Source organism: Rhodococcus sp. NPDC003322 (assembly GCF_053589555.1).
Window position 1 is genome coordinate 623,019 of record NZ_JBSFSC010000004.1, and the last position, 57,671, is coordinate 680,689.

The 57,671-nt window shown below is 69.3% G+C and carries 52 protein-coding genes (2 of these 52 cut by a window edge); 33 read left to right on the forward strand and 19 right to left on the reverse strand.

Annotation, left to right across the window (positions count from 1 at the left end):
* Window positions 1-1,541, forward strand: partial view of a DNA polymerase I gene (gene polA / locus ACWDUM_RS19230; RefSeq protein ID WP_450135154.1) — the 3' portion only. It extends 1,195 nt beyond the left edge of the window; the window shows 1,541 of its 2,736 coding nt (coding positions 1,196-2,736); the start codon falls outside the window, past its left edge; it ends in the stop codon at window positions 1,539-1,541.
* A 19-nt stretch (window positions 1,542-1,560) separates the two neighbouring features.
* Window positions 1,561-2,334: a PIG-L family deacetylase gene (locus ACWDUM_RS19235; RefSeq protein WP_450115490.1), complete on the forward strand. Its 774-nt coding sequence runs from the start codon at window positions 1,561-1,563 to the stop codon at window positions 2,332-2,334.
* Between the two features lie 80 nt (window positions 2,335-2,414).
* Here the strand turns inward: ACWDUM_RS19235 and trxA are convergent, their stop codons facing one another.
* A complete protein-coding gene (gene trxA / locus ACWDUM_RS19240) occupies window positions 2,415-2,780 on the reverse strand; it encodes a thioredoxin (protein WP_450135155.1) in 366 nt (121 codons plus the stop codon).
* A 146-nt stretch (window positions 2,781-2,926) separates the two neighbouring features.
* A complete protein-coding gene (locus tag ACWDUM_RS19245) occupies window positions 2,927-3,439 on the reverse strand; it encodes a 2'-5' RNA ligase family protein (RefSeq protein WP_450115488.1) in 513 nt (170 codons plus the stop codon).
* Between ACWDUM_RS19245 and ACWDUM_RS19250 the strand changes: the two genes are divergently transcribed.
* The 6 genes from ACWDUM_RS19250 (at window position 3,438) to ACWDUM_RS19275 (ending at window position 8,532) form a co-directional block, all read left to right on the forward strand.
* The gene (locus ACWDUM_RS19250; RefSeq protein ID WP_450135156.1) at window positions 3,438-4,610 is read left to right on the forward strand and encodes an isocitrate/isopropylmalate dehydrogenase family protein; all 1,173 of its coding nucleotides are present in this window, start codon (window positions 3,438-3,440) and stop codon (window positions 4,608-4,610) included. The two genes, ACWDUM_RS19245 and ACWDUM_RS19250, sit on opposite strands and share 2 nt — an antisense overlap.
* A 58-nt stretch (window positions 4,611-4,668) precedes the next feature.
* On the forward strand, window positions 4,669-5,559 hold the full coding sequence (locus ACWDUM_RS19255) for an ABC transporter substrate-binding protein (protein ID WP_450115549.1): 891 nt from the start codon (window positions 4,669-4,671) through the stop codon (window positions 5,557-5,559).
* Between the two features lie 29 nt (window positions 5,560-5,588).
* Window positions 5,589-6,542 carry an amino acid ABC transporter permease gene (locus tag ACWDUM_RS19260; RefSeq protein WP_450135157.1) on the forward strand — a complete coding sequence of 318 codons (954 nt, stop codon included), beginning with the start codon at window positions 5,589-5,591 and terminating at the stop codon, window positions 6,540-6,542.
* Window positions 6,543-6,568: 26 nt separating this feature from the next.
* Window positions 6,569-7,321, forward strand: a complete 753-nt coding sequence (locus ACWDUM_RS19265) for an amino acid ABC transporter ATP-binding protein (RefSeq protein WP_450115547.1) — start codon at window positions 6,569-6,571, stop codon at window positions 7,319-7,321.
* 114 nt (window positions 7,322-7,435) lie between these two features.
* Window positions 7,436-8,332 carry an SPFH domain-containing protein gene (locus tag ACWDUM_RS19270; protein ID WP_450135158.1) on the forward strand — a complete coding sequence of 299 codons (897 nt, stop codon included), beginning with the start codon at window positions 7,436-7,438 and terminating at the stop codon, window positions 8,330-8,332.
* 2 nt (window positions 8,333-8,334) lie between these two features.
* Window positions 8,335-8,532, forward strand: a complete 198-nt coding sequence (locus ACWDUM_RS19275; RefSeq protein ID WP_450135159.1) for a hypothetical protein — start codon at window positions 8,335-8,337, stop codon at window positions 8,530-8,532.
* A 25-nt stretch (window positions 8,533-8,557) separates the two neighbouring features.
* Here ACWDUM_RS19275 and ACWDUM_RS19280 read toward each other — a convergent pair whose 3' ends face one another.
* Window positions 8,558-9,436 carry a class I SAM-dependent methyltransferase gene (locus tag ACWDUM_RS19280; protein ID WP_450135160.1) on the reverse strand — a complete coding sequence of 293 codons (879 nt, stop codon included), beginning with the start codon at window positions 9,434-9,436 and terminating at the stop codon, window positions 8,558-8,560.
* 189 nt (window positions 9,437-9,625) lie between these two features.
* Here ACWDUM_RS19280 and rpsA point away from each other — a divergent pair, with 189 nt between their 5' ends.
* Complete coding sequence (gene rpsA / locus ACWDUM_RS19285; protein WP_450115483.1) at window positions 9,626-11,098, forward strand: 30S ribosomal protein S1; 1,473 nt, start codon at window positions 9,626-9,628, stop codon at window positions 11,096-11,098.
* A gap of 118 nt (window positions 11,099-11,216) precedes the next feature.
* On the opposite strand, the gene ACWDUM_RS19290 is transcribed toward rpsA, so the two are convergent.
* Entirely contained in the window at window positions 11,217-11,462 is a 246-nt protein-coding gene (locus tag ACWDUM_RS19290) for a hypothetical protein (RefSeq protein ID WP_450115482.1), read from the reverse strand.
* A 114-nt stretch (window positions 11,463-11,576) separates the two neighbouring features.
* Window positions 11,577-11,753, reverse strand: a complete 177-nt coding sequence (locus ACWDUM_RS19295; protein WP_450116425.1) for a hypothetical protein — start codon at window positions 11,751-11,753, stop codon at window positions 11,577-11,579.
* A 166-nt stretch (window positions 11,754-11,919) separates the two neighbouring features.
* Between ACWDUM_RS19295 and coaE the strand changes: the two genes are divergently transcribed.
* A complete protein-coding gene (gene coaE / locus ACWDUM_RS19300) occupies window positions 11,920-13,149 on the forward strand; it encodes a dephospho-CoA kinase (RefSeq protein ID WP_450116424.1) in 1,230 nt (409 codons plus the stop codon).
* An 18-nt stretch (window positions 13,150-13,167) separates the two neighbouring features.
* Here the strand turns inward: coaE and ACWDUM_RS19305 are convergent, their stop codons facing one another.
* A complete protein-coding gene (locus tag ACWDUM_RS19305; protein WP_450135161.1) occupies window positions 13,168-13,671 on the reverse strand; it encodes a DUF402 domain-containing protein in 504 nt (167 codons plus the stop codon).
* An 82-nt stretch (window positions 13,672-13,753) separates the two neighbouring features.
* Here ACWDUM_RS19305 and uvrB point away from each other — a divergent pair, with 82 nt between their 5' ends.
* On the forward strand, window positions 13,754-15,910 hold the full coding sequence (gene uvrB, locus ACWDUM_RS19310; RefSeq protein ID WP_450135162.1) for an excinuclease ABC subunit UvrB: 2,157 nt from the start codon (window positions 13,754-13,756) through the stop codon (window positions 15,908-15,910).
* Between the two features lie 148 nt (window positions 15,911-16,058).
* On the opposite strand, the gene ACWDUM_RS19315 is transcribed toward uvrB, so the two are convergent.
* The 3 genes from ACWDUM_RS19315 to ACWDUM_RS19325 form a co-directional block, all read right to left on the reverse strand.
* A complete protein-coding gene (locus ACWDUM_RS19315; protein ID WP_450135163.1) occupies window positions 16,059-17,237 on the reverse strand; it encodes a zinc-binding dehydrogenase in 1,179 nt (392 codons plus the stop codon).
* 227 nt (window positions 17,238-17,464) lie between these two features.
* Window positions 17,465-18,349, reverse strand: coding sequence for an ABC transporter permease (locus tag ACWDUM_RS19320; RefSeq protein ID WP_450135164.1), 885 nt, complete (start codon window positions 18,347-18,349; stop codon window positions 17,465-17,467).
* Complete coding sequence (locus tag ACWDUM_RS19325; RefSeq protein ID WP_450135165.1) at window positions 18,346-21,114, reverse strand: alpha/beta fold hydrolase; 2,769 nt, start codon at window positions 21,112-21,114, stop codon at window positions 18,346-18,348. The genes ACWDUM_RS19320 and ACWDUM_RS19325 overlap by 4 nt, the downstream gene beginning before the upstream one ends.
* Before the next feature lie 179 nt (window positions 21,115-21,293).
* Between ACWDUM_RS19325 and ACWDUM_RS19330 the strand changes: the two genes are divergently transcribed.
* Window positions 21,294-21,746, forward strand: a complete 453-nt coding sequence (locus ACWDUM_RS19330; RefSeq protein WP_450116418.1) for a universal stress protein — start codon at window positions 21,294-21,296, stop codon at window positions 21,744-21,746.
* Between the two features lie 93 nt (window positions 21,747-21,839).
* On the opposite strand, the gene ACWDUM_RS19335 is transcribed toward ACWDUM_RS19330, so the two are convergent.
* The 3 genes from ACWDUM_RS19335 to ACWDUM_RS19345 all read right to left on the reverse strand — a co-directional run bounded on the left by ACWDUM_RS19335 (window position 21,840) and on the right by ACWDUM_RS19345 (window position 25,455).
* On the reverse strand, window positions 21,840-24,068 hold the full coding sequence (locus ACWDUM_RS19335) for a HelD family protein (RefSeq protein WP_450116429.1): 2,229 nt from the start codon (window positions 24,066-24,068) through the stop codon (window positions 21,840-21,842).
* A gap of 96 nt (window positions 24,069-24,164) precedes the next feature.
* Window positions 24,165-24,710 carry a pyridoxamine 5'-phosphate oxidase family protein gene (locus tag ACWDUM_RS19340; protein ID WP_450135166.1) on the reverse strand — a complete coding sequence of 182 codons (546 nt, stop codon included), beginning with the start codon at window positions 24,708-24,710 and terminating at the stop codon, window positions 24,165-24,167.
* A 55-nt stretch (window positions 24,711-24,765) separates the two neighbouring features.
* Window positions 24,766-25,455, reverse strand: coding sequence for an MBL fold metallo-hydrolase (locus ACWDUM_RS19345; protein WP_450116416.1), 690 nt, complete (start codon window positions 25,453-25,455; stop codon window positions 24,766-24,768).
* Between the two features lie 205 nt (window positions 25,456-25,660).
* Between ACWDUM_RS19345 and uvrA the strand changes: the two genes are divergently transcribed.
* Window positions 25,661-28,585, forward strand: a complete 2,925-nt coding sequence (uvrA, locus tag ACWDUM_RS19350) for an excinuclease ABC subunit UvrA (protein ID WP_450135167.1) — start codon at window positions 25,661-25,663, stop codon at window positions 28,583-28,585.
* A gap of 505 nt (window positions 28,586-29,090) precedes the next feature.
* Here the strand turns inward: uvrA and ACWDUM_RS19355 are convergent.
* Complete coding sequence (locus tag ACWDUM_RS19355) at window positions 29,091-29,447, reverse strand: DUF1844 domain-containing protein (RefSeq protein ID WP_450116414.1); 357 nt, start codon at window positions 29,445-29,447, stop codon at window positions 29,091-29,093.
* 289 nt (window positions 29,448-29,736) lie between these two features.
* On the opposite strand from ACWDUM_RS19355, the gene infC reads away from it, so the two are divergent.
* From infC to ACWDUM_RS19395, 8 genes are all read left to right on the forward strand, one after another.
* A complete protein-coding gene (gene infC / locus ACWDUM_RS19360; protein WP_450116428.1) occupies window positions 29,737-30,441 on the forward strand; it encodes a translation initiation factor IF-3 in 705 nt (234 codons plus the stop codon).
* Between the two features lie 51 nt (window positions 30,442-30,492).
* Window positions 30,493-30,687: a 50S ribosomal protein L35 gene (gene rpmI, locus ACWDUM_RS19365; protein WP_007531459.1), complete on the forward strand. Its 195-nt coding sequence runs from the start codon at window positions 30,493-30,495 to the stop codon at window positions 30,685-30,687.
* Window positions 30,688-30,752: 65 nt separating this feature from the next.
* Window positions 30,753-31,142, forward strand: coding sequence for a 50S ribosomal protein L20 (gene rplT, locus ACWDUM_RS19370; RefSeq protein ID WP_450135168.1), 390 nt, complete (start codon window positions 30,753-30,755; stop codon window positions 31,140-31,142).
* Window positions 31,143-31,165: 23 nt separating this feature from the next.
* Window positions 31,166-31,978 (forward strand): TrmH family RNA methyltransferase, encoded by an 813-nt coding sequence (locus ACWDUM_RS19375; RefSeq protein WP_450135169.1) that lies wholly within the window; start codon window positions 31,166-31,168, stop codon window positions 31,976-31,978.
* 44 nt (window positions 31,979-32,022) lie between these two features.
* Window positions 32,023-33,093 carry a phenylalanine--tRNA ligase subunit alpha gene (gene pheS, locus ACWDUM_RS19380; RefSeq protein WP_450116411.1) on the forward strand — a complete coding sequence of 357 codons (1,071 nt, stop codon included), beginning with the start codon at window positions 32,023-32,025 and terminating at the stop codon, window positions 33,091-33,093.
* Between the two features lie 43 nt (window positions 33,094-33,136).
* Entirely contained in the window at window positions 33,137-35,623 is a 2,487-nt protein-coding gene (gene pheT, locus ACWDUM_RS19385; RefSeq protein WP_450135170.1) for a phenylalanine--tRNA ligase subunit beta, read from the forward strand.
* Between the two features lie 127 nt (window positions 35,624-35,750).
* The gene (locus tag ACWDUM_RS19390; protein ID WP_450135171.1) at window positions 35,751-36,239 is read left to right on the forward strand and encodes a hypothetical protein; all 489 of its coding nucleotides are present in this window, start codon (window positions 35,751-35,753) and stop codon (window positions 36,237-36,239) included.
* Between the two features lie 70 nt (window positions 36,240-36,309).
* On the forward strand, window positions 36,310-36,477 hold the full coding sequence (locus ACWDUM_RS19395) for a hypothetical protein (RefSeq protein ID WP_450116408.1): 168 nt from the start codon (window positions 36,310-36,312) through the stop codon (window positions 36,475-36,477).
* An 80-nt stretch (window positions 36,478-36,557) separates the two neighbouring features.
* Here ACWDUM_RS19395 and ACWDUM_RS19400 read toward each other — a convergent pair whose 3' ends face one another.
* Window positions 36,558-38,225: an acyl-CoA dehydrogenase family protein gene (locus ACWDUM_RS19400; RefSeq protein WP_450135172.1), complete on the reverse strand. Its 1,668-nt coding sequence runs from the start codon at window positions 38,223-38,225 to the stop codon at window positions 36,558-36,560.
* On the reverse strand, window positions 38,222-38,899 hold the full coding sequence (locus tag ACWDUM_RS19405; protein ID WP_450135173.1) for a TetR/AcrR family transcriptional regulator: 678 nt from the start codon (window positions 38,897-38,899) through the stop codon (window positions 38,222-38,224). Before ACWDUM_RS19405 ends, ACWDUM_RS19400 begins: the two co-directional genes overlap by 4 nt.
* Before the next feature lie 105 nt (window positions 38,900-39,004).
* Between ACWDUM_RS19405 and ACWDUM_RS19410 the strand changes: the two genes are divergently transcribed.
* A complete protein-coding gene (locus tag ACWDUM_RS19410) occupies window positions 39,005-40,540 on the forward strand; it encodes a class I adenylate-forming enzyme family protein (protein ID WP_450135174.1) in 1,536 nt (511 codons plus the stop codon).
* Between the two features lie 31 nt (window positions 40,541-40,571).
* Here ACWDUM_RS19410 and ACWDUM_RS19415 read toward each other — a convergent pair whose 3' ends face one another.
* The 3 genes from ACWDUM_RS19415 to ACWDUM_RS19425 all read right to left on the reverse strand — a co-directional run bounded on the left by ACWDUM_RS19415 (window position 40,572) and on the right by ACWDUM_RS19425 (window position 44,402).
* A complete protein-coding gene (locus ACWDUM_RS19415) occupies window positions 40,572-42,014 on the reverse strand; it encodes an MFS transporter (RefSeq protein ID WP_450135175.1) in 1,443 nt (480 codons plus the stop codon).
* A gap of 277 nt (window positions 42,015-42,291) precedes the next feature.
* Window positions 42,292-43,452 carry a hypothetical protein gene (locus ACWDUM_RS19420; protein ID WP_450135176.1) on the reverse strand — a complete coding sequence of 387 codons (1,161 nt, stop codon included), beginning with the start codon at window positions 43,450-43,452 and terminating at the stop codon, window positions 42,292-42,294.
* Window positions 43,452-44,402 carry a metal-dependent hydrolase gene (locus tag ACWDUM_RS19425; RefSeq protein ID WP_450135177.1) on the reverse strand — a complete coding sequence of 317 codons (951 nt, stop codon included), beginning with the start codon at window positions 44,400-44,402 and terminating at the stop codon, window positions 43,452-43,454. Before ACWDUM_RS19425 ends, ACWDUM_RS19420 begins: the two co-directional genes overlap by 1 nt.
* Before the next feature lie 171 nt (window positions 44,403-44,573).
* Between ACWDUM_RS19425 and ACWDUM_RS19430 the strand changes: the two genes are divergently transcribed.
* The 11 genes from ACWDUM_RS19430 to ACWDUM_RS19480 all read left to right on the forward strand — a co-directional run bounded on the left by ACWDUM_RS19430 (window position 44,574) and on the right by ACWDUM_RS19480 (window position 57,180).
* The gene (locus ACWDUM_RS19430) at window positions 44,574-45,194 is read left to right on the forward strand and encodes a TetR/AcrR family transcriptional regulator (protein WP_450135178.1); all 621 of its coding nucleotides are present in this window, start codon (window positions 44,574-44,576) and stop codon (window positions 45,192-45,194) included.
* Window positions 45,195-45,232: 38 nt separating this feature from the next.
* Entirely contained in the window at window positions 45,233-46,294 is a 1,062-nt protein-coding gene (gene argC / locus ACWDUM_RS19435) for an N-acetyl-gamma-glutamyl-phosphate reductase (protein ID WP_450116400.1), read from the forward strand.
* Window positions 46,291-47,535: a bifunctional glutamate N-acetyltransferase/amino-acid acetyltransferase ArgJ gene (gene argJ, locus ACWDUM_RS19440; protein WP_450116399.1), complete on the forward strand. Its 1,245-nt coding sequence runs from the start codon at window positions 46,291-46,293 to the stop codon at window positions 47,533-47,535. The genes argC and argJ overlap by 4 nt, the downstream gene beginning before the upstream one ends.
* Window positions 47,532-48,461, forward strand: coding sequence for an acetylglutamate kinase (gene argB / locus ACWDUM_RS19445; RefSeq protein ID WP_450135179.1), 930 nt, complete (start codon window positions 47,532-47,534; stop codon window positions 48,459-48,461). Before argJ ends, argB begins: the two co-directional genes overlap by 4 nt.
* A complete protein-coding gene (locus tag ACWDUM_RS19450; RefSeq protein WP_450135180.1) occupies window positions 48,458-49,663 on the forward strand; it encodes an acetylornithine transaminase in 1,206 nt (401 codons plus the stop codon). The genes argB and ACWDUM_RS19450 overlap by 4 nt, the downstream gene beginning before the upstream one ends.
* 4 nt (window positions 49,664-49,667) lie before the next feature.
* Entirely contained in the window at window positions 49,668-50,609 is a 942-nt protein-coding gene (argF, locus tag ACWDUM_RS19455) for an ornithine carbamoyltransferase (RefSeq protein WP_450135181.1), read from the forward strand.
* Window positions 50,606-51,133: an arginine repressor gene (locus ACWDUM_RS19460; RefSeq protein ID WP_450135182.1), complete on the forward strand. Its 528-nt coding sequence runs from the start codon at window positions 50,606-50,608 to the stop codon at window positions 51,131-51,133. Before argF ends, ACWDUM_RS19460 begins: the two co-directional genes overlap by 4 nt.
* A gap of 89 nt (window positions 51,134-51,222) precedes the next feature.
* Window positions 51,223-52,422, forward strand: a complete 1,200-nt coding sequence (locus ACWDUM_RS19465; RefSeq protein ID WP_450116394.1) for an argininosuccinate synthase — start codon at window positions 51,223-51,225, stop codon at window positions 52,420-52,422.
* Window positions 52,423-52,424: 2 nt separating this feature from the next.
* Complete coding sequence (gene argH / locus ACWDUM_RS19470) at window positions 52,425-53,870, forward strand: argininosuccinate lyase (protein ID WP_450116393.1); 1,446 nt, start codon at window positions 52,425-52,427, stop codon at window positions 53,868-53,870.
* 66 nt (window positions 53,871-53,936) lie between these two features.
* Entirely contained in the window at window positions 53,937-56,915 is a 2,979-nt protein-coding gene (locus tag ACWDUM_RS19475; protein ID WP_450135183.1) for an AMP-binding protein, read from the forward strand.
* A gap of 49 nt (window positions 56,916-56,964) precedes the next feature.
* Window positions 56,965-57,180 carry a Trm112 family protein gene (locus tag ACWDUM_RS19480; RefSeq protein ID WP_450116391.1) on the forward strand — a complete coding sequence of 72 codons (216 nt, stop codon included), beginning with the start codon at window positions 56,965-56,967 and terminating at the stop codon, window positions 57,178-57,180.
* Here ACWDUM_RS19480 and ACWDUM_RS19485 read toward each other — a convergent pair.
* A protein-coding gene (locus tag ACWDUM_RS19485) for a TetR/AcrR family transcriptional regulator (protein WP_450135223.1) crosses the window boundary here: on the reverse strand, window positions 57,147-57,671 show its 3' portion. 102 nt of this gene lie beyond the right edge of the window; the window shows 525 of its 627 coding nt (coding positions 103-627); the start codon falls outside the window, past its right edge; its stop codon occupies window positions 57,147-57,149. The two genes, ACWDUM_RS19480 and ACWDUM_RS19485, sit on opposite strands and share 34 nt — an antisense overlap.

A 57,671-nucleotide genomic window follows, 5' to 3' on the forward strand; every position in this document is an offset into this window, starting at 1 on the left:
CGAAGGCACTGCACGAGGCCAAGGCCGCGATCCACGCCCTGCGTGGTCGCGGCTGGACGCTCGGCGGGCTGACGAGCGACACTGCGCTCGCCGCGTACCTCGTGCGGCCCGGTCAGCGCAGCTTCAACCTGGACGACCTGTCGTTGCGCTACCTCAAGCGGGAGCTGCGGGTCGAGGACGGCGGCGAGGCGCAGCTGTCGTTGCTCGACGACGAGGACGACGCCGAGGCGAAGGCCGCGGAAACCGAGATCCTCCGGGCCCGTGCGGTTCTCGACCTGGCCGCCGCCTTCGACACCGAACTCGCCGCGATCGAGTCGGCGCGACTGCTCACCGACCTCGAACTGCCGCTGCTCGGTGTCCTCGCCGACGTCGAGGGCACCGGCATCGCCGTCGACACCGACCACCTGCACGATCTGCAGTCCACGTTCGCGGACCGGGTCGCGGCGGCCGCGAACGCCGCCTACGAGGTGATCGGCGAACAGATCAACCTCGGCTCGCCGAAGCAGCTCCAGGTGGTGCTGTTCGAGAAGCTCGAGATGCCGAAGACGAAGAAGACCAAGACCGGGTACACCACGGACGCGGCGGCGCTCGAGTCGCTGTTCGAGAAGACCGAGCACCCGTTCCTCGAGCACCTGCTCGCACACCGGGACGCGACCCGGCTCAAGGTCACCGTCGACGGCCTGCTCAAGTCCGTTGCGGACGACGGCCGCATCCACACCACGTTCAACCAGACCGTCGCCGCGACCGGACGCCTGTCCTCGACCGAGCCGAACCTGCAGAACATCCCCGTCCGCACCGACGCCGGACGCCAGATCCGCGACGGATTCGTCGTCGGCGCAGGCTACGAGTCACTGATGACCGCCGACTACAGCCAGATCGAGATGCGCATCATGGCGCACCTGTCGAAGGACGAGGGTCTGATCGAGGCGTTCAACACCGGTGAGGACCTGCACAGCTTCGTCGGTTCACGTGCGTTCGGGGTGCCGATCGAGGAGGTCACCGCCGAACTGCGACGCCGCGTCAAGGCGATGTCGTACGGCCTGGCCTACGGCCTGAGTGCCTACGGGCTGGCGCAGCAGCTCAAGATCTCCACCGAGGAGGCGAAGTCGCAGATGGACGCCTACTTCGCCCGGTTCGGTGGGGTGCGCGACTACCTGCACGAGGTGGTCGAGCAGGCCCGCAAGGACGGCTACACCTCGACGCTGTTCGGTCGCCGCCGCTACCTGCCGGACCTGAACTCCGACAACCGGCAGCGCCGCGAGGTCGCCGAACGTGCCGCCCTCAACGCCCCCATCCAGGGCACTGCCGCCGACATCATCAAGGTCGCGATGATCGACGTGCAGGCCGCGCTGCGCGAGTCGGGCCTGCGGTCCCGGATGCTGCTGCAGGTGCACGACGAGCTGGTGCTCGAGGTCGCCGCCGGCGAGCGGGAGGCGGTCGAGGCGCTGGTTCGGGAGAAGATGGCCGGCGCGATCGAACTGTCCGTGCCGCTGGACGTCTCGGTCGGGGACGGCCGCAGCTGGGACGCGGCGGCGCACTGATGACGGGAGAACTCTGACGATGGCGGTGCTCGTCTGCTTCCATGCCCACCCCGACGACGAGGTGTTCATCACCGGCGGGGTCATCCGGCAGGCCTCCGACGCCGGTCACCGCGTCGTGCTGGTCACCGCCACCGACGGGGCGCTCGGTGAGGTGCCCGACGGGATCCTGACCCCGGGGGAGACCCTCGCGCAGCGCCGCCGCGCCGAGCTGGACCGGTCCGCTGCCGCGCTCGGAGTGCACCGCGTCGTCCCGCTGCACTACCGCGACTCCGGGATGGCGGGCACCGACGACAACACGCACCCCGACGCGTTCTGCAACGTCGACGTCGAGGTCGCGGCGGGACGACTGGCCGAGGTGCTGGCCGAGGAGTCCGCGGACGTGGTCACGATCTACGACCCGAACGGCGGCTACGGGCACCCCGATCACATCCAGGTCCACCGGGTCGGCGTCCGCGCCACCGAACTGGCCGGTGTGGACCGCGTCTACGAGGCGGCGGTCAACCGCGACCACATGAAGCGGATGATCGCCGCGAACCCGGCCTGGTCGGAGGAGGCGCAGCCGCCGGACGTCGACACCTTCGGCCTGCCCGAGGACCAGATCACCACGGTCGTGGACGTCTCCGGCCAGATCGACTCCAAGCGGGCGGCGATGCTCGCGCACGCCACCCAGGTCGGCGATTTCGGACCGTTCCTCGCGATGCCCGTGGAGCAGTTGCGCTCCGCCTTCGGTCTCGAGTGGTTCCGCCGTCGTGGCATGCCCGGCGGCTACACGGAGACTGCGCTCGCCCTGTGACGCGTGCCCCGTGACCGGGGCTCGGCAGACGACATCGGCCCCGTGACGGCGAACGTCACGGGGCCGATGTCGCTGGTGGACTACGCCTCCTGCTGCGCGGCGATCTGCTTGCGCACCTCGTCCATGTCGAGGGCCTTGACCTGGGTGACCAGGTCCTCCAGCGCTGCCTGCGGCAACGCGCCGGGCTGCGAGAACACCAGGATGCCCTCACGGAACGCCATGATCGTCGGGATCGAGCGGATGTTCGCGGCCGCGGCCAGGCCCTGTTCGGCCTCGGTGTCCACCTTGCCGTGCACCACGTCCGGGTGTGCCTCCGAAGATGCCTCGAAGGTGGGGGCGAACTGGCGGCACGGGCCGCACCACGACGCCCAGAAGTCGACCAGCACCACGTCGCTGCCGGTGACGATCTCGTCGAAGTTCTGCTGGGTCAGGGTCTGGGTAGCCAAGGGAAATCCTCTCTCCGCCGGCGCCGGGGCCGGGTGGGTGCAGCCTGCGCTGCCGTCGAGCGGTTCAACGCACGACCGTCGCCCATTCTTCCCGACCGCTTCCGGAACTCCCGGTTGCCGCGACCCGAGGCCGCCGTCGACACCGGTCAGGCGATGCGCCATTCCCGTTTCGCGTCGCCGTCCCATCGGCGGATCCCGTCCGCCTTGCCGGAGCTGTGCGCAGGCGTCAACAGGTTCACCGCCGGCCCTATCTCGTCCGGGAACACCCGTCGGGCGAGGGTGATGTGCGGGGTCCAGTCGCCGGGGTGGATGTGCGCGGGGATGCCCGGACTCGCGTGCAGTACCCGAAAAATGCTCCGCTGCAACGCCAGCAGTCCGGCCGTGGGAATCACCAGATACGACAGGGTCTTTCGGTGCCCTCCGAAGATCACCACGCCGCCGAGTGACAGCCGCAGGTCCGGGGCGGCCAGCTGCTGTTGCAGCAGCAGATCGGTTTCCGGCTCGATGTGCTGGGCCACCGCGAGGGTGATGTGTGGCCGGTTCGTCGACTTGCGGACGACGTCCTGGCTCGGTAGCGCGGCATCGGACAGTCGCCTCCACTCCCGGCGAATCGCCGTGTCGAGGTCGGCGTCGAGCAGCAGTTCCACGGACTGCACCATGCTGAGCAATGATGGTCGGGTGAACCCCTCGAGCGCAATCACACGCGAGCCGACGCGCCTGGGTCTGCTCGTCGGCGACGGCATCGGCCACGAGATCGTGCCCGCCACCCGGCGGATCGTCGACACCGCCGTCGCCGCCGCCGGCGAGCCCCCGATCGAGTGGGTCGAGCTGCCGATCGGCGAGGGCGCGATCTCGTCCCACCGCACACCGATCCCCGACGAGACCCTCGACGCACTCGAAGGGCTGGACGGCTGGGTGCTCGGCCCACACGACAGCGCCGCCTACCCCGAGCGGTTCCGTGGGACCCTGACGCCGGGCGGCACCATCCGCAAACGGTTCGACCTGTTCGCCAACATCCGCCCCGCCCACGCCTTCGCCGGGATCCGGGCCACCGTGCCGGACATGGACCTGGTCATCGTCCGCGAGAACACCGAGGGCTTCTACGCGGACCGCAACATGCACACGGGCAGCGGCGAATTCATGCCGACGCCCGATGTCGCACTCGCCGTCGCCGTGTTCACCCGCAGGGCCTGCGAGCGGATCGCCCACACGGCCTGCGAACTCGCCGCCAGTCGTCGCGGACGGCTGACGGTGGTGCACAAGACCAACGTGCTGGCGCTGACCACCGGACTGTTCCGGGACGTGTGCGTCGAGGTCGCCGACCGGTACCCGGGCGTGCACGTGGACACCGAACATGTCGACGCGATGGCCGCGCACCTGGTCCGGCGTGGCGCCGACTTCGACGTCGTGGTGACGGAGAACATGTTCGGCGACATCCTGTCCGACCTGGCGGGGGAGTTGTCGGGGTCGCTCGGCACCGCGCCGTCCCTGAACGCCTCTCGGACGCAGGCGATGGCACAGGCGGCACACGGCGCCGCCCCCGACATCGCCGGGCGCAACCGCGCCAACCCGACCGCGCTGATGCTGTCGGCGGCGATGCTGCTCGACTGGCTGTCCGCCCATCGCGAAACCGGCGAGCCCGGTGACACCGGCGGCGGCACCGGCCGGCTCGGCGGCGGTGACACCGGCGGGCTGGCGCGGGCGGCCGGGCGCATCCGGCGCGCCGTCAGCGACACCCTCGCCGCCGGCGTCGCGACCGCCGACCTCGGCGGCCTGGCGTCGACGGCCGAATTCACCGAAACCGTGGGCGCGCGAATACTGCGGCGGTGACCGGCCTGCCAGTACGCTGCGAAGGGTGCGGTCCTCGCCGGCGGGTGTGACGACGTCGGTGCGTCGATTCCCCCGGCGCGCCCGGTCTTTCGGTGTCCTGGTCGCCGTGCTGATCGCGGTCACCGGCTGCGTGCACAACAGCGAGGGTCTGGTCCCGCCCGAGACGGTCCACGTGGACCGGGTCGACGAGATCGCCGCACAGGTGCCGCCGCAGGTCCGCGACAGCGGCAGGCTGAAGATCGGCGTGAACGTCCCGTACGCGCCCAACGAATTCAAGGACGAGAACGGCAACATCGTCGGGTTCGACGTCGACCTGATGAACGCGGTCGCCGCCACCCTCGGGCTGCGCGCCGAGTTCATCCAGGCCGACTTCGACAAGATCATCCCGGCCGTGCAGGCCGGCACCTACAACGTCGGGATGTCCTCGTTCACCGACACCCTCGAACGGCAGAAGACGGTGGACTTCGTCGACTACTACACCGCCGGCGTCCAGTGGGCCCAGCGCACCGGTGAACCGGTCGACCCCAACGACGCCTGCGGGCTGCGGGTCGGGGTGCAGACCACCACCACCGAGGACATCGACGAGGTGCCCGCCAAGAGTGAGGCCTGCGTCGCCGCCGGGAAGCAGCCGATCGCGAAGATCAAGTACGACAGCCAGGACGACGTGTCCAACGCGCTGATCCTGGGCCGCATCGATGCCATGTCGGCGGACTCCCCGGTGACCGCGTACGCGATCAAGCGCAGCGACGGCAGGCTCGAAAACGCGGGGGAACAGTTCGACTCGGCGCCCTACGGGTGGCCGGTGGCCAAGGGTTCGCCGCTCGCGCCGGTGCTGGCGCAGGCGCTGCAGCACCTCATCGACACCGGCGCCTACAAGCAGATCGCCGACAACTGGGGAGTCGGCTCGGGCACCGTCACCACCGCGCAGATCAACAGCGCGACGAGCTGACCCGGGTCACGGCAGGAAGGCGGAGGGCAATGGCACAGGACACGGCATCCGAACCCGCGCTCGCGGACGAGCCCGAACCGATCCGCGCGATCCCGCTCCGCCATCCCGGCCGCTGGATCGCCGCCGTCGTCGTGGTCGTGCTCGTCGCCCTGTTCGTCTACGGCGCCGCCACGAACGAGGCTTTCGCCTGGGACGTCTACGGCCGGTACCTGTTCGACGCCCGGATCACCGAAGGAGCCCTGCGGACCATCGAACTGACCGTGCTCGCGATGCTCATCGCGGTGGTGCTCGGGGTGATCCTCGCGGTGATGCGCCTGTCGCCGAATCCGGTGCTGCGCACCGCGGCGTGGGTGTACCTGTGGATCTTCCGCGGCACGCCGGTGTACGTGCAGTTGGTGTTCTGGGGCCTGTTCCCGTCGATCTACAAGAACGTCGCCCTCGGCGTGCCGTTCGGCCCACAGTTCGTGCACTTCGACCTCCAGGACCTGCAGGCCGCGTTCCTGTTCGCCGTCGTCGGACTGGGACTCAACGAGGCCGCGTACATGGCCGAGATCGTGCGCGCCGGAGTCGGTTCCGTCAGTGAGGGGCAGACCGAGGCGTCGACCGCGCTCGGCATGTCCTGGGCGCAGACGATGCGGCGCACCGTGCTGCCGCAGGCGATGCGGGTGATCATCCCCCCGACCGGCAACGAGCTGATCAGCATGCTCAAGACCACCTCGCTGGTCCTCGCCGTGCCCTACACGGGCGAGTTGTACGGGCGGGCCAGGGACATCTCCGGAGCCAACTTCCAGCCGATCCCGCTGCTGCTCGTCGCCGCCACCTGGTATCTCGCGATCACGAGCATCCTGATGATCGGGCAGTTCTACCTCGAACGGCACTACTCGAAGGGCCTGTCCCGGGTGCTCACGGCACGGCAACTGCAGGCCCTCGCGGATGCGCAGGCCGGGATGCCCGCCGGGCCGGGCGGCGGACAGGGAGGATGACCATGACTACTGCACCGACGACACCGATGGTGAAGGCCGACCGGGTGTGCAAGAGCTTCGGGGCGCTGAAGGTGCTGCGTGGGGTCACCCTCGAGATCGACCGCGGGCAGGTGCTGTGTCTGGTCGGGCCGTCGGGGTCCGGCAAGTCGACCTTCCTGCGCTGCATCAACCACCTCGAGCAGGTCAGCGCCGGGCGGCTCTACGTCGACGGCGAACTGGTCGGCTATTCCGAGCGCGGCGGCAAGCTCTACGAACTGCAGCCGCGGGCCGCGGCGCGGCAACGGCGCGACATCGGGATGGTGTTCCAGCACTTCAACCTGTTCCCGCACCGCACCGCGCTGGAGAACGTCGTCGAGGCGCCGATGCTCGTGAAGAAGGTGCGACGCAAGGACGCCCACACCCGGGCGATGGACCTGCTCGACCAGGTGGGGTTGGCCGCCAAGGCCGACGCATACCCGGCGCAGTTGTCCGGCGGTCAGCAGCAGCGGGTCGCGATCGCCCGGGCGCTGGCGATGGATCCGAAGCTGATGCTCTTCGACGAGCCGACCTCCGCGCTCGACCCCGAGTTGGTCGGCGAGGTGCTCGGCGTCATGAAGAACCTCGCGAAGGAGGGCATGACGATGGTCGTCGTCACCCACGAGATGGGATTCGCCCGCGAGGTCGCCGACCAGCTGGTGTTCATGGACGGCGGCGTTGTCGTCGAGTCCGGTGAGCCGCGGGCGATGCTGGCCGACCCCCGGCACGAGCGCACCAAGGCCTTCCTTTCCAAGCTCCTCTGACCGCCGTCGCCGCCGAGTGAACGGAAGCGTTCAGTCGATATCGACCGGATGTTCCGTTCACTCGGCTCGCTTTGCTATCGTAGTGATATCACTTCGATAGCAAAGGGTGGATCGATGGAGCGTAGGGCTTTCCGACTGAACGGGTTCGCGGTACTGCTGGCGCTGACCGTGGCGACCCTGATCGCCGCGGGACTCGTCCTCGCCGGCCTGCTCCTCGACACGACGATCGCCGTCCGGATCGTCTGCTGGGTCGTCGCCGGGCTGCTGGGTCTCGTGATCGCCGTCATCGCAACGGGATTCACGATCGTCAATCCGAACGAGGCGCGGGTGATCCAGTTCTTCGGACGCTACTTCGGGACGGTCTCGGACGACGGATTCAAGTGGGTGGTCCCACTGAGCATGAAGCGCCGGGTGACGCTGCGGGTTCGCAACTTCGAAACGTCCAAGCTCAAGGTCAACGATGCGGTCGGCAACCCGGTCGAGATCGCCGCGGTCGTGGTCTACAAGGTGATCGACAGCGGCAAGGCGATCTTCGCGGTCGACGACTACGAGGAGTACGTCGCGATCCAGTCGGAGGCGGCGGTGCGGCACCTGGCCACCACCCATCCCTACGACACCACCATCGTCCCGGCCGATTCCGAGGCCGCCGACGCCACCAGCCTGCGCGACGGCGCTCAGGTCGCCGCCGAACTGACCGCCGAACTGCGGGAGCGCACCGAACTCGCGGGCATCGAGGTCGTCGAGGCCCGCATCACGCACCTGGCGTACGCGCCGGAGATCGCGCAGGCCATGCTGGTGCGGCAGCAGGCCGCGCAGGTGGTCGCGGCCAGGGCGATGATCGTCGAGGGCGCGGTCGGGATGGTCGGGATGGCGCTGGACCGCCTGGCCGAACAGTCCGTCGTCGAACTCGACGAGGAGCGCCGCGCCGCGATGGTGTCGAACCTGCTGGTTGTCCTGTGCGGGGACAAGGCGACCCAGCCGATCGTCAACACCGGCACCCTCTACGCCTGACCATGGCCGACGCGGACGAGGGATCGGCGACCCGGTCCAGGCCCGAGCGCAAGAAGGTGTTGCTGCGGCTGGACCCCGCCGTCTACGACGCGATCGCGAAGTGGGCGGCCGACGACCTGCGCAGTGTCAATGCGCAGCTCGAATACGCGCTGCGGCGCGCCCTCGATGCCGCGGGACGCTCGCCCCGCACGAAGGACTGACAGGCGTCTCGGCGGGAGGGGCGGGTCAGGCAGGCTTGTGGCAGACGAAGATGGCGGTGCCGGGGAACAGTTGCCCGCGCAGGGGGCTCCACTGTCCCCACTCGCGGTCCAGCCACTCGGGCCAGTCCGGCTCGACGATGTCGCGTAGTTCGAGGCCGGCCGCGACGATCTCCCGAACCCGGTCGCCGATCGTGCGGTGGTGCTCGACATAGGTCGGAACGCCGGCCTCGTCGACCTCGACGTACGGGGTCCGGTCGAAGTAGGGGATCGTCGCGGTCAGCCCGCCCGGGCCGGGATCGTCGGGGAAGATCCACCGGATCGGGTGGTTCACCGAGAACACCCACCGGCCACCCGGCCGCAGCACCCGCGCGACCTCGCGCATCACCAGGGCGGAGTCGGCCACGAACGGCACCCCGCCGAAGGCTGAGCAGGCGATGTCGAAGCTGGCATCGGCGAACGGCAGCGCCTCGGCGCCGGCCTGCACCAGCGGTACCCGCGGGCCACCGCGTGCCATCGCGGCGAGCCCGCGCTCGAGCATGCCGCGGGAGACGTCGAGGCCCACGGTCCGCGCACCCTGCCCGGCCAGCCAGCGCGCGCACGGTGCCGATCCGCAGCCGATCTCCAGCACGTCGCGGCCGGCGACGTCGCCGAGCAGGTGCACGTCGCCCTCGTGCAGGCCCTCCGGGCACCACACGAACTCACCGCCTGCCGAGTCGACGCCGAGGAACTCGCCGTGTGTGCGGTGGTAGTCGGCGGAGTCCGCGTCCCACCAGGCACGACTGGCGCGCTCGCTCTGGGCGGAGTCCACGCGCTGGCGGCTGAACCCGGCGGTGCCGAGGACGGCGTTGGCGGCGGCGTGGCGATCGTCGTCCGTGGTTTCGGGTGTGTCGGAATGCTCGGTCATCTCGACCTGCACGGTAGCGCGCCCGGCGCCTCGCGGTGCCACCCGGGTTTGCCCAGCTAGCATCGGGTCGCGTACCCTGATCCACGCGAGTGTCTGCCGTGCGGCATCTCTAGGGGGTCGTCGGCGGTCGTTCGTGGTCCGACAGAACACCATCAACCGATTGCCTATCCCTCCGGAGCACTTCACCAAATGCCCTCCACCACCGTCACCTCGCCGCAGGTAGCCGTCAACGACATCGGCTCTGCCGAGGATTTCCTCGCCGCCATCGATGCCACGATCAAGTACTTCAACGATGGCGACATCGTCGAAGGCACCATCGTCAAGGTCGATCGCGACGAGGTGCTGCTCGACATCGGTTACAAGACCGAAGGCGTCATCCCGTCCCGTGAGCTCTCCATCAAGCACGACGTCGACCCCAACGAGGTCGTCTCCGTCGGCGATGAGGTCGAAGCCCTGGTCCTCACCAAGGAGGACAAGGAAGGGCGCCTGATCCTGTCGAAGAAGCGCGCTCAGTACGAGCGTGCCTGGGGCACCATCGAGGAGCTCAAGGAGAAGGACGAGGCCGTCAAGGGCACCGTCATCGAGGTCGTCAAGGGCGGCCTGATCCTCGACATCGGGCTGCGCGGCTTCCTGCCTGCCTCGCTCGTCGAGATGCGTCGTGTCCGTGACCTCCAGCCGTACGTCGGCAAGGAGATCGAGGCCAAGATCATCGAGCTCGACAAGAACCGCAACAACGTGGTCCTGTCGCGTCGTGCGTGGCTCGAGCAGACCCAGTCCGAGGTCCGCAGCGAGTTCCTGCACCAGCTCCAGAAGGGCCAGGTCCGCAAGGGCTTCGTGTCCTCCATCGTCAACTTCGGCGCGTTCGTCGATCTCGGCGGTGTCGACGGCCTGGTGCACGTCTCCGAGCTGTCCTGGAAGCACATCGACCACCCGTCCGAGGTTGTCGAGGTCGGCAACGAGGTCACCGTCGAGGTTCTCGACGTCGATCTGGACCGCGAGCGCGTCTCCCTCTCGCTCAAGGCCACCCAGGAAGACCCGTGGCGTCAGTTCGCCCGCACCCACGCGATCGGTCAGATCGTGCCGGGCAAGGTCACCAAGCTGGTTCCGTTCGGCGCGTTCGTCCGCGTCGAGGAGGGCATCGAGGGCCTCGTCCACATCTCCGAGCTGGCCGAGCGCCACGTCGAGGTGCCGGACCAGGTTGTGGCCGTTGGCGACGACGCGATGGTCAAGGTCATCGACATCGACCTGGAGCGTCGCCGGATCTCGCTGTCGCTGAAGCAGGCGAACGAGGACTACAACGCCGAGTTCGACCCGTCGAAGTACGGCATGGCCGACAGCTACGACGAGCAGGGCAACTACATCTTCCCCGAGGGCTTCGACCCCGAGACCAACGAATGGCTCGAGGGCTTCGACAAGCAGCGTGAGGAGTGGGAGTCCCGCTACGCGGAGGCCGAGCGTCGCCACAAGATGCACACCGCTCAGATGGAGAAGATGGCTGCCGACGAGGCCGCCGAGGCGGCGGCCGGTGCGTCGGGCGCCAACTACTCCTCCGAGTCCGGTGCCACCGAGGGCCAGACCACCGGCTCCACCGAGGCCGCGGGCTCGCTGGCCAGCGATGCCCAGCTCGCCGCGCTGCGCGAGAAGCTGTCCGGCAACGCGTGACGTGATCGCCCGCTAGTCGGGTGGTGACCAGAAGGCCCCGGTCCTGTTCGCAGGACCGGGGCCTTCGACGTGCTCGGGCCGGGTGGGTCGGAGCCACGACAACGGGCGGGGGAGCCGCTCAGCCGCCCTGAGCGGCGATCATGTCGTCCAGCATCGCCGCCCGTTCGTCCAGGTCGTGAGCGGTGGGACTCGCCGCGTCCGGGAGATCGCGCCGCAGGTCGTCCTGCGTGGTGACGACCCAGGACGAGCGCTGCTCGGCCTGGTCCTTCGAGTAGACCCTGGTCTCGCCCTCCTCCAGGACCAACGTGGCACCGGGCACGGTGCTGGACAACAGTGTGCGCAGGTCATCGGCTGTGACAGTCATGTACTCACGGTAGAACCGGCGGGCCGAGGCCGCATCCCACGAAGGGGCACGAACGACGGCGACCCCACCCGCTCGCGGGTGGGGTCGCCGTCGTTCGGCCGATTGGGGCTCGGGTCAGTTCGCGGTGGCGGCGCCGGCGGCCCAGGTACCCTGCATCTCCGCGGTGCGCTTGCGGATCGATGCGAAACTGTGGCGAGCGGGGCTGAGCATCTGCGTGAACCAGTTGCGGTGGTGTTCCTGCAGGGCGGCGGCCACCTCGGGGATCAGGATGCAATGCACCCCGTCGACCATGCCAAGACGGTGCCGACCAGGCTGGGGAGAAGTGCTGCGCATGGTGTTCCTTCATCTCGATTTGGGTGGCCTGGCACGTCGTTCTCGAAGATAGTCGACGGGCGTGTGATCCCGGGTCATTTGGGCTGGATGGGCTTCGGGCGTGTTTGGTGACACACTGGGGTGCGTGTTACGAATCGGCCTCACGGGAGGCATTGGAGCTGGAAAGTCCACCGTGTCACGGATCCTCGGCGATCTCGGGGCCGTCGTCGTGGACGCCGACCTGATAGCGCGCGAAGTCGTGGAACCGGGCACCCCCGGACTGGCCGCTCTGGCAGCGGAGTTCGGTCCGGAGATACTGCAGCCCGACGGGCGGCTCGACCGACCGGCCCTGGCTGCCAAGGCGTTCGGTGACGAGGCGGCCCGCGGTCGACTCAACGGCATCTTACATCCCCTGATCGGTGCCCGGACCACCGCGTTGGTCGAATCGGCGCCTCCGGATTCCGTGGTGTTGCAGGACATCCCGCTGCTGGTCGAGGGGCGGATGGGGGCGATGTTCAATTTGGTCGTGGTGGTGTACGTCGACGCCGACGAACGAATCCGCCGTCTCGTCGAACTGCGCGGCATGCCGGAGGACGATGCGCGAGCACGGATCTCGTCTCAGGCGACCGACGAGCAACGTCGCGCCGCCGCCGACGTGTGGCTCGACAACAGCGGTCCGCCCGGCGCACTGGACCCGGCCGTGAAGGCACTGTGGGAGCGGCTGCAGCGATACGCGGAGAACATTGCGAATTCCGTTGCGGTGCGGGTGCCTCCGGTCCTGTCGCAGGCGGACCCGGAGTGGTCGGAGCAGGGGCGGAGGCTGGTCGAGCGGCTGCAATTCGTGTGCGGCGCCGACGCGGTCCGGATCGACCACGTCGGGTCGACCGCGGTGCCGGGCCTCGACGCCAAGGACGTGATCGATCTGCAGGTGACGGTCCGCAGTCTCGAAGCGGCCGACGAGTTGGCGGACCGATTGGCGAGGGCGGGGTTCCCGCGTGTCGATGCGGTGACCGGCGACGACCCGAAGCCGGTCTACGGGATCGGTGGTGAGGCGGATCCATCGTTGTGGGACAAGCGATTCCACGCTTCCGCCGATCCGGGTCGACCGGCGAACGTGCATCTGCGGGTGGACGGCTGGCCGGGGCAGCGCTTTGCGTTGGTGTTCCGGGACTGGCTGCGCGCCGACACGGACGTGCGTGACGAGTACCTGGCGATCAAGCGGACTGCGGAAGCGGCGGCGTCCGGTGAGCCGGACACGGCCGCCGCGACGGAACTGTACGTCGACGCCAAGACCCCGTGGTTCGACACCGCCTACCAGCGGGCCATGGCGTGGGCGGAGAGCACCGGTTGGGACGCGGGCGCGAGCGCCGGCTGACCGGACCGACGGGCCGCGTCAGCGCCAGCTGACCGGCATCCCCTCGGCCGCGAGCCAGGCGTCGAGGTCGTGGCCGTGGGCGGCGATGCCGTCCACGGCCCGGGTTGCGGTCGTGATGGCTCGTTCGGTGGTGCCGGCGTCGAGGAGGCCGGAGGTGTGGGCGGCGAGGAGTTCGTCGACGTCGAGCAGTTCGGTGTCGCGTCCGGTCCGCACCACCAGGTCCAGGTAGTGGTCCTCGGACCGCCACACGCGGTCGCCGCGGGTGAAGTCGCCGATGTCGACGTACCGGTCCTGGTCTCGGGCGTGGTACTGGCGGTAGTGGAAGATCGTCGCCCTCAGTCCCACGTCCGGCAGCAGCCAGGACTCCAGGTAGTGGAAGTGCGGATGATCGGCGTGGCGGGCCATGTACAGGCCCCACGGCTCGACCCGGTAACGCTCGACCTGCCGGATGAATCCCTTCGGGTCGGTGTTCGTGAGGTCGGCGAGGTTGAAGGCCTCGACCTTCGGGGCGTGCACATCCATGCCTGGAACCTATCGCGACCGGCCTCCCGGTGCCTTGCGCCGTGGCGGTGATCGTGTCGGACCCTGCGCCTACCCTGGTGCCATGGCGTTTGCATCCGAGCATCCCGTGGTGGCGCATTCCGAGTTTCGGCCGGTGGGGGAGATCGAGCGATCCGACGGCCGGTTCGAGGTGGTCAGCGAGCATCGGCCTGCCGGTGACCAGCCGCAGGCCATCGCGGAACTGACGCGGCGGCTCGGTGACGGGGAGAAGGACGTGGTGCTGCTGGGCGCCACAGGAACCGGCAAGTCCGCGACGACGGCCTGGCTGATCGAGCGGGTGCAGCGGCCGACGCTGGTGATGGCGCCGAACAAGACCCTCGCCGCGCAGTTGGCGAACGAGTTGCGTGAGATGTTGCCGAACAACGCCGTCGAGTACTTCGTCTCGTATTACGACTACTACCAGCCCGAGGCGTACATCGCGCAGACGGACACCTACATCGAGAAGGACTCGTCGATCAACGACGACGTCGAGCGGCTGCGACACTCCGCCACGTCGAGCCTGCTCTCCCGACGCGACGTCGTCGTGGTCGCCTCGGTGTCGTGCATCTACGGTCTCGGTACGCCGCAGTCGTACCTGGACCGCTCGATCCAACTCGACGTCGGGGTGGAGGTGCCGCGGGACTCTCTGCTGCGGCTGCTGGTGGACGTGCAGTACAACCGCAACGACGTCGCGTTCACCCGCGGCTCCTTCCGGGTGCGCGGTGACACCGTCGAGATCATCCCGTCGTACGAGGAACTGGCGGTGCGAATCGAGTTCTTCGGTGACGAGGTGGAGGCGCTGTACTACCTCCATCCGCTGACCGGGGACGTGGTGCGGCAGGTCGACACGGTGCGGATCTTCCCCGCGACCCACTACGTTGCCGGTCCGGAGCGGATGGAACGCGCGGTCCGGGACATCGAGGTCGAGCTCGAGGAACGCCTGGCGGACCTGGAGAACCGGGGCAAGCTGCTGGAGGCGCAGCGGCTGCGGATGCGCACCAACTACGACATCGAGATGATCAAACAGGTCGGGTTCTGCTCGGGCATCGAGAACTACTCGCGGCACATCGACGGCCGGCCCGCCGGGTCGGCGCCGGCGACGCTGATCGACTACTTCCCCGAGGACTTCCTGCTCGTCATCGACGAGTCGCATGTGACGGTCCCGCAGATCGGGGCCATGTACGAGGGCGACATGTCCCGTAAACGCAACCTCGTCGAGTACGGCTTCCGGTTGCCGTCCGCCACCGACAACCGCCCGCTCACCTGGGAGGAGTTCACGCAGCGGATCGGGCAGACGGTCTACCTGTCCGCGACCCCCGGGTCGTACGAGCTGGGGCAGGCGGGCGGCGAGTTCGTCGAGCAGGTGATCCGGCCGACCGGTCTGGTGGACCCGGAGGTCGTGGTCAAGCCGACCAAGGGTCAGATCGACGACCTGGTGCACGAGATCCGCGAGCGCGCCGAGCGCGACGAGCGGGTCCTGGTCACGACCCTGACCAAGAAGATGTCCGAGGATCTCACCGACTACCTCCTCGAACTCGGCATCCGGGTGCGGTATCTGCATTCCGACATCGACACCCTGCGCCGCGTCGAACTGCTCCGGCAGCTGCGGCTGGGTGAGTACGACGTGCTGGTGGGTATCAACCTGCTCCGTGAGGGACTCGACCTGCCGGAGGTGTCGCTGGTGGCGATCCTCGACGCGGACAAGGAAGGCTTCCTGCGCAGCACCACCAGCCTGATCCAGACGATCGGCCGCGCCGCCCGCAACGTGTCCGGCCAGGTGCACATGTACGCGGACAAGATCACCGACTCGATGGCCAGGGCCATCGAGGAGACCGAACGGCGCCGCGAGAAGCAGATCGCCTACAACACCGAGATGGGCGTCGACCCGCAGCCGCTACGCAAGAAGATCGCAGACATCCTCGACCAGGTGTACGAGGAGGCCGACGACACCGACGTCGAGATCGGCGGGTCGGGGCGCAACGCCAGCCGTGGTCGCCGTGCCCAGGGCGAGGCCGGCCGGGCAGTCAGCGCCGGGGTCTACGAGGGCAGGGACGTGAAGTCGATGCCGCGCGCGGAACTGGCCGATCTGGTCAAGGAGCTCACTGACCAGATGATGAACGCGGCCCGCGACCTGCAGTTCGAGTTGGCGGGTCGGCTCCGCGACGAGATCGCGGACCTGAAGAAGGAACTGCGCGGCATGGATGCGGCCGGATTGCAGTAGGCGGAACCGACGTTCGGAGCGGCGTGCGGGGCGTTACGGGAGCCGTGGCGGACCCGAACGGCCGCCGCGGCCGTCGCGATAGCGCGGTGCACCACGGGCGGGCAGGCCGTCGACAGGGGAGCGCGTCGGCGCGGGAGGCGATGTGCTCTCAGGTGGGGCGCGACCAGGTGGACAGCGTTGCCACCTCGCTGCCCGGATCGACGAGCACCTTCGCGTGCACGTCGGCGCGCTCGAGCACGTCGAATGCGGAGGGCACGCCCGCGAGACCGACAGTGCCCGTCACCAGCGGGCTCGCATCAACCTTGCCGTCGGCCAGCAGGTGGAGGGTGTCGTGGAACTCCAGCGGCGTGTAGCCCAGAACGAACCGCAGATCGAGCTCCTTGTTGACGGCCATCGCGGGCCGCAGCCTGTCCTCGCTCATGCATACCCCGACCACGACGACGCGCGTTGCCAGCGGGGCCGCGGCGAGGATGCCCTCCAGCATGCCGGGCACACCGACGCACTCGAACACGATCGGGTGGGGTTGGTCGGCCAGCCCGATCGCCTGGGCCGCGCGGTTCACGTACGCCCAGCCGGGCAGCTTGCGCAGGCGGTCCATGGTGTCGACTGCGTAGTCGAGTAGTTCCGGTGCCGAGAATCTCCAGCCGCGAGCACCTGCTGCGTGCCAGGGTGAATCGACGGCCGGGTCGACGACGACGTCGGCCCCACACTCGGTCGCCAAGGCGCGACGTCCGGGGGAGAAGTCGCTGGCCACCACTGTTCGCACGCCCCTGGCCTTGAGGTGACACACCACGGCCAGTCCCACCGGGCCGCAGCCGAGAACGACGCCGACGTCCCTGCGTCCGATCTCGCTGCGGCGCACCGCGTGATGCGCCACCGCCATGGGCTCGGTCAGTGCTGCGATCTCGCTGTCGAGGCCGTCGGGGACGGCGAACGACAGCGACGCCTCGACCAGGACCTTGTCGGCAAATGCCCCCGGAGCGAGCGGGGACAGCCCGGTCGGGTGTGTTCCCCCTCGGGCCCGCACGAGCGGGAACGACACCACCCGGGTGCCCTCGGTGAAGGACTTCCCGGCGCCGGCGCCGCGCTCGACGACCTCGCCGCAGAACTCGTGACCCAACACCGTCGGGGAGTCGGATCGGATGGTGTGGTGATAGTCGAGTTCGTCCATCACCCCGGCGAGTTCGTCCGCGTGTCTGCGTGCGTGGAGGTCGGAGCCGCAGATGCCGGCTCGGAGAACGTTCAGCACGAGTTGGCCCCGGTCCGGATTCGGGTCCGGCAGTTCGACGATCGCGAGTTCCCCGCGGGCACACCGTACGGCCCTCACACGGCACCGCCGATGCGTGCGCGGTCGCGATGCGCGGACTCGCCATCGGCCCGACGGGGAGCGAATACGGCCAGGAGATCTTGGAGAGGAGGCACGATCTCTCGCTTTTCGTTCGGTGCCGACGGTGAAATGCGTCGGCCGGCTGTCGGAGCCTGGGTGACTTCGAGTTTCCCGCCGTCGACGTCGGTGCGCAACCGTGCCTGGTCGAACACCGGTGACGCCGGGACTCAGCTGGTGATGTCCTTGCGCGCGAACCACCACCAGGCGGCGACCGCGAAGGCGGTGCCGTAGGCGAGCGCGGCGAACGAGCCGACGACGATGTCGTGCCAGTCGACCGTCGGTGCGAGGAATCGGGTCCAGGCGAAGGAGAAGTGCCCGGGGAGGTAGTCCCGCCAGTGGCCGAGCGCGGTGATCTGGTCGAGGATCTGCACCAGGATCGAGACCATCACCGTGCCGCCCACGGCACCGAGCGGGGCGTCGGTGAGCACGGACAGCAGCAGTGCCAGCCCGGCCACCCAGATCAGGTTGACCGCGACGTACCCGAGGGCGAGCGCGAGGCGGCCGATCGCCTCGCCGTAGCCGAGCGAGTCGCCGAACGGGGTGACCAGCGGTGCGGTGCCGTACGACACGGTGCCCACCGTCAACGCGACCACGACGAGCAGCAGCAGGGCCGCAATCGACAGGACCGCCGAGACGATCGCCTTCTGCTGCAGCAGCCGGCTGCGCGGAACCGGAATGGCCAGCAGGTAGCGCAGCGACGACCAGGACGCCTCGCTGGCGATCGCGTCGCCGAAGAACAGCGCGACGACCACGATCAGCAGGAAGCCGACGGACATCAGCAGGGTGAACACGGTGAAGTTGACCCCGCCCCGGGTGGCGAGTTCGATCAGATCGGTTGCGCCGGAATCGGATCCGGAACCGCCGATCGCGAACGCGAGGACCAGGATCAGAGGCAACACGGCCAGGAATCCCAATGCGAGGTGGGTGCGGCGGCGCTTGCATTGCCGCACCAACTCGGTGCGCAACGGCAGCGTCCGCCCGGCCCGGTATCCCGGCGCACGGCCGTCCGCCGGGATCGCGACCTCGTCGGAGCGGGATCGTCCGATGCTCACGGTGCCTCCTCTCGATGATCCGACGTGTGCACCAACCGCAGGAACACGTCCTCCAGGCGGGTGGTCCGGGCCACGCGTCGGACCGCGACACCCGCGCCGACCAGTGCTCGCACCGCGTCAGCGGTATCGGTCTCCCCGAGGTCCACGCGAACCCGGTCGTCGTCGACCCGGTGCACGGGCGTGCCGAGAGCGGCGAGTGCGTCTGCGGCCGCGTCGGCGTCGTCGACGCGCAGTTCGGTGGCGCCCTGCGCGGAGGTGAACTCCTCGACGGTGCCGGCGGCGATCACCCGGCCGTGGTTCATCACCACCACGTCGGTGCAGGTCTGCTCGACCTCCGCCAGCAGGTGACTGGACACCAGGACCGTCCGGCCGCCCCGGGCATAGTTCACCAGGACCTCCCGCATGGTCGCGATCTGCGGCGGGTCGAGCCCGTTGGTCGGCTCGTCGAGCACCAGCAGGTCGGGTAGGCCGAGCATCGCCTGCGCCAGCGCGAGCCGTTGCCGCATCCCCTGGCTGTACGAGCGGACCTTGCGGGTCACCGCGTCGCCGAGGTCGGCGATTTCGAGCGCCTCGTCCATCCGGGCCTCGGACTCCGGACGCCCCGTGGCGGCCCAGTACAGGCGCAGGTTGTCGATCCCGCTCAGGTGCGGCAGCAGACCGGATCCCTCGACGAACGACCCGAGCCGGGACAGCACCGGAGCGCCCGGCGTCACCCGGTGTCCGAAGACGCGGATCTCGCCCGCGGTCGGGGTGATCAACCCCATGAGCATCCGCAGCGTCGTCGTCTTGCCCGCACCGTTCGGTCCGAGCAGGCCCAGCACCTGGCCCCGTCGCACCGTGAAGTCGACGCCGTCGACCGCGCGGAACCCGGTGCCGTACGTCTTGCGCAACCCGGTGACGACGAGCGGGGTGCCGACGAGTGCCGGGTCGACCTCCGCGACCGCACGGCGCCGGGACCGCAGCACCCCGATCGTCACCAGCGCGCCGATCCCGGCGAGGATCACGCCGATGCCCACGAGCGGGGCCACGGGGATCGCCCGACTGGACGACGACGCGGCCACACTGGGCACGGACAGGGTGCCGTCGGTGAGGGCGATCGTGAAGCGAGCCGGGGACAGCGGGTTCGCGTACGCCTGGTCGGTGGTGGTCACCGCCAGCTCCAGGTGATGTCCCTCCGGTACCTGGTGGCTGACGGCAGGAAGCGTCACGGACAGTGGAATCTGTTGCCCGGCAGGAGTATCCGGAATCCTGATTGCGGAGACGGCGCCCCCGGGCAGCACGTGACGCCCCTGGGGCGACACGTCGTACAACTTCGCGTACAGCACCGCCTCGCCCGGCGGAGCGGACGCGGTGACACTCAACTGCGCGGTGGAGGTGCCGGTGACGGTCACCGGACGGTCCAGCGGAGCGGTGGCGAAGCGGGCCGTCTGTCCCGGGGGATCGGTCGACAATCCGGTCGCCTGCCCCGCGACGGCGAGCAGGTCCGCCGCCGAGCCCAGACCCGGCACCGACGAAACCGCAGCCGGTGACGCTCCCGGAGGCCGGTCAACGGTCTGCGGTGGCCCGGACAGGGCCAGCTGCTCACGCGGAACAGGGGCAGCGCTCGCGGTCAGGCCCGGATAGCTCGGTGCGGTCATTCGGCGGTAGGACGGCCGATCGCCGCCGCTCGTCCCGGGCAGCGTGAACACGAACGGCAACTCGCGGTCAGTCGAGGTGCCGCTCGAGTCGCCGCTCAGCTGCGCGGTGAGGAACCGGGCGGCCGAGGCCCGGCTGCTCGGCGAGTCGCCGCCGGCGTCGTGCCCGCCGGGGAACCACCGCACCTGCACATCGGTGCCGGACGCGGCGATCTGCCGTGCCGTCGCGTCGGCCTGGTCGAGGCCGAACAGGGTGTCCTGCTCGCCCTGCAGGAGCAGCGTCGGCGCGGTGATGTGCTCGGCCAGCGCCGCGGGGGAGTGGGCGCGCAGCAGCGCCAACAGTTCCGGTGTCGGCAGGCCCGTCACCGCCGCGGAACCGTAGGCGAGGCAGATCGACGGGTCGAAGCGTCCGCAGGCGTCGGCGCCCGGGGTCCCCGCCCCGGACACCCCGGCCCCGAAGAAGATCCCGGCCCACCCGCGCTTGAGGACGCCGGGGCCGCCGTACCCGGCGTCGGCCGGAGTCGCGGCCGGTTCGTGCCCGGGTCGGAGGCCGTGGTTCGGGAACAGGGCCTGGCCGAGGTCGTTCCAGGTGATCGCCGCGGCCACCGCATCGATCCGAGGGTCGCTGCCGGCGAGCATCAGCGCCAGCGCGCCGCCGTAGGACGCGCCCGTCACTCCGATCCGGGGATCGCCGACCCCGTCCAGTTCGACCTCCGGCCGCGCGGCCAGCCAGTCGACGAGGGCCCGCGCATCGGCCACCTCGCGATCCGGGTCGTTCAGCGAGATCGTGCCGGTGCTGGCGCCGAATCCGCGGGCGCTGTACGCCAGGACCACGACCCCGTCGGCGGCGAGGTTCCGGGCCTGGTCCGCCAGGGTGTCCTTGGATCCGCCGAACCCGTGCGCGAGCAGAACGGCGGGCGCGGGCGTGTGCTGAGGCAGGTACAGGCTCGCATCGATGTTCACCTCGCCGGTGGCGCCCCGTGCTTCGGCGGTGGTGACCCGCACGTCGGAGGTGGTGACGCCGGGCCGGCGGTCCGCCCGGTACAGGCCGGTGCCGACTCCCGCGACGACCAGTAGCACCACGGTCACGACGGCCGCGACCCGCGGTGCGCGCGACCGGGTCGGAGACATGAGATCCAATCTAGTCAGACACGACAGATGTGGCTTGGCCCGCAATTCCCCCGCGCGGGACGGGCATCCGACTAGGGTTGCGGCGAGCAGCCGGGTTCTCCGACGCGGTTTCGCGCGGTGACCGGCGACGACCAACGCGCCACCGGGGACGGTGGGGCATGCGACAACCGGAGGAATGAATGAGTGCCTACCGCACCATCGTCGTGGGGACCGATGGCTCGGATTCGTCGCTGAAGGCGGTGGACAAGGCCGCGGCGCTTGCGCGCGACGCGGACGCCAAGCTCGTCATCGCCTGCGCGTACCACCCCGCGGATCCGAAGGACATCGAAGCGGCGCAGGACACGCTCGGTGAGGACGCCTACCAGATCACGGGTTCCGCGCCGACCGACGAGATCCTGCGCACGGCGCGAGAGCGCGCCCACGCGGTCGGGGCCGCGAACATCGTGGAGCGGGCCATCGTCGGCGCCCCCGTGGATTCGCTGCTCGGTCTGGTCGACGAGGTGAGCGCGGATCTGCTGGTGGTCGGAAACCGGGGGCTGAACACCCTGACCGGCCGGCTGCTCGGCTCGGTGCCGTCCGACGCCGCCCGAAAGTCGACCTGCGACGTTCTGATCGTTCACACCGTTCGTTGAGTGCGCCCTTCGCGTGCGCCCTTCGCGTGCGCCGGCAGCGTGCCGGCGCACGCGAAGGCGTTTCGCGTGCATGCCCACGCACGCGCCGGTCTTCTATTGCACCGCAACCAGTTTGGACAGGACGTCGGGCAGGGGCCGGGCGTGCACGACGCCGAGGCGTTGTGTCGCCCGTGTCAGTGCGACGTACAGATCGTTCATTCCGCGCGGTGACGAGTCCACGATCAGCGCGGGTTCGACGATGATCACCACGTCGAACTCGAGTCCCTTCGCCTCGCGGACCGACAGCACGCTGACCGAATCGCCGTGCAGGTCACGGAACTCGTCCACGCCCTCCTCGCTGGTGATCACCGCGACCAGCCCCGGACCGGTCTCCGCGGCGACCCTGCGGCGCACCTCCACCGCCACGTCACCTGCCGGGGCCCGGTGTGCCCATGGCTGGTTCCCGGAGTCGCGCACCGACCGCGGCACCGCCTGCTGCGGGTCGATCGCCGCAAGCACGTCCTGCGCGACCGTCATGATCTCCGACGGCGTGCGGTAGTTCACCGTCAACTCGGTCAGCTTCCAGCGGCTGGCGACGTACGGCTCGAGCGCGGTCTGCCACGACGAGCTGCCCGCCAGATCCCCGGTCTGCGCGGTGTCGCCGACGAGGGTCATCCAGCGATTCGGGATGCGCCGCATCAGCATTCGCCAGGCCATCGCCGAGAGCTCCTGGGCCTCGTCGACGATGACGTGACCGAATGTCCAGGTCCGGTCGGCCGCCGCGCGTTCGGCGGCCGTCAACTGCTGCCGCATCTCGTGCCGCTGCGCGAGCTGGCTCGCGTCGACCAGGTCGTACGCCATCAGGATCTCGGGGTCGAGATCGTCCTCGAGGTCCTGGGGTGCGGAGCCGGTGAGGATGTCGAGTGCACCCTGCGCGTCGGCGATCTGCGCACGCCACTGCCGCGCCGCCCGCTCACGTTCGGCGGCGTCGTCGATTCCGAGCAGTTCGGCCAGTTCGTCGAGCAAGGGGGCGTCGGCGGCGCTGAACCCGGTGTGGCGCCTCCGGTGCAGCAGCGCCCGCTGCTCCGCGGTGAGGTCGGTGGCCGCGGACGCCAGTCGCTCGTCGGACTGCAGCAGATCCGTGAGCACCTGCTGCGGCGTCAGGTGCGGCCACAGCTCGTCGATCGCGGCCATCAACTCGGTGTCGGTCCGCATCTCGTCCCGGATGTCGGCGACGTCGTCGCGGCTGAGCAGGTTCGCCCCGCCGAGCACATTCGCTCCGAGAGTCGCCGCGAACTGGTCGGCGAGCGCCTCGATCACCGCGGAGACGAAGATCGGCCGGGCCAGGTTGTGGGGACGCCGCGACGATCGCGCGCGGCCCCGGGCCCGGGTGACGATCTTGCGGTCGAGGGTGACCGTGTAGGTGTCGAACGGCAGGGTGACCGGCGTGCGCGGCACCAACTGTCGGTCCCGGACCGCCTGTTTGAGTACCGCCACCATGTCCAGCGAACCCTTGATCTCGCCGGCCTCCAGCGAATCCTGCTGCGTGGCAACCACCCCGGGATACATGTCGCCGATCGTGGACAGCAGGACACCGGTCTCACCGAGTGACGGCAGCACCTGCCCGATGTAGTCGAGGAAGGTCGCGTTCGGCCCGACGATCAGCACCCCGGACTTCGCCAGCTGCTGCCGGTAGGTGTACAGCAGGTATGCGGCACGGTGCAGTGCGACCGCGGTCTTCCCGGTGCCCGGGCCCCCCTGGACCACCATCACCGACTTGTGGGTCGAGCGGATGATCGCGTCCTGTTCGGACTGGATGGTCTCCACGATGTCGGTCATCTGCCCGGTGCGGGCCGCGTTCAGCGCCGCCAACAGTGCGCTCTCGCCGGCCACGCCGCCGTCGTCCGAGACGACACCGGCCCGCTGCGCTGCGGCCAGGTCGAGGTACTCGTCGCCCAGACCCGTCACCGTGCGGCTGCGGGTGCGGATGTGCCTGCGCCGCGTCACACCCTCCGGGGACGCCGTGGTGGCGAGGTAGAACGGCCGGGCCAACGGCGCCCGCCAGTCCAGCAACAGCGTCTCGTAGTCGTTGTCCTCGTCGAGGATGCCCACGCGGCCGATGTACCGGTGGCCGTCGCCGTCTGCCGCGTCCGGGTCGAGATCGATGCGACCGAAGCACAGGCCGTTCTCCGCGGCGTCGTACTTGGCGATGTCCTCGGTGTACATCTGGGTGAAGGACTCGCGTTCGCTGCGGGCCTGCGGTGTGCCCCCGGTTTGCAGCAGCACCGTCGCCAGGCGGGACTTGGCGTACTCGCGCAGTCCGTCGAGGCGGTCGTACAACATCGTCAGGTACTGCTGTTCGCGCTCTCGGTCGGCGTGGACCTCGTCGGGCAAGTGATCTCCTCGGGCGGAAACACGGGCAAAAAGGGCCCAGTGATTCTAATCGCCCGGGCGGATGTCCGCAGAAACGCCTGCTCGACGCGCACCGAATCGCCATCGGGTCTGATTGAACGGGCCCTTGCCGAAACCGAACGCCGTGACCGGCGCGACCCGGTACACCAGGGCAGGTCCGCCGCCGCCGCGGAACCCGTCGGTCGTCACCTCGAATCGCCACTGCGGCCCGTACTTCGCCACGTAGGCGTCGGCGATGCGCAGCAGGGTGGGGACGTCACGGTCCGGTTCGGCGTACCCCTCGACGACCACGTCGAAACCCTCCGCGTAGGAGTTGTTTCCGGTGGTGAGCGCGACCGCCGGGTTGTGGCGCAGGTTCAGCGCCTTGCGTTCACCGGGGCCGGTGCAGAAGTGCAGTGCCTCGTCCATCCAGACACCGATCAGCGGCGTGACGTGCGGTCGGCCGTCGGGACGCACAGTCGTGATCCAGTAGAGCTCCGCGTCGGTGAGGACCTGGCGGCCCCACGCCCAGCTCACCGCCACGGTCCCCGGCTCGCTGTACCGGGTGTCGAACTCGGTGATCGGCTCGGTCATCGGTTGCCCCTCTCACTCGGTGGGCCACGGCGGCACGTGGCGCCGGCGGGTCAGCTCACCAGCCGCGCTCCTGCCACTCGGCGAGGAACGGTCGCTCGGCGCCGATCGTGGTGTCGCGGCCGTGTCCGGGATAGACGACCGTGTCGTCCGGGAACCGCTCGAACAGCTTGGTCGTCACGTCGCGGTACAGGGAGTCGAACTTCTGCGCGTCCGCCGTCTTGCCGACACCACCGGGGAAGAGGGAATCCCCCGTGAACAGGTGCACCTGGCCGGAGGCGGGGTCGGTGAGCGCGAGCGCGATCGACCCGTCGGTGTGACCGGAAAGGTGAATCACCTCGAGTGCGAGCCTGCCCACCTCGACGAGGTCGCCGTCGGTGACGGTGCGGGCCGGCACCACCGGCAGTGCCGGGGCGTCGAGGGGGTGGGCGATGGTGGGTGCGCCTGTCGCCGCGGCCACGTCCGCGAGCGCGAGCCAGTGGTCGGGGTGCTGATGGGTGGTCACGATCGAACCGAGATGCGGAGCCGCGGTCGCGAGCAGGCTGGTCAGCCGGTCCGCCTCGTTCGCCGCGTCGATGAGCAGGGACTCCCCGGTGCCCGCATCCACCACGAGGTAGGCGTTGTTGTCCATCGGGCCCACCGAGATCTTCGTGATCGTGGCGTCCGCGATCGTGCGGCGCTGTGGGTCGGCGCCCTGCGTCAGCACCCCGGTGTAGTGGTCGTCGATGTGCATCTGCTGCCGTTCCATGAGGGGAGGCTACCGTCGCGGCGGCCTCCGCGGGGTCCGGGAGCGCGCGTCGTGTCCGATCCGACGCCCGCGTCGGTGTGAACTGCGATGCCCGCGTCGTATCACCTGCGACGCCCGCGTCGGCGCGGAGTCGTGTCGGACAGTCGGCCTACCATGTGGACGGCCGTGAACTCCACACAGGACTCGGCGTGAGAAAGGATCGAGAGTGGCAGACCGCCTGATCGTGCGAGGGGCGCGTGAGCACAACCTGCGGGGGATCGACATCGATCTGCCGCGCGACAGTCTGATCGTCTTCACCGGCCTTTCCGGTTCGGGCAAGTCCTCGCTCGCCTTCGACACCATCTTCGCGGAAGGGCAGCGGCGGTACGTGGAGTCGCTGTCCGCGTACGCCCGGCAGTTCCTCGGGCAGATGGACAAGCCGGACGTCGACTTCATCGAGGGCCTGTCGCCGGCCGTGTCGATCGACCAGAAGTCGACGAACCGCAACCCCCGTTCGACGGTGGGAACCATCACCGAGGTCTACGACTACCTCCGCCTGCTCTATGCGCGTGCCGGTACACCGCACTGCCCGGCCTGCGGCGAGCGGATCGCCAAGCAGACCCCGCAGCAGATCGTCGACCAGGTGCTGGCCATGGAGGAGGGAACCCGGTTCCAGGTCCTCGCACCCGTCGTCCGCACCCGCAAGGGCGAGTTCGTCGACCTGTTCGAGCAGCTGAACACGCAGGGCTACGCCCGCGTTCGGATCGACGGCGTCGTGCACCAGCTGACCGATCCGCCGAAGCTCAAGAAGCAGGAGAAGCACGACATCGAGGTGGTGGTGGACCGCCTCACCGTCAAGGCGAGCTCCAAGCAGCGGCTCACCGACTCGATCGAGACCGCACTTCGGCTGGCCGACGGCATCGTGGTCCTGGACTTCGTCGACCGGGAGGAGGACGCGACCGATCGTGAGCGTCGCTTCTCCGAGAACCTGGCCTGCCCGAACGGGCACCCCCTCGCGATCGACGACCTCGAGCCGCGGTCGTTCTCCTTCAACTCGCCGTACGGTGCCTGCCCCGAATGCACCGGCCTCGGTATCCGGAAGGAGGTCGATCCGGACCTGGTGGTGCCGGATCCCGAGTTGAGCCTCGCCGACGGCGCGATCGCGCCCTGGTCGATGGGGCAGACCTCCGAGTACTTCGGTCGGCTCCTGTCCGGCCTGGCCGACGTGATGGGCTTCGACGTGGACGCCCCCTGGAAGGAACTGCCCGCCAAGGCGCGCAAGGCGGTGCTCGAGGGCAGCGAACACCAGGTGCACGTCAAGTACAAGAACCGGTACGGCCGCACCCGCTCCTACTACGCCGAGTTCGAGGGCGTGATGCCCTTCCTGCACCGGCGGCTCGAACAGACCGAGTCGGAGCAGATGAAGGAACGTTACGACGGGTACATGCGCGACGTACCGTGCCCGGCCTGCAACGGCACCCGGCTGCGGCCGGAGATCCTGTCGGTGACCATCGAGGCCGGCGAGCACGGCCGCATGTCGATCGCCGAGGTCGCGGAGCTGTCGATCGCCGACTGTTCCCGCTTCCTGAACTCGCTGACTCTCGGTGCCCGCGAGGAGGCGATCGCCGGTCAGGTGCTCAAGGAGGTGCAGGCGCGGCTCGGCTTCCTCCTCGACGTCGGCCTGGAGTACCTGTCGCTGTCGCGTGCCGCGGGCACCCTGTCCGGCGGCGAGGCCCAGCGCATCCGGCTCGCCACCCAGATCGGATCCGGGCTCGTCGGCGTCCTGTACGTGCTCGACGAGCCGTCCATCGGCCTGCATCAGCGAGACAACCGCCGACTGATCGAGACGCTGACGCGTCTGCGGGACCTCGGCAACACCCTGATCGTCGTCGAGCACGACGAGGACACGATTCGCACCTCCGACTGGGTCGTCGACATCGGGCCGCTCGCCGGCGAGCACGGTGGTCGGGTGGTGCACAGTGGCCCGTACGCGGAACTGCTCACCTGTGAGGAGTCACTGACCGGTGCCTACCTCTCGGGCCGGTCCTCGATCGACGTTCCCCTGGTGCGCCGGGCCGTCGACAAGAAGCGGCAGGTCACCGTCGTCGGGGCCAAGGAACACAACCTCCAGGACATCGACGTCAGCTTCCCGCTCGGGGTGCTGACCTCGGTCACGGGTGTGTCCGGGTCCGGCAAGTCGACGCTCGTGAACGACATCCTCGCCACGGTGATGGCGAACAAGCTCAACGGGGCGCGCCAGGTGCCCGGCCGTCACACCCGGGTCAACGGGCTGGACCAGCTGGACAAGCTCGTCCAGGTGGATCAGTCGCCGATCGGGCGCACCCCGCGGTCCAACGCCGCCACCTACACCGGCGTGTTCGACAAGATCCGCACCCTGTTCGCGCAGACGACCGAGGCGAAGGTTCGCGGCTACCAGCCGGGCCGGTTCTCGTTCAACGTCAAGGGCGGCCGGTGCGAGGCGTGCTCCGGCGACGGCACCCTGAAGATCGAGATGAACTTCCTCCCCGACGTGTACGTGCCGTGCGAGGTCTGCCACGGGGCCCGGTACAACCGGGAGACCCTCGAGGTGCACTACAAGGGCAAGACGATCGCCGAGGTCCTGGACATGTCGATCGAGGAGGCTGCGGAGTTCTTCGAGCCGATCACCTCGATTCACCGTTACCTGGAAACGTTGGTCCGGGTCGGTCTCGGCTACGTGCGACTCGGGCAGCCGGCGCCCACCTTGTCCGGCGGCGAGGCGCAACGCGTCAAGCTCGCCGCGGAACTGCAGAAGCGCTCCACCGGCCGGACCGTCTACATCCTGGACGAACCGACCACCGGCCTGCACTTCGAGGACATCCGCAAGCTGCTCGGCGTCGTGAACGGTCTGGTCGACAAGGGCAACACCGTCATCGTCATCGAGCACAACCTCGACGTGATCAAGACGTCCGACTGGATCGTCGACATGGGTCCCGAGGGCGGCTCGGGCGGTGGGACGGTGGTCGCGCAGGGCACGCCGGAGGAGATCGCGGTGGTCCCGGCGAGCTACACGGGACGGTTCCTGCGCGAGGTTCTCGACGCGGCACCGGTGGCGGCCCCCGCACCGGCGAAGCGGAAGCGCGCGCCGCGGAAGGCTGCCGCGAAGGTGTGACGGTCCTGTATACGGATCAGGGCCGGAACCGCACTGCGGTTCCGGCCCTGATCCGTCGCGACGGATGTGTCAGACGGTGCCGGTGGTGCCGCCGCCGGTGGACGAACCGCCGGCGATCAGCGAGTTGACGATGTTGGCAAGGGCGCCGAAGAGGCCGTCGATGTCTCCGGAGTTGATCATGGATGTCTCCTTGATGGTGATGTACTGACCCGACCGAGGCGCGTGCTGCGCCGGCCGGCTGTTGCCGGATCGATCAGATACCGCGCCCCCGCTTGGCCTGCGGGTTTCCCGACGACGGCTTCGGCGATGATCCCCCGATCGCAGTGACCACTCGAGGATCGGATCCCGTTCTTGCGTAGCGGAACCCGGCCTCCATGTGGTGCCCTCCACTGCATTCGCGACCTTTGTACACGAGCGTTCCGGTCGGCCGTCCAGGTTTCGGGGAAAACGAAACCGCCACCGCGATGTGAAGTGCCTCACATCGCGGTGGCGGTTTCCGAGTGGTTCAGTAGACCGGGCCGGTGAACTTCTCGCCGGGGCCCTTGCCGGGCTCGTCGGGGTGTGCGGACGCCTCGCGGAATGCCCGTTGCAGGGCCTGGAGGCCCTCGCGGATCGGTCCGGCGTGCGGCCCGAGGTACTCGACAGAGGCCGTGACCAGGCCGGCGAGGGCGGTGATGACGCGCCGGGCTTCGTCGAGGTCGATGTTCGCGCTGTCGGTGTGGTCGTCCGCGGCAAGGCCGAGCTTCTCGGCGGCGGAGCTCATCAGCATGACGGCCGCCCGGCTGATCACCTCGACCGCGGGGACGTCCGCCAGTTCGCGGACTTCGGTGCTGTCTTCCCCTGTGTGCGATGCGTCTGTCATGGCTGCTAGACTTCCATACACGACCGCCCCTGACGACGTCGGGGGCAGCAAGTGGAGTCCGACTCCCACCGCTGTTCCGCGAAGCATATTCGCAGGTCAACGGTTCCGGTCACTCGGGTGTTGGTACCTGGCCGCACAGGCCTGGTGCGTTCGATCCGAGGTTCCCGTGAGGGGCGTGGGTGGCGCGTGTGCAGGTGTACACGACGCTGCGGCACGTGATCGGTCGACATCGGACCCCGCCTGGAGAGATCCAGCCGGGGTTCTTTTGTTGGGGACGTGGGCAGGCGGGCTGCGGGCGGTCAGGACGACCACGCCGCTCTACCTAGGAGGCCCCATCAGCACTGAGACTCGCATCAACGAGCGCATCCGCGTACCCGAGGTCCGCCTTGTCGGACCGGGAGGTGAGCAGGTTGGCATCGTGCGTGTTGAAGATGCACTCCGCTTGGCTCAGGACGCCGACCTCGACCTGGTCGAGGTTGCGCCCGACGCGCGTCCGCCGGTGTGCAAGATCATGGACTACGGCAAGTTCAAGTACGAGGCCGCGCAGAAGGCGCGCGAATCGCGCAAGAACCAGCAGCAGACCGTGATCAAGGAGCAGAAGCTTCGCCCGAAGATCGACGATCACGACTACGAGACCAAGAAGCGCAATGTCGTGCGGTTCCTCGAGGCCGGATCCAAGGTCAAGGTCACGATCATGTTCCGCGGACGCGAGCAGTCCCGTCCCGAGTTGGGCTTCCGCCTCCTGCAGCGGCTCGGTGCCGATGTCGCCGACCTCGGCTTCATCGAGACGTCCGCGAAGCAGGACGGCCGCAACATGACGATGGTGCTGGCACCGCACAAGGGTGCCAAGACCCGCGTCAAGGCGCAGGAGCAGGCACAGCGTGGCGCTCGTCCGCAGGCGCCCGCACAGCCGGCGCCCGCACAGTCGGCAGCACCTGCCGAGGCGCAGGCGCCCGCCGCGGAGCCGCAGACGCCCGACACGCCCGCGAGCTGACAGACCAGCACGTAGTACGCAGCAGTAGAAGAAACAGAAACTGAGGACTCCATGCCCAAGAACAAGAGCCACAGCGGCACCTCGAAGCGATTCAAGGTGTCCGGCAGCGGCAAGATCCTGCGCCAGAAGGCCGGGCGTCGCCACCTGCTCGAGCACAAGGCCACCAAGGTCACCCGTCGCCTCGACGGCGTCGCCGTGGTCGACAAGGCCGACGTTCCCCGCGTCAAGCGCCTGCTCGGCATCTGATTCGACCTTCTCCATTACCTCTCGGGAGCGTCCAGGCGGTCCCGACCGATTGACAGGATTTTTCAGTGGCACGCGTCAAGAGGGCAGTCAACGCCCAGAAGAAGCGCCGTTCCGTTCTCGAGGCCTCCAGCGGCTACCGCGGCCAGCGGTCGCGCCTGTACCGCAAGGCCAAGGAGCAGCAGCTCCACTCGATGACCTACGCGTACCGGGACCGCCGCGCGCGCAAGGGTGACTTCCGCAAGCTGTGGATCTCGCGCATCAACGCCGCCGCCCGCGCGAACGACATCACCTACAACCGCTTCATCCAGGGCCTGAAGGCCGCGGGTGTCGAGGTGGACCGCAAGATCCTCGCCGAGCTCGCCGTCTCCGACGCCGAGGCGTTCGCCGGCCTGGTCGCGGTCGCGAAGGCCGCGCTGCCGGCCGACGTGAACGCTCCCGCCGGGGAAGCGGCCTGAGCAAGCCGATCCAGGAACGACCCGTGGACCCGTTCACCGAGCGGACGCCACGGGTCGTTTCTGCTGTCAAGCTGCTGCGTGGCGCGGAACGGCGCAAGACTGGACGGTTCCTGGCCGAGGGCGCGAATTCGGTGACCGCCGCTCTCGACACCGAACGGATCGAGGAACTGTTCGTCACCGCGGACGCCTCGGTGCGGCATGCCGCGCTGGTGGAACGGGCGCTCGCACAGCGAGTGCGCGTGTCCCCGGTGACCGACCGGGCGGCGAAGGCGCTGGGGGACACCGTCACGCCGCCGGGCCTGGTCGCCGTCTGCCGGACCGTCGACGTTCCGCTCGCCACTGCGCTGGGGGCGCGACCGCGCCTGCTGGCGGTACCGGTCGCGATCAGCGACCCCGGCAACGCCGGGACCGTGATCCGGGTCGCCGACGCGGTCGGCGCCGACGCGGCGATCCTCGCGGGCGACAGCGTCGACCCGCACAATGGCAAGTGCGTGCGCTCGTCCGCGGGCAGTGTGTTCCACCTGCCGATCGCTCGGGAACGGGACACCGACACGGTCCTCGCCGCGGTCGCCGCGGCCGGGGTGCAGGTGCTGGCGACCGCCGCGGACGGTGAGGTGGACCTCGACGCAGCCGACGATTTGCTGGCCCGTCCGACGGCCTGGCTGTTCGGTAACGAGGCGCACGGACTGGACCCGGACCTCGCCGCGCGGGCGGACCACCGCGTGCGAATTCCGATTCGTGGTCGGGCCGAGTCGCTGAACTTGGCGACCGCGGCAGCGATCTGCCTGTACGCGAGCGCGCGGGTGCAGCACGGGGCATCCGAGCCGACAACCTAGAATCGACGCGCGATCAGAACCGAACACGAGGAGTTTCACGAGCCGTGGCCAAGAACGAGGGCGACAGTGCACCGATCATCGACGCGCAGGCGCTGAGCGAGGAGTCGCTCGCCGAGGCTGCCGGCGCTGCAGAGCAGGCGTTTGCCGGGGCCTCGGATCTGGATGCGCTGGCGAAGGCGAAGATCGACCACCTCGGCGACAAGGCGCCGTTGTCGCTCGTGCGGCGGGCGCTCGGGGCCCTGCCCGGCAAGGAGAAGGCCGACGCGGGCAAGCGTGTCAATGCGGCCCGCACCCGGGCGAGTGCCGCCTACGAGGCGCGCAAGGAGATCCTCCTCGCCGAGCGTGACGCGGCGGTGCTGGTTGCCGAGTCGATCGACGTGACCCTGCCCGCCGGACGCCGCGCCGTCGGGGCCAGGCATCCGATCACGATCATCTCCGAGCAGGTCACCGACGTGTTCGTGGCGATGGGCTGGGAGGTTGCAGAGGGGCCCGAGGTCGAGACCGAGCACTTCAACTTCGACGCACTGAACTTCCTGCCCGACCATCCGGCCCGCACGATGCAGGACACCTTCCACATCGCGCCGGAGGGCTCGCGTCAGGTGCTGCGCACTCACACCTCCCCGGTGCAGGTGCGATCGATGCTCTCGCGGGACCTGCCGCTGTACGTGGTGTGCCCGGGCCGCACGTTCCGCACCGACGAGCTGGATGCGACGCACACCCCGGTCTTCTCCCAGATCGAGGGCCTCGCGGTCGACAAGGGGCTGACCATGGCGCACCTGCGTGGCACCCTGGACGCGTTCGCTCGCGCGCTGTTCGGCCCCGACACGCGAACCCGGATGCGCCCCAACTACTTTCCGTTCACCGAGCCGTCGGCCGAGGTGGATGTCTGGTTCCCGGGCAAGAAGGGTGGCGCCGGCTGGGTCGAGTGGGGTGGCTGCGGCATGGTGAACCCGAACGTGTTGCGGGCCAGTGGTATCGACCCCGACGAGTACAGCGGCTTCGCGTTCGGCATGGGTCTGGAGCGGACCCTGCAGTTCCGCAACGGCATCCCTGACATGCGCGACATCGTCGAGGGCGACGTGCGGTTCACGCTGCCCTTCGGTGTCCAGGCCTGACGAACTTCAACGACTGAGCCGAGAACGAGAGAGCTGAGTAGACGTGCGAGTAGCGCAATCCTGGCTGACCGAGATCCTGCAGCGGGCCACCCCCGGCTGGGAGGTGAGCCCCGAGGAGCTGGACGCCGGTTTCGTGCGGGTGGGCCTCGAGGTCGAGGAGGTCGACGCGGTACCGCTGGTGTCGGGTCCCCTGGTGGTGGGCCGGGTGCTGGAGATCGAGGAACTGACCGAGTTCAAGAAGCCGATCCGGTTCTGCCGAGTCGACGTCGGCGGCGAAGAACCGCAGGAGATCGTGTGCGGGGCCCGGAACTTCGCGGTCGGTGACCTCGTCGTGGCCGCGCTGCCCGGCGCGGTACTGCCCGGCGACTTCGCCATCGCCTCTCGCAAGACGTACGGCCGGGTGTCGAACGGCATGATGTGCTCGGCCTCCGAGCTGGGCATCGGCAAGGACCACTCCGGGATTCTCGTGCTCGAACCCGGTACCGCCGAGCCGGGTACCGCAGCCGGCGAGATCCTCGGCCTCGGCGACACGATCATCGAGCTGAACATCACCCCGGACCGTGGCTACTGCTTCTCGGTGCGCGGCCTGACCCGCGAGCTGGCGAACGGCTTCGACCTGGACTTCGTCGATCCCGCCGTGATGGTGCCGTACGAGGCCGCGGGCGACGCGTGGCCGCTGACGGTGCAGCCGGAGTCCGGGTGCACGCGCTTCGCACTGCGCAAGGTCACCGGCGTGAACCCGCACGCGGTCACTCCGTGGTGGATGCAGCGCCGGCTGTTGCTGTCCGGGGTTCGGCCGATCTCCCCGGCCGTCGACGTGACCAACTACGTGATGCTCGAACTCGGTCACCCGCTGCACGCATTCGACGCGGCCAAGGTCGCCGGCGGTCTCGTGGTGCGCCGCGCGGTCGCCGAGGAGAAGCTGACCACCCTCGACGGGGTGGAGCGGACGCTCGACGCCGAGGACGTGGTGATCTGCGACGACACCGGTGTCATCTCCCTCGCCGGCGTGATGGGCGGCGGCAGCACCGAGGTCGGCGAGGGCACCACCGAGGTGCTGCTCGAGGCGGCGATCTGGAATCCCTTGGCGGTGTTCCGCACGTCGCGCCGGCACAAGCTGATCTCCGAGGCGTCGAAGCGGTACGAGCGGGTCGTCGACCCGGCGCTGTCCGCTGCCGCGCTGGACCGGGCGGCCGGGTTGCTCGCCGAGATCACCGGCGGCCACGTCGAGCCGGTCCTGACCGACCAGGGTTCCGTCGCCGCGCCCGCCGCGATCGCGATGGACCTGGACCTGCCGAGCCGGGTCGCGGGCGTGACCTACCCGAACGGGACCGCCGCTCGCCGGCTCACCCAGGTCGGGTGCACCGTCGACGTCGCGGTCGACGACAGCGGCACCGGTCAACTGGTGGTGACGCCGCCGACGTGGCGTCCCGATCTGACCCAGCCGGCCGACCTGGTCGAGGAGGTGCTGCGGCTCGAAGGGCTCGAGCAGATCCCGTCGGTGCTGCCTGCCGCGCCGGCCGGGCGCGGCCTGACCCCGTCGCAGCGACGCCGCCGCGCTGTCGGGAAGGCGCTCGCATTCGACGGCTACGCCGAGGTGCTGCCGACCGTGTTCCTGCCCGCCGCGGTGTTCGACACCTGGGGCCTGGACGCCGACGACCCGCGCCGCGTCACCTCGAAGGTGCTCAATCCCCTCGAGTCGGACCGCCCGGAACTCGCGACGACGCTGCTACCGGCACTGCTGGAGATCCTGGCCCGCAACACCTCTCGTGGCCAGCGTGACCTGGCGCTGTTCGGTATCGCGCAGGTTGTCCAGCCCGGGCCGGACACCAAGCCGGTCGATGCACTGCCGGTCGACCGGCGGCCCACCGACGAGCAGGTCGACGATCTGTTGCGCTCGCTGCCCGCGCAGCCGGTTCACGTCGGCGTCGTCCTGACCGGGCTTCGTGAGCCGAGCGGGCCGTGGGGGCCCGGACGTGCAGGTGACGCCACCGATGCGTTCGCGGCCGCGCAGACCATCGCCGCCGCCGCGGGTGTTCGGCTCGACCGCAGGCCCGCGCAGTACCTGCCGTGGCACCCCGGCCGCTGCGCCGAACTGCTCGTCGACGGCACGGTGGTCGGACATGCCGGTGAGCTGCACCCGGCGGTGCTCGAGCGCGCCGGACTGCCCGCCCGCACCTGCGCGGTGGAGCTGAACCTCGACGCACTGCCGATCGTGGAATCGCTTCCCGCGCCCCGCGTTTCGCCGTTCCCGGCGGTGCTGCAGGACGTGGCCGTCGTGGTCGACGGCTCGGTGCCGGCGGCGTCGGTGGAGTCCGCGCTGCGTGCGGGCGCCGGGGAGCTCCTCGAGGACATCCGGCTGTTCGACGTCTTCACCGGCGAGCAGGTCGGTGCCGGACGCAAGTCGCTCGCGTTCGCACTGCGGTTCCGCGCCGGTGACCGCACCCTGACCGAGGACGAGGCGAGCGCCGCCCGTGACGCCGCGGTCGCCGCCGCGGCCGCGACGGTCGGTGCGCAGCTGCGCGCCTGAGCCCGTACCCGACACGCCACCCCGTTCCGCGCCGACGCGGAACGGGGTGGCGTGCGTTTCGGGCTAGCCTGGGCACAGAGAGCTCGCGACCGCCGACCCGGCTGACGAGCCGATCGAGCGAGGTGCCATGACCGAGACCCAGTCCATCGTGAACAGCATGAGTGCGCTGACCGACGACGAGGTGCGGGCGGTGGTGGCCGCCGCGACGACCGGACGGCCCGCGCTGGCCGCGTTGCGGGCCGCGGCCCTCGAGATCCGCTTGGTCCCCGAGCCCGTCGCCCCGCCGGTACCGACCACGCCGGACGTGCCGGCGCCGCCGGTGATCCTCGACGCGGACGTCGTCCCGGACCCGCATGCCGTCACCAATCCCAACACCGTCCCGGGCGGGGTGGTGGCACCCGATGTCGCTGCCGTGACCGGATACACCGAGGGGGGTGTCCCGACGTTCGACGCCGTCCGCGAGAAGATCGAGACCCGCGCCGGCACCGCCGACGGAGGCACCGAACTCGACGCCGCGTCGTCCGCCGGACGGAACCTCGAGGAGCAGTACGCGGCAAGGGAGAAGGCGGCCAAGGAGCGGCTCGACGAGATCCGCAAGTCGCTGCACCGGGACTGACCTGCCGGGCATTGCCCTGCGCGCGGGGCGGGTCGGTCGTACCGTGGATGCACCAACACGGAGGTGCCTCATGGACATTCTCGTCGGGTTTGCATTCTTCGTCACGTTCGCGGCCGTCGCCGTGGTGACGGCCGGGGTGCTGATGCTCCTCGCGATCTCGATCAAACCGGACTTCCTGCAGCGCACCCCGAAGGGGTACGCCGACGGCGCAGCACGCACACCCGACCGCCTCCGCTGACCCACTCGCCCCTTCCCGAATGGCCCATCTGATCGGTTCAGCCGACCGAATGCGCCATTCGGGAAGGCCGGGAGGACGTGTCAGTGCCGGTCGAGGATTGCGGCGAAGTCGGTGCCTGCGGGCAACGAGCCGTACTCGAGGTCCCGGTTCTCGCCGAGCCGGGCCGTCAGGAACGCTTCCGCGACCGCCGTCGGTGCGGTCCGCAGCAACAGCGACGCCTGCAGACCGAGCGCCATCGACGCCGCGACCGCGCGTGCGCGGAACTGCGCCTGGGTCGGGTCCAGCGTGGCCAGTTCGGCCAACGCCGTCCGCATCCGGTCCTGGTGCGTGTCGAACAGCGCGGAGGCGCCGCGTGCCTCGGCCAGCTCGGCGTCGAACGCCGCCACCGACTCCGGCTCGCGGGTCATCGCGCGCAGCACATCGAGGGCGATGACGTTGCCGGAGCCTTCCCACACGGCCATCACCGGCTGTTCCCGGTAGCGGCGGGCCAGCGGGAACGCCTCGGTGTAGCCGTTGCCGCCGAGGCATTCGAGCGCCTCGTACGCGTGGTGCGGTCCGCGCTTGCAGATCCAGTACTTCGCGACCGCGGTGGCGAGCCGCCGGAACGCCTTCTCGGTATCGTCGGCGTCCGCGTCGTGGGCGCGTGCCAGGCGCAGGGCGGTGGCGGTCGCGGCCTCCGACTCGAGTGCCAGGTCCGCGGCGACCGACGTCATCGCCGGCTGGTCGATCAGCGTCGTACCGAAGGCCGCGCGGTTTCGCACGTGCCACAGTGCCTCCGCGACGGACTGGCGCATGCCCGCGGTCGAGCCGTAGACGCAGTCGAGGCGGGTGCGCGCGACCATCTCGATGATGGTGCGCACGCCGCGGCCCGGTTCACCGACCAGGTGGCCGAGGGTGCCGTCGAGTTCGATCTCCGAGGACGCGTTGGACTTGTTCCCGAGCTTGTCCTTCAACCGCTGGATCCGGAAGACGTTTCGGGTTCCGTCTTCGAGCACCCGCGGCACCAGGAAGCAGGACAGGCCGGAACCCGAGGCGAGTTCGGTCTGCGCCAGGATCAGGAAGCCGTCCGACATCGGTGCCGAGCAGAACCACTTGTGCCCGGTCAGCGACCAGGTTCCGTCGGAGTTGGGCACGGCGCGAGTGGTGTTGGCGCGCACGTCGGAGCCGCCCTGCTTCTCGGTCATCGCCATTCCGAAGATCACGCCGGGCTTCTCGCCGGGCGCGATCAGCCGGCCGTCGTAGCCGCGGCCGTAGAGCCGGGGCAGCCACAGCGCCGACAGTTCGGGGGAGAACTCGGACAGCGCGGGGACGACGGAGTGGGTCATCGAGATCGGGCACGAGTGGCCGGGCTCGATCTGGGCGAACATCATGAACGACGCGGCACGGGCGACGTTCGCGCCCGGCTTCGGGTCGGCCCAGGCCGAGGTGTGCGCGCCGTGTTCGACGGCGGCGCCGATGATTCGGTGGTAGGCCGGATGGAACTCCACCTCGTCGATCCGGTTGCCGTACCTGTCGTGTGAGTGGAGCATCGGTGTGACGGTGTTCGCGAGTTCGGCGTCGTGCTGGAAGGATTCGGTGCCGACCAGCGCGCCAACCTCGGTCAGTTCCTGTTGCGCCCAGTCGGCGTCGTACCGCGCCACACCCTCGACCAGCGGAACGTTCGCGGTGTACTCGTTGACGTCCACCCGTGGCGGCGCCTGGTTGAACACCTCGTGGGTGTGGAATCCGGAGGGGGTGACGGTCGTCATTGGTGCGTTCCTTCGGTCGATGGTGCGGGCCGCCGGGGGCTTTCTGTGATTCCGACACCGTGGAAGCAGAACCGGAGGATCGCCTCCACGGTGTCGGTGTCCTCGGGGCCGTGGGTGTCGGCGTTGTCCGTGGTCACGGCATGGGTGGGGGACAGGCGCCCGGTCAGTGCCTCGCTGATGGCGCCGATCAGTGCGGTCGCGGTCACGCCGAGGTGTTGCTCGGGGAACTCGCCGGAGGCGATGCCCTCGCGCAGGATCTCGGTCGTGAGCGCGTGGTAGTCCGCTCGGTAGGCCAGTCGTTCGGCGTCGATGCGTGGATCGACCGGTTCGAACAGCAGCGACCACGCGAGTTGGCGTCCCTTGATGGCGCGCAGTGCGAATGTCTCGACCAGGGCGCGCAGGCGGTTCGACGCCCCGTCCGCGGCGTCGACCGCGGCCCGGACCGCGGCGAGTTCCTGGTCCGCGCCGACCCGGAACACGGCGGCAAGCAGGTCTGCGCTGCCGTCGAAGTACGAGTACACCGAACCGACGCTGACCGCGCACTTCTCGGCGATTGCCTTGACCGTGGCCGCGGCGAATCCGCCGGAGGCGACGAGTGCGGTCGCCTCGGCGAGTAGGGCCGCGCGGCGCTGCGCCTGCGCGGCGCGCGTCTTCTCGGTCGCTCGGTAGGCCATCCGGCGGGCACCCTTTCCCAATACTATGAATCGTGATTCAATCCTTGCGAGTCGACTGTAGAACGAAACACGGGCCACGGCAACGGGCGCCCCGAGGAGACCTTCATGAACCTGACCACGATGCTGGAGAGCACGGCGCGCAAGTATCCGGACAAGGAGGCGCTCGTCTACGGGGATCGACGGATCACCTATGCCGAATTGCTCGCCGCCTCCAAGCGGGCCGCCACCGTGCTGCGGGACCGTGGTGTCCGCCGTGGCGACAGGGTCGCGGTGATGACCTACAACAGCCCCGGTTTCGTGATCGCCGCCTTCGGTGCCTGGCGGGCAGGCGCCGCGCTCGTGCCGGTCAATCACAAACTGGCTCCGCCGGAGGTCGAGTACACCCTCGGTCACTGCGGGGCGACGGTCGGCATCGTGTCGGCGGACCTGCGCGGTAGCGCGGAAGCGGGTGCGCCGCAGGTGGATTGGATGCTGACGGAACCGGGGGAGGGCACCGCGGCGTGCACGGACCGGGACTTCGACGCCCTCGTCGACCTCGCCGACGAGTGGGAGGGCGCCGACGTCCACGAGACCGACATCGCGCAGGTGCTCTACACGTCGGGGACCACGAGCGCCCCGAAGGGCTGCCTGCACACGCACCGCTCGATCACCACTGTCGCGCCGTACATCTCGACGACACTCGGCCTGGACCGGGACGAGCGGGTGCTGATCGCGATGCCGATCTGGCACGCCGCACCGCTCAACGTCTGGTTGGTCACCACCATGTTCCTCGGCGGCACGATCGTGTTGATGCGGGAGTATCACCCGATCGAGTTCCTGAAGATCATTCCGGCCGAGCGGATCACGGCCTTCTTCGGTGCCCCGATCGCGTACCTCGCGCCACTGCAGGCGGCCCGGGCGGCGGGAATCGACCTGACGGACTTCGACTTCTCGACCATGCGGCGCTGGACGTACGGTGGTGCGCCGATCGGCGCGGAGGTGGCGCGGCAGCTGCAGCAGGCCTATCGGTCCGAGGACTTCTACCAGGTGTACGGCATGAGCGAGATGGGCCCGACCGGGACCGCGCTGTATCCGCACGAGCAGATCGCGAAGGCCGGGTCGATCGGCCGTGGCGGCATGCCGGGTGTGGACCTGCGGGTGGTTCGGGCGGACGGCGGCGACGCCGGGCCGGGGGAGACGGGGGAGATCTGGCTCGCCGGAGACACCAGAATGCTCGGGTACCTGGACAACGACGAGGCCACCGCCGACGTGTTCGAGGGTCGCTGGTACCGCAGCGGTGACGTCGCCCGGCTGGACGAGGACGGGTACATCTACATCGTCGATCGAACCAAGGACGTCATCATCACCGGCGGCGAGAACGTGTACTCGCAGGAGGTCGAGGAGGCGATCCGGCCGCGACCCGACGTCGTCGACGTCGCGGTGATCGGCCGTCCCCATCCGGAGTGGGGCGAGACGGTTGTCGCGGTGATCGCTCCGGTCGACGGTGCCCATGTCGAACTCGACGATCTGCGGTCGTACCTGTCCGACAAGCTCGCCCGCTACAAGATCCCACGCGAACTCGTGGTCGTGGACCAGCTGCCCCGGAACCCGTCCGGCAAGCTGACCAAGCATGTCCTCCGGAGTTCGGTGATCGGCGACTGACCGGCCCCGGTCGTCGTTGGGTGCCCGTGGATCAGCCGGCCGTCTCTGCGGCGGGCGTGCCCGAGGAGATGTCGGCGAGCGAGCGATTCTTCGTGCGAACACCGAAGCTGAGAATCGCACCCGAGAACAGGACGGTGACGACGAGCATCCAGATGGTCGGGACCGCACCGAGGTTGCTCAGTGCCGGAACGACGATCCAGGGGGCGACCGCACCACCGAGGTGGCCGACGCCGTCACCCACCGCCGATGCCGAGCCTCGGACCCGCGTCGGGAAGACCTCGGCGGTGTAGGTGTAGGCGGGCAGGATCGTGAAGCTGATACCGAAGTTCACCAGCATCGAACCCGCGGTCGCGGTGACCTCGGACGCGGGCAGGAGCAGTGTCAGAAGTCCCGCGGCGACGAGCGCGGTGCCGATGATCGTGAGGATCTTGCGCTCGTACCTCTCGATCAGGACGAGCATCAGCAGTGGGACGATCACCGAGGTGCAGCGCATCAGGACGGTGACCAGCAGGGCGTCCGAACTCGACACCCCACGACCTTCGAGGATCAACGGGGTGTAGTTCAGGAAGCCGTACACGGCGAGGTAGTACACGAACCAGAACCCGGTGACGAGCACGACCCTGCGCAGGAGCTCGCCGCTGAACAGTTCCCCGATCACGGAGGACGCCGGCTGTTCGGCATCCGTCCCGGCGGCCTCGAGTGCCTCGTACTCCGCTCGCGCGGCCTCGGGGGACGAGCCGGCCCTCGCCTCCATTCCGGCGACGATGCGTTCGGCGCGCTCGACGTCCCCCGTCGACACCAGCCATCGTGGCGACTCCGGCAGGATCCGGTCGACGAGCATCGGAACGACGACGATGACGATGCCGCCGATCGCCAGCAGGATCCGCCAGCCGTACGACGGCAGGTGATTCAGAATGGGCAGCGAGACGAATCCGATGACGACCTGGCCGATCGCCTGGTACGTCATGATCGTCGCCAGATAGCGGCCGCGCATGTTCTTCGGGGCCAGCTCGCCGATGTACGTCGAGACCAGTGCGATCACTGCCCCCATTCCCGCACCCGCGAGGAACCGGAAGAAGCTGAGCGAGGCGATGTTCCACGCCAACCCACTCAGCGCTCCGCTCAGCGCGAGCACCACGATCGTCAGCGCCAGCCCACGCTGGCGGCCGAAGCGGTCCGCGATGTGACCGAGCGCGAACGCTCCGATCGCATAACCGACGAGGTTGAGTGCGATCGGTTGGCTCATCTGCATGACGGAGACGTCGAGGCTTGCCGCGGTCGCCTTCACCGTCAGGCCGGAGACGGTGATGTCGTAGTTCGCGAAGAACATGCACAGCACGAGCGCCAGCCCGCCGAACGGTCCGACGCCGACCCGCGGCATCGTGTCGATCCGTGCATCGATCATCCGGGCCGCCCGCAGGTCGGCCGATGCTCCGGGGTTCTGCGCAGGTCGCGTTGTCTGGGGGTGTGACACCTGCCCCGCCTTTCTGGGTCCGAATCGATTCGTCGCTGTCGGCGGCGGGAGAGTGGTCTCCGCCACCGGGCTGCGGAGCAGTGAGCGCCGCCACTGCGATCCAGTGGAATCATTCGCCTAGATTTGCGCGGATGTCAATCAGGGGTTCCTGTGAAAATCCTTGGTGTGGATACTTTTTGGTGCAATTCGGGCATTTCTCGCATACGGAATTCGACCGAAACGGGACGAGGCGGGAGTGTCCGGTGGACACTCCCGCCTCGTCTCGCGGCCGGATTGGCTACGCCGTGTGGCTTGCCGCGGGTTCGGCGGCCGATGGCGGCGTACTCGTTGCCGCCGACGGTCGGGGAACGGTGAACGTGGCGACGACGCTGAGGATCGCCACGGCGAAGCACGCGACCGTGTACCAGAGGCTGCCGACCGGATCGCCGTTCGCGGTGACCCCGTCGACCGCGTCGAAGAATGCGGGCAGTGCGGTGACCCAGAGGACCGCCATCACGACCAGGTACACGACGGCGTACCACCGGACGAAGTCGTTCGAGTACGGCGGGACGTCGGAGCGCCCCGCACGAACGCGGGACCACTGCCGAGTCAGGATCACGACCGCCACGACCGACAGCGCGACCAGTTCCGCGGCGTAGAGGAACCCGCGGACCGTGTCGCTCCCCATGCCGAAGACGGTCGCCGGGAGCGGGAGCACGAACACCCCGACCGAGGCGGCGAGGCCGATCACCACGGTGCGCCACACCAACTGCAGGCCGGAGAAATGCCGGCCCGCATCGACGTGCCGACCGACGAAGAACTGGACGCACAGGGCCAGCGACATCGGCCACAGCGCCGCGAACACCACGACGCTGGGCAGCGGAACCGAATCGAAGAACGGCTGGTTGACCTTGTTGTCGAGGGTCCACTCCCACCAGCGCAGCTGCGGTCCGAGGTGGTCGAAGATCTCGTAGAACGCGTGGTGCACGAAGCCGACGCACACCGCGCCGAGGATCACGCCGTACTTCCGGAACACGCCGAGCATCCGGACGATCTCGACCGCGATGGTGGCCATCAACGGGTAGATCGCGATGATGTACAGCGGCAGGCGACCCCACAGGAAATCGACGGTGAACACGTTGTGCGCGAACATCGTGCCCAGGTAGTCCTCGGTCCCGAATGTTGCCGGGAAGTAGATCGGCGGCTCGATCACGAACAGGAACGCGGTGGCGCCGAACCACAGCACCAGGTTGGTGGGATCGCCGTGCCGACGCAGCCGCAGGATTGCGTAGACGAGCGCGAGCACCGCCCCGAGGACGATGGTGAACTCGAGGACCGGCAGGGTCCAGTTCTCCAGCGCGCCCGGGCTGCGGAACTCGACCAGCCCGCCGGCCTCCTCGCACGAGAAGCCCAGACGGGTTGCGAGATCCGAGAAGGTGGGTGAGCAGTGGTCCGACATCACTTCACCTCCGACCGTGCCGACTCGGCGCTGCGATCCTGCTGCTCGGCGGTGTACCAGCGAGTGCAGTCGTAGCCCTCGTCGTAGCGGGCGAACCACCGGCCGGCCAGTACAGGCAGGTTCTCGTGTGTCGGGTCGTGCCCCGGCAGCTGGCTACGGACGGCACCGGCGAGGGCGGTGAGCTGCTCGCCCAGGTGCAGGCCGTCGAACGCGCGTGGCATCGGCCCCTTGGTCAGGTAGGGCGCGAAGGAGGTGAGCACCCGCTGCTTGATGCGGTGCCGGGCGAACATCGACATCGCGTCGACCTTTCGCTCGGACAGCGGCACGTGCTGGTTGAAGCCGGCGCACGCGATCCGGATCGATTTCATCACGTGCGCGAAGATCGACGGCGCCATCCGCATCCGGTACAGCTCGTTGCCGACGACGGAGTTGTAGATGATCAGCGCCGAACTGCGGTGCTCGACCTCTTCGACGAAGTGCCAGAGGAACAGGGAGGCGACCCGGTCGTCGCCGGGCGCGAACAGGGTCGCCTCGTTGTCGAGCATCAGCTTGAACACCGGGGTGAAGGTGGCCTCGAGGTCCGCGGTGTACGCGAGCCGGTAGTCGATCGAGGTGCGCTCGGTGAGCAGGTCGAATTCGCCGATGACCGCGTCGAGAGTGTTCTGCAGGCCGGGGTAGCGCCTGATCAGCGCGTTCACGTGCTGGCGGTGGGCGGTCGAGTGGTGCCCCTCCTGTCGCATGAACGCCGTGGCTTCCTCGGCGACCTCGGGATCGGTGATCCGCGGCTTGGTCTGGAGGATCAGCTTCACGATCATCTTCTCGAAGCCGATGGCCAGGAACGAGACGGCGTTGGACATGCTCGACCACGCGGGGTTCTCGGGGTTCCACAGGAAGGGGACGTCCTGGTCCTCGAATCCGAAATCCATCTTGCGGGCTTGAAGGTTGGTCACTGTTCGGCACCTCGAAACGGGAAATGGGCTGGTCAGGTGGCCTCCCCGGCACCGCGAGGCCCCCAATGGCAGCGATCATACGCAGATTGGCCTATGTGTATGATCGCTTTCGATCGATCGGTCGTCACTCGTGATCCGAATTGGCGGATCGCCTGTGATACCGTCCGCCCGGTGGCGCGCAGACGTGGGTGGGGCGGCAGTCCGCCGGGTGACGACGAGGAGGCCTCCCGTCGTATCGTCGCCGCCGCAGTCGATCTCATCGGGCGGACCGGTTCGGAGATCAGCATCGCCGACGTCGCCGAGTCGCTCGGTGTGATCCGGCAGACCGTGTATCGGTACTTTCCGAGTGCCGATGCACTGATGCGGGCCGCGGCCATCGCGTCGGTCGCCGGCTTCCTCGATCGGCTGGCCGAGTGCGTGGCGGGTCTCGACGATCCCGTCGAGGCGATGACCGAGGGTGTCGTCTACACGCTCGCCGAGGTCCGCCGAACGCCCCATCTGGGCATCCTGTTGTCGAGTTCGTACTCGAACATCCACTCCGACAGCCTCACCTCCGACGAGGCGCAGGCGTTCGGCATGACGATGATCAAGAGATTCGACGTCGACTGGGCGCGGCACGGATACGACGACACCGCGCTGCACGGGCTCGTCGAGTACGTCCTGCGCACGATGCAGTCCTTCTTCCTCTCGCCGGGGAACCCGCCGCGCAGTGACGGGGAGTTGCGGCAGTACCTGCGGCGCTGGATGGGTACTGCAATCGCGGCGCAGAAGGAGTTCTCGGCGCGGGCCTAGGTGTGAATGGGCTTGCATGATGGTGCATAATCGTCCATATGGTCACCACAGCAGCTTCCACCGGACCGATCCGGGTCGCCATCGCAGGGGCGAGCGGGTACGCGGGCGGCGAAATCCTGCGCCTGCTGCTCGGGCACCCCGCCCACCGCGACGGCAGGCTCACGATCGGCGCCCTCACCGCGGGCGGCAATGCAGGGGCCACCCTGGGGCAGTTCCACCCCCACCTGCTCCCGCTCGCCGACCGAGTGCTCGAACCGACCACCCTGGACGTCCTCGCCGGCCACGACGTCGTGTTCCTCGGCCTGCCGCACGGCAACTCCGCCGAGATCGCCAAGGCATTGCCGGAGAGCACCGTGATCATCGACTGCGGCGCCGACTTCCGGCTCTCGAATGCCGCCGACTGGGAGAAGTTCTACGGCAGCGCGCACGCCGGCACCTGGCCGTACGGCCTGCCCGAGCTGCCGGGCAACCGGGACAGGCTCACCGGCGCGACCCGCATCGCGGTGCCCGGTTGCTACCCGACCGCGGCCAGCCTCGCGCTCGCCCCGGCCGTCGCCGCCGGGATCGTCGAGCCGCGGGTCACCGTCGTCGCGGTCAGCGGCACCTCCGGCGCGGGACGCGCCCCCAAGGCAGACCTGCTCGGGTCCGAGGTGATGGGTTCGGCCAAGGCCTACGGTGTCGGCGGCGTCCACCGGCACACCCCCGAGATCACCCAGAACCTCTCGGCGCTGGCCGGCACCGACGTCACGGTCTCCTTCACGCCCGTGCTCGCGCCGATGCCCCGCGGCATACTCGCCACCTGCACCGCCGCGACGACCGTGGACCTGGCGCGCGCCCGGGAGGTCTACGAGAAGGCATACGCCGACGAGCCGTTCGTGCACGTGCTGCCCGAGAACGTCTACCCGCAGACCGGCGCGGTCATCGGCTCGAACGCCGCACAGATCGGTGTGACCGTCGACGAGACCGCGGGCCTGCTGGTCGTGATCGCCGCCATCGACAACCTCACCAAGGGCACCGCAGGCGGTGCCGTCCAATCCATGAACCTGGCCCTTGGCCTGCCCGAGACCGATGGTCTCTCGACCGTGGGAGTTGCCCCGTGACAACCGATTCCGAGTTCGCCGCACCGCACGCAGTCGAGGTTGCCGGTGGCCGCCTGATCCGCACCCAGGGTGTCACCGCGCCCGCAGGCTTCCGCGGTGCAGGCATCGCCGCCGGTATCAAGGTCAGCGGCCGGCCCGACCTCGCCCTCGTGTTCAACGAGGGCCCGGACACCGCCGCGGCCGGCGTCTTCACGGCCAACAAGGTCAAGGCCGCACCCGTGCTGTGGTCGCAGCAGGTGCTCACCGGAGGCAAGCTGCGTGCCGTGGTGCTCAACTCCGGTGGCGCCAACGCCTGCACGGGCGCCCCCGGCTTCCAGGACACCCACGCCACCGCGGAGCACGTCGCGGCCACCCTCAGCGACTGGGGCACCGAGACCGGCGCCGGTGAGGTCGCGGTCTGCTCCACGGGGCTGATCGGCGACCGGCTGCCGATGGACAAGCTGCTCGCCGGCGTCACCGAGATCGTGCACGAACTGGCCGGCGGGATCAGCGGCGGCACCGACGCCGCCTACGCGATCATGACCACCGACACCGTCCCTAAGCAGGCGGCGCTGCACCACGCGAACAAGTGGAACGTCGGCGGCATGGCCAAGGGCGCGGGCATGCTCGCCCCCTCGCTGGCCACGATGCTGTCGGTCGTCACCACCGATGCCGTCGCCACCGCGGCCCAGCTGGACGAGGCACTGCGGGCCGCGACCCGGCTGTCCTTCGACCGGCTCGACGTCGACGGCGCCACCTCCACCAACGACACCGTGCTGCTGCTGTCGTCGGGTGCCAGCGGCATCGCCCCCACCCAGGAGGAACTCAACGCCGCGGTCCTCGCGGTGTGCGACGACCTCGCCGACCAGATGATGGCCGACGCCGAGGGCGTCACCAAGCGGGTCACCGTCACCGTCGCCGGCGCCGCCAGCGAGCAGGACGCGCTCGTCGGGGCCCGGACCGTCGCACGCGACAGCCTGGTCAAGACCGCGCTGTTCGGCTCCGATCCCAACTGGGGACGGGTGCTCGCCGCGATCGGTATCGCCCCGATCGCCCTCGACCCCGACCGGATCTCGGTGTCCTTCAACGGGAATCCGGTGTGCATCGACGGCGTCGGCGCACCGGGCGCGCGTGAGGTCGACCTCTCCGGCGAGGACATCGCGCTGCGCATCGAACTCGGTGTCGGCGACGCGGAGGTCTCCATCCGCACGACCGACCTCTCGCACGCGTACGTCGAAGAGAACTCGGCCTACTCGTCATGAGTGAGAGCATCCTCAGCCTGACCTCCAGTCAGAAGGCGTACGTCCTCGCCGAGGCGCTGCCATGGCTGCAGCGGTTCCACGGCAAGATCGTCGTCGTCAAGTACGGCGGCAACGCGATGGTCGACGACGAACTGAAGGCGGCGTTCGCGAAGGACATGGCGTTCCTGAGGACCGTCGGAATCCACCCCGTCGTGGTGCACGGCGGCGGACCGCAGATCAACGCGATGCTGAAGCGGCTCGGCATGGAAGGCGAGTTCCGCGGCGGCTTCCGCGTCACCACGCCCGAGGTGATGGACGTCGTGCGGATGGTGCTCTTCGGTCAGGTCGGACGCGAGCTCGTCGGGCTGATCAATGCCCACGGCCCGTATGCGGTCGGCATCTCCGGTGAGGACGCGCACCTGTTCACCGCGACCCGGCGGACCGTCGTCGTCGACGGCGAGCCGACCGACATCGGGCTGGTCGGCGACGTCACCACCGTCGACCCGACCGCGGTGCTCGACCTCATCGCCGCCGGCCGGATTCCGGTCGTCTCGACGATCGCCCCCGATTCCGACGGTGTGGTGCACAACATCAACGCAGACACCGCCGCGGCCGCGCTCGCAGAGGCCCTCGGCGCCGAGAAGCTGGTCGTCCTCACCGACGTCGAGGGCCTCTACACCAACTGGCCCGATCGCAGCTCGCTGGCGTCGGTGATCGACACCGCCGCGCTGGAACAACTTCTGCCGAGCCTGGATTCGGGCATGGTCCCGAAGATGGAGGCGTGCCTGCGCGCCGTGCACGGCGGCGTCCCGAGTGCCCACGTCATCGACGGCCGCCTCGCGCACTCGGTGCTCCTCGAACTACTCACCGGCGAGGGCATCGGCACGATGGTTGTCCCACCGGACGTTTCGGTCCCCACCACCCCTGCAAAGGAAGGCCCCGCATGACCGGCACCTCCGCACTCCAGCAGCGCTGGTCCGGTGCGCTGATGAACAACTACGGCGTCCCGCGGGTCGCTCTCGTCTCCGGCGACGGGGCCGTGCTCACCGACGCCGACGGCAAGCAGTACCTGGATCTGCTCGGCGGCATCGCCGTCAACATCCTCGGCCATCGGCACCCGGCGATCATCGACGCGGTCACGGCGCAGCTGAACACTCTCGGCCACGTGTCGAACCTGTACGCCAGCGAACCGGCCGTGGCACTGGCCGAGCAGCTGCTGCACCACCTGGGTGCCGGTGGCGACGGCGGCGTCACCGGCCGGGTGTTCCTGTGCAACTCCGGCACGGAAGCCAACGAGGCGGCCTTCAAACTGGCCCGGCTCACGGGCCGGCGCAAGATCATCGCCGCCGAGCGGGCCTTCCACGGCCGGACGATGGGTGCCCTCGCGATGACCGGGCAGCCGGAGAAGCGGGCACCGTTCGAGCCGATGCCCGCGGGCGTCGAGTTCGTGCCCTACGGTGACATCGCGGCCCTCGACGCGGCCGTCGACTCCGACACCGCCGCCGTGATCCTCGAACCGATCATGGGGGAGTCCGGGGTCGTGGTCCCGCCGGAGGGCTACCTGGTCGAAGCCCGCCGGATCACCGCCGAGCGTGGTGCCCTGCTGATCCTCGACGAGGTGCAGACCGGCATCGCGCGCACCGGCTGGTTCTACGCCCACCAGGCGTCGGGCATCGTGCCCGACGTGATGACCCTCGCCAAGGGGCTCGGCGGCGGCCTGCCGATCGGGGCGTGCATCGCCACCGGCGCCGCGGCCGAACTCTTCGGCCCGGGTAAGCACGGCACCACCTTCGGTGGAAACCCCGTGTGTGCCGCCGCGGCGCTGGCGGTGCTGCGCACCGTCGACCAGGAGGATCTGCTCAGCCACGCCGATGCGGTCGGCAAGTCGCTGTCCGCGGGGATCGAGGCGCTCGGGCACCCGCTCGTCGATCACGTCCGCGGCACCGGGCTGCTGCTCGGCGTCGTCCTGACCGACACCGTCGCACCGGCCGTGGAGGCCGCTGCACGGGACGCCGGCTACCTCGTCAACGCTGCGGCGCCCGACGTGATCCGGCTCGCGCCGCCGCTGATCCTCACCGAGGAGCAGGCACAGGGATTCGTGGCGGCGCTGCCGCAGATTCTGAACACCGCTGTAGCGGAAGGGAAGTGACATCATGCCGGTGAAGCACTATTTGAGGGACGACGACCTCACCCCGGCTCAGCAGGCCGAGGTGCTCGAGCTCGCCGCCGCACTGAAGAAGGATCCGTTCGCCAAGCAGACCCTGGCCGGGCCCCGCGCGGTCGGGGTGATCTTCGAGAAGAACTCCACCCGCACCCGGTTCTCGTTCGAGGTTGGCATCTCCCAACTCGGCGGGCACGCCGTGGTCGTGGACGGGCGGAGCACCCAGCTCGGCCGGGAGGAGACGCTGCAGGACACCGGCCGGGTGCTCTCGCGCTACGTCGACGCCGTCGTGTGGCGGACCTTCGGGCAGAAGCGGCTCGAGCAGATGGTCAGTGGTGCGACGGTCCCGATCGTCAATGCACTCTCCGACGAGTTCCACCCCTGCCAGGTCCTCGCGGACCTGCAGACCCTGCGCGAGCGCAAGGGCGAGCTGAAGGGGCTGAAGCTGACGTACCTCGGTGACGGCGCCAACAACATGGCGCACTCGCTGATGCTCGGCGGCGTCACCGCGGGCATCGACGTCACCATCGCCGCCCCGGCGGGCTTCGCGCCGTTGCCCTGGGTGCTCGACGCCGCCCGCGCGCGGGCCACCGAGACCGGTGCCACCATCACCGTCACCGACGACCCCCAGGCCGCTGTGGCCGGCGCCGACGCGCTCGTCACCGACACCTGGACCTCGATGGGCCAGGAGAACGACGGCCTCGACCGGGTCGGACCGTTCCGGCCGTTCCAGATCAACGCGGCGCTGCTCGCGAAGGCGGCGCCGGACGCGGTGGTGCTGCACTGCCTGCCCGCGCACCGCGGTGAGGAGATCACCGACGAGGTGCTCGACGGCCCGCAGTCGGTGGTGTGGGACGAGGCCGAGAACCGCCTGCACGCACAGAAGGCGCTGCTGGTGTGGCTGCTGGAGCATCAGGACCGGGCACAGTCGTGACCGCCACCCAGCCGAGTGGCGTGACGGCACCGCCGTCGAAGTCGCTCGCGGTCGCGCAGACACGGGCCGGGAGGCAGGCCCGGATCACCGCCCTGCTGGCGGTGCACGAGGTCCGCAGCCAGCCGGAACTCGCCGCGCTGCTCGCCGCCGAGGGCATCGAGGTCTCGCACGCGACGCTGTCGCGGGACCTCGAGGAACTCGGTGCGGTGAAACTGCGGGCCGCCGACGGGGGCGCCGGCGTGTACGTCGTGCCCGAGGACGGCAGCCCGGTGCGCGGCGTCTCCGGCGGCACCGACCGGCTGTCGCGGCTGCTGGGGGAGTTGCTGGTGTCCACCGACGCGAGCGGGAACCTCGCGGTGTTGCGCACCCCGCCGGGTGCCGCGCACTACCTCGCCAGCGCGCTGGACCGCGCGTCTCTGCCCGAGGTTGTGGGAACCATTGCCGGGGATGACACCATTCTTGTGGTGGCCCGTGAACCCCTGACGGGCGCGCAGCTCGCCGACATGATCGAAAAACTGGCCTGACCTGGCATTTGCGCCGGGTCCGGTCGGCATGCGATCGGCACAACTGAAGAATCTCGAGAAGATACAACCCCAAAAGGAGCACACAGACCATGGCTGAACGCGTCGTACTCGCCTACTCGGGCGGGCTGGACACCTCCGTGGCCATCAGCTGGATCGGCAAGGAGACCGGCAAAGAGGTCGTCGCCGTTGCCATCGACCTCGGCCAGGGTGGCGAGGACATGGAGGTCGTGCGTCAGCGTGCCCTCGACTGCGGCGCCGTCGAGGCCGTCGTGATCGACGCCAAGGACGAGTTCGCCGACGAGTACTGCCTGCCCACCATCCAGGCCAACGCCCTGTACATGGACCGCTACCCGCTGGTCTCGGCGATCAGCCGGCCGCTGATCGTCAAGCACATCGTCAAGGCCGCGCGCGAGCACGGCGGCACCGTCGTCTCGCACGGCTGCACCGGCAAGGGCAACGACCAGGTGCGGTTCGAGGTCGGCTTCGGCGCCCTTGCCCCCGACCTGGAGGTCATCGCCCCGGTTCGTGACTACGCCTGGACCCGGGAGAAGGCCATCGCCTTCGCCGAGGAGAACCAGATCCCGATCAACGTCACCAAGCGTTCGCCGTTCTCGATCGACCAGAACGTGTGGGGCCGCGCCGTCGAGACCGGATTCCTCGAGGACCTGTGGAACGCCCCGACCAAGGACGTCTACGACTACACCCAGGACCCGACCATCAACTGGAACGCCCCCGACGAGCTGATCATCAGCTTCGAGGCAGGCAAGCCGGTCGCGATCGACGGCAAGCCCGTCACCGTGCTCGAAGCGGTCCAGGAGCTCAACAAGCGCGCCGGTGCGCAGGGCGTCGGCCGCCTCGACGTGGTCGAGGACCGCCTCGTCGGCATCAAGAGCCGCGAGATCTACGAGGCCCCCGGCGCGATGGTGCTCATCACCGCGCACCAGGAACTCGAGCACGTCACCCTCGAGCGCGAGCTCGGTCGCTACAAGCGGCAGATGGAGCAGCGCTGGTCCGAGCTGGTCTACGACGGCCTGTGGTTCTCGCCGCTGAAGGAGGCGCTGGACACCTTCGTGCTCAAGACCCAGGAGAAGGTCACCGGCGACATCCGCCTGTTCCTGCACGGCGGCGCGATCACCGTCAACGGCCGGCGCAGCCCGCAGTCGCTGTACGACTTCAACCTCGCGACCTACGACGAGGGCGACTCGTTCGACCAGTCGTACGCGAAGGGCTTCGTCAACATCCACGGCCTGTCCTCCAAGGTCGCCGCGAAGCGCGACCTGGGCCTGTAACGATGACCGAGCACGATGCCGGAGGCGTCCAGGCACACGGCACCAACGAAGGTGCCCTGTGGGGCGGCCGGTTCGAGTCCGGACCGGCCGCCGCCATGGCGGCGCTGAGCAAGTCCACCCACTTCGACTGGGTGCTCGCGCCCTACGACGTGCGTGCCTCCAAGGCGCACGCCAAGGTGCTGCACGCCGCGGGACTGCTCGGTGACGCCGACCTGGCGACCATGCTGGACGGTCTCGACCGGCTCGGGGCCGACGTCGCGAGCGGTGCCTTCGTGCCCGCCGACTCCGACGAGGACGTCCACGGTGCCCTCGAGCGCGGCCTGATCGAGCGGGTCGGACCCGAGGTCGGTGGCCGGCTGCGCGCCGGCCGCTCGCGCAACGACCAGGTGGCCACGTTGTTCCGGATGTGGCTGCGCGACGCGGTCCGCCGGGTCGCTGCCGGTGTGCTCGACGTGGTCGACGCCCTCGCCACCCAGGCGGCGGCGCATCCGGCAGCGGTGATGCCAGGCAAGACGCATCTGCAGGCCGCGCAGCCCGTCCTGCTCGCGCACCACCTGCTCGCACACGCCCACCCGCTGCTGCGGGACGTGCAGCGGCTGGTGGACTTCGACAAGCGGGCCGCGGTGTCGCCGTACGGGTCCGGCGCGCTGGCCGGGTCCTCGCTCGGCCTGAACCCGGACGCCATCGCGGCGGAGCTGGAGTTCGACTCCGCGGCGGACAACTCGATCGACGCCACGTCCTCGCGGGACTTCGCGGCCGAGGCGGCGTTCGTGTTCGCGATGATCGCGGTCGACCTGTCCCGGATGGCCGAAGAGGTCATCATCTGGAGCACACCGGAATTCGGCTACATCACGCTCGCCGATGCCTGGTCGACCGGGTCGTCGATCATGCCGCAGAAGAAGAACCCGGACGTCTCGGAACTCACCCGCGGCAAGGCCGGGCGCCTGATCGGCAACCTCACGGGCCTGCTCGCCACGCTCAAGGCGCAGCCACTGGCGTACAACCGGGACCTGCAAGAGGACAAGGAGCCGGTCTTCGACTCCGTCGCCCAGCTGGAACTGTTGCTGCCCGCGATCACCGGGCTGGTCTCGACGCTCGAGTTCCACACCGACCGGATGGCCGAGCTGGCCCCGGCCGGGTTTACCCTCGCCACCGACATCGCGGAATGGATGGTGCGTCAGGGTGTTCCGTTCCGGGTCGCACACGAGGCGGCCGGTGCGTGTGTGAGGGCGGCCGAGTCCCGCGGAGTGGGTCTCGAGGATCTCACCGACGCCGAGCTCGCCGCGGTGGATCCGGCCCTGACACCGGCGGTACGCGAGGTGCTCACCGTGCAGGGGTCGATCGCCTCCCGTAACGCCCGCGGTGGCACCGCCGGTGTACAGGTGGCGCACCAGCTGGATCGGGTCCGGGAGTCCGCGGGGCAATTGAAGGCCCTGATCGGAAACTGACGGATTCTCACTGCCGCGCGCGAATACACTGTGCCGGAACACCGGCGGAAGGTTGGGGGCGCGGCAGTGAGTTGGTCCGAGATTCTGAACGGTTCCGTTCGCCGCGTGGTCGCGACCGCGCAGAACGGTCTCGAGGTCGTCCGGCTGGGCGGCCTCGAGACCGAGGCCCGGCCGTCGGAGTTCACCGTCGTCGACCGCGCGCCGATGTACCGGCTCCGTCGCTACTTCGCCGACGAGGTCACCGAAGCCGATTCACCCCGTCCGCCGATTCTGCTCATCCCGCCGATGATGATGTCGGCCGACGTGTACGACGTCACCCAGGACCAGGGCGCGGTCGGCATCCTGCACTCGATGGGTCTGGATCCGTGGGTGGTCGACTTCGGTTCCCCGGACACCGAGGAGGGCGGCTGGAACCGCACCCTCGCCGACCACATCGTCGCGATCAGCGAGATCGTCGACCGTGTGCACAAGGAAACCGGGCAGGACGTGCACCTGTCCGGGTACTCCCAGGGCGGCATGTTCGCCTACCAGGCCGCCGCGTACCGGCGGTGCCGCCACGTCGCGTCCCTCGTCACCTTCGGTTCACCGGTCGACACCCTGGCGGCCCTGCCGTTCGGGATCCCCGGCGACATCGCCGCGCCGGCGGCCGACTTCCTCGCCGACCACGTCTTCACCCGTCTCTCGATCGCGGGTTGGATGGCGCGCACCGGGTTCCAGCTCCTCGACCCGGTCAAGACGGCCAAGTCACGGATCGACTTCCTGCGGCAGCTGCACGACCGCGAGGCGCTCCTCCCGCGTGAACAGCAGCGCCGCTTCCTCGCCACGGATGGTTGGGTGGCGTGGTCCGGTCCGGCGGTGGCGGAGCTGCTCAAACAGTTCGTCGTGCACAACCGGATGGTGTCCGGTGGCTTCGTGATCGGTGACCGACCGGTCTCCCTGGCCGAGGTGACCTGCCCGATCCTGGCATTCGTCGGCGAGGTGGACGACATCGGCCAGCCGACCGCGGTCCGGGGTATCCGGAAAGCGGCGCCGAAGGCTGAGGTATTCGAATCCACCATGCGGGCAGGTCATTTCGGCCTCGTCGTGGGATCGTTGGCGGCCGACCACACCTGGCCGACGACCGGTGCCTGGGTGCGGTGGCGGACCGGGACGGACCTGCAGCCGGCCGGTATCGTGCCGATGGCCGCGGAGGACCTCCCGATCGACGAGACCGGTGTGTCCGTCGCGGACCGGCTGCTGCACACCGGTACCTCGATCGCCGAGGTGGGGGTCGGTGCCGTGCGCGGGGCCCTGGAGGCGGCGGTTCACGCGGTGCGCGGCAGCCGGGAACTGACCGCCGAGGCGGCCCGCGCGCTGCCGCGGCTGGTCCGGCTCGGGCAGGTGCAGCCGCACACCACGATCTCGCTCGGCAAACTGCTCGCCGAGGCAGGGGCGAAGAACCCGCGCGGCGAGTGCTTCCTGTTCGACGACCGCGCGTACACCAACGGTGCGGTCAACACCCGGATCGACAATGTCGTCAAGGGGTTGATCGCGGCCGGGGTGCGACCGTCCACACGGGTCGGGGTGCTGATGGAGACCCGGCCCAGTGCACTCGTGGCGATCGCTGCGCTGTCGAGGATCGGCGCGATCAGCGTGCTGCTGCCCCCGACCGAGGACCTCGCCGACGCGATGCGGCTCGGCAAGGTCGCCACGATCGTCACCGATCCCGACCATCTGCGTGCCGCGGAACGGCTGGGGCCACCGGTGCTCGTCCTCGGTGGTGGCGAATCCCGCGTCCTCGATCTGGAAGCAGACTCGGAGACGGTCGATCTCGAACAGATCGAGCCGGACCTCATCGCGATGCCGGCGTGGTACCGGCCCAATCCCGGCCGCGCAAACGAACTGGCGTTCGTGCTGTTCGGGCGGTTCGGCGGCGAGGTCGAGGCCAAGTACATCACCAACCATCGCTGGGCCCTGTCCGCTTTCGGAACCGCGACCGCCGCGAATCTCGGCAACGGTGACACGGTCTATTCCGTTGCGCCGCTGTATCATTCGTCGGTCCTGCTCGCGACGCTCGGCGGGGCGATCGCCGGTGGGGCGCGTATCGCACTGTCCCGGGGTCTCGACCCCGAGCGGTTCGCGACCGAGGTGCACCGCTACGGGGTCACCGTCGTGGCGTACACGTGGACGATGATGCGCGAACTGGTGGACGGCCCCGACTTCGCGTTGGACGCCTCGCACCCGATCCGGCTGTTCATCGGTGCGGGAATGCCCCGTGGACTGTGGCTGCGGACGATGGACCGGTTTGCGCCCGCGCGCGTGCTCGAGTTCTACGCCTCCACCGAGGCCGCCGTCGTGCTCGCCAATGTGTCCGGCGCCAAGCCAGGGTCGAAGGGACGTCCGTTGCCCGGGAGCACCGCGGTCCGCATCGCCGCGTACGACCCCGTCACGCGCCGGTTCGTCGAGGACGATCACGGACTGGTGCGCGAATGCGAGGTCGGGGAGGTGGGACTCCTGCTGGGGCAGGCCACGTCCGCCGAGGCGATCGGCGGCGCGATGCGCGGAGTGTTCGCGGCCGGCGACGCATGGGTGCCCACCGAGCACCTGTTCCGCACCGACGGTGACGGTGACTTCTGGCTCATGGACGACCGGAACACCGTCGTCTGCGCGCGGCGAGGCCCGGTGTACGGGGAACCGATCGGATACGCGCTCGGCGTCCTGGACCAGGTGGACCTCGTCGTCACCTACGGTGTGCGGGCCGGCGACGAGGAGTTGGCGGTCACCGCACTGACGTTGCGCCCTGGGGCGTCCCTGACGGCGGCCCATCTGGCCGACGCGTTCGCCGGCCTCGACGAGGGGCAGTGCCCAGACCTCGTGCACGTGGTCCCCGAGATCCCGATCAGCAACTCGTATCGACCCCGGCGCGGCGAGCTGAGGGCGGCGGGCCTGCCGAAGCCGGGAGTGCGGGCCTGGTTCTGGGACGCCGAGCACACCCGTTACCGCCGACTGACGAAGGCAGTGGTCACCGACCTTCAGGAGCGCGGTGGTCGGGCACCGACCGGCTAGCGGGTAGCCTGGCCGGTGATCCCGTCAACCCGATGCGAGAGGACCTTTCGTGGCGCTCGATCCCACCCTGCTGAGCATCATCGCCTGCCCGCAGGACAAGGGCCCGCTCCTGCTGGTCGACGACGCACTGCTCTACAACCCGCGGCTCCGTCGCGCCTACCCGATAGAGGACGGCATCCCGGTGCTGCTCGTCGACGAGGCACGCGACGTCACCGAGGACGAGCACCAGGACTACATCACGCGCGGAACGGGATCCACCGACTGATCGGGCGCATTCGACCCGGCGAGATCGCCGGTGAGATACCGCTGCAACGTCGGCGCGACCAGCATCACCACCCGCTCGGGTTCCATCGTGGCCAGCGGATCGAGTTGGAGCAGATAGCGCGTGACGATCAGTCCCGCCATCTGTGACGCAACCAGACCGGCCCGCAGGGACGCGCTCCCCGCAGGATCGTCCACCCGGTGACCGATCTCGTCGAGCACCACCTCCGTCAGGAAACTGCGCACCAGCCCGACCGACTCACCGGAGATCGCCGACCGGAGCGCCGCGAGCAGACCCTCGCGCTGCGGGGACTCCCAGACGCCGAGCACCGCGCGCAGGAACCGCTCACCCAGTTCGTCACGAGGCGCGTCGAGCAGTCCGGCAAGCACGACCTTCGGATCGATCGGCACCGCGATCGCCGCGAGAAACAGCGCGCGTTTGGTACCGAAGTAGTGGTGCACGAGCGCCGAGTCGACGCCTGCCGCGGTCGCGAT

Bases quoted from the DNA above. Each gene is read 5' to 3' on its own strand.
- ACWDUM_RS19340 (WP_450135166.1), bottom strand. From the start codon at position 24,710: ATGACCGAGCCGATCACCGAGTTCGACACCCGGTACAGCGAGCCGGGG.
- uvrB (WP_450135162.1), top strand. From the start codon at position 13,754: ATGGCGTTTGCATCCGAGCATCCCGTGGTGGCGCATTCCGAGTTTCGG.
- ACWDUM_RS19355 (WP_450116414.1), bottom strand. From the start codon at position 29,447: ATGACAGACGCATCGCACACAGGGGAAGACAGCACCGAAGTCCGCGAA.
- ACWDUM_RS19265 (WP_450115547.1), top strand. From the start codon at position 6,569: ATGGTGAAGGCCGACCGGGTGTGCAAGAGCTTCGGGGCGCTGAAGGTG.
- ACWDUM_RS19250 (WP_450135156.1), top strand. From the start codon at position 3,438: ATGCTGAGCAATGATGGTCGGGTGAACCCCTCGAGCGCAATCACACGC.
- ACWDUM_RS19450 (WP_450135180.1), top strand. From the start codon at position 48,458: ATGACCGGCACCTCCGCACTCCAGCAGCGCTGGTCCGGTGCGCTGATG.
- ACWDUM_RS19270 (WP_450135158.1), top strand. From the start codon at position 7,436: ATGGAGCGTAGGGCTTTCCGACTGAACGGGTTCGCGGTACTGCTGGCG.
- argC (WP_450116400.1), top strand. From the start codon at position 45,233: ATGGTCACCACAGCAGCTTCCACCGGACCGATCCGGGTCGCCATCGCA.
- ACWDUM_RS19345 (WP_450116416.1), bottom strand. From the start codon at position 25,455: ATGGAACGGCAGCAGATGCACATCGACGACCACTACACCGGGGTGCTG.
- ACWDUM_RS19405 (WP_450135173.1), bottom strand. From the start codon at position 38,899: ATGGCCTACCGAGCGACCGAGAAGACGCGCGCCGCGCAGGCGCAGCGC.
- ACWDUM_RS19335 (WP_450116429.1), bottom strand. From the start codon at position 24,068: ATGTTGTACGACCGCCTCGACGGACTGCGCGAGTACGCCAAGTCCCGC.
- ACWDUM_RS19260 (WP_450135157.1), top strand. From the start codon at position 5,589: ATGGCACAGGACACGGCATCCGAACCCGCGCTCGCGGACGAGCCCGAA.
- argB (WP_450135179.1), top strand. From the start codon at position 47,532: ATGAGTGAGAGCATCCTCAGCCTGACCTCCAGTCAGAAGGCGTACGTC.
- ACWDUM_RS19395 (WP_450116408.1), top strand. From the start codon at position 36,310: ATGGACATTCTCGTCGGGTTTGCATTCTTCGTCACGTTCGCGGCCGTC.
- ACWDUM_RS19280 (WP_450135160.1), bottom strand. From the start codon at position 9,436: ATGACCGAGCATTCCGACACACCCGAAACCACGGACGACGATCGCCAC.
- rpmI (WP_007531459.1), top strand. From the start codon at position 30,493: ATGCCCAAGAACAAGAGCCACAGCGGCACCTCGAAGCGATTCAAGGTG.
- argH (WP_450116393.1), top strand. From the start codon at position 52,425: ATGACCGAGCACGATGCCGGAGGCGTCCAGGCACACGGCACCAACGAA.
- ACWDUM_RS19235 (WP_450115490.1), top strand. From the start codon at position 1,561: ATGGCGGTGCTCGTCTGCTTCCATGCCCACCCCGACGACGAGGTGTTC.
- argF (WP_450135181.1), top strand. From the start codon at position 49,668: ATGCCGGTGAAGCACTATTTGAGGGACGACGACCTCACCCCGGCTCAG.
- ACWDUM_RS19330 (WP_450116418.1), top strand. From the start codon at position 21,294: ATGAGTGCCTACCGCACCATCGTCGTGGGGACCGATGGCTCGGATTCG.
- ACWDUM_RS19420 (WP_450135176.1), bottom strand. From the start codon at position 43,452: ATGTCGGACCACTGCTCACCCACCTTCTCGGATCTCGCAACCCGTCTG.
- ACWDUM_RS19465 (WP_450116394.1), top strand. From the start codon at position 51,223: ATGGCTGAACGCGTCGTACTCGCCTACTCGGGCGGGCTGGACACCTCC.
- ACWDUM_RS19290 (WP_450115482.1), bottom strand. From the start codon at position 11,462: ATGACTGTCACAGCCGATGACCTGCGCACACTGTTGTCCAGCACCGTG.
- ACWDUM_RS19295 (WP_450116425.1), bottom strand. From the start codon at position 11,753: ATGGTCGACGGGGTGCATTGCATCCTGATCCCCGAGGTGGCCGCCGCC.
- ACWDUM_RS19275 (WP_450135159.1), top strand. From the start codon at position 8,335: ATGGCCGACGCGGACGAGGGATCGGCGACCCGGTCCAGGCCCGAGCGC.
- ACWDUM_RS19325 (WP_450135165.1), bottom strand. From the start codon at position 21,114: ATGTCTCCGACCCGGTCGCGCGCACCGCGGGTCGCGGCCGTCGTGACC.
- ACWDUM_RS19400 (WP_450135172.1), bottom strand. From the start codon at position 38,225: ATGACGACCGTCACCCCCTCCGGATTCCACACCCACGAGGTGTTCAAC.
- ACWDUM_RS19245 (WP_450115488.1), bottom strand. From the start codon at position 3,439: ATGGTGCAGTCCGTGGAACTGCTGCTCGACGCCGACCTCGACACGGCG.
- ACWDUM_RS19410 (WP_450135174.1), top strand. From the start codon at position 39,005: ATGAACCTGACCACGATGCTGGAGAGCACGGCGCGCAAGTATCCGGAC.
- ACWDUM_RS19305 (WP_450135161.1), bottom strand. From the start codon at position 13,671: ATGGATGTGCACGCCCCGAAGGTCGAGGCCTTCAACCTCGCCGACCTC.
- ACWDUM_RS19390 (WP_450135171.1), top strand. From the start codon at position 35,751: ATGACCGAGACCCAGTCCATCGTGAACAGCATGAGTGCGCTGACCGAC.
- rpsA (WP_450115483.1), top strand. From the start codon at position 9,626: ATGCCCTCCACCACCGTCACCTCGCCGCAGGTAGCCGTCAACGACATC.